General features: G+C 59.8%; 53 protein-coding genes and 1 other RNA gene. 33 read left to right on the forward strand and 21 right to left on the reverse strand.

All coding sequences use genetic code 11. The features are described from left to right. Positions 1-178 precede the first annotated feature (178 nt). Together AC1RAC_RS15350 and AC1RAC_RS15355 are read left to right on the forward strand one after the other, a co-directional pair. Positions 179-2,074 carry an FTR1 family protein gene (locus tag AC1RAC_RS15350; RefSeq protein ID WP_492616741.1) on the forward strand — a complete coding sequence of 632 codons (1,896 nt, stop codon included), beginning with the start codon at positions 179-181 and terminating at the stop codon, positions 2,072-2,074. Between the two features lies 1 nt (position 2,075). Continuing rightward, positions 2,076-2,531, forward strand: a complete 456-nt coding sequence (locus tag AC1RAC_RS15355; RefSeq protein WP_034129032.1) for a YaiI/YqxD family protein — start codon at positions 2,076-2,078, stop codon at positions 2,529-2,531. Between the two features lie 146 nt (positions 2,532-2,677). Here AC1RAC_RS15355 and elbB read toward each other — a convergent pair whose 3' ends face one another. After that, a complete protein-coding gene (elbB, locus tag AC1RAC_RS15360; RefSeq protein ID WP_089041512.1) occupies positions 2,678-3,343 on the reverse strand; it encodes an isoprenoid biosynthesis glyoxalase ElbB in 666 nt (221 codons plus the stop codon). 115 nt (positions 3,344-3,458) lie between these two features. Between elbB and AC1RAC_RS15365 the strand changes: the two genes are divergently transcribed. Beyond that, positions 3,459-4,694 (forward strand): sterol desaturase family protein, encoded by a 1,236-nt coding sequence (locus AC1RAC_RS15365; protein WP_034129030.1) that lies wholly within the window; start codon positions 3,459-3,461, stop codon positions 4,692-4,694. Here AC1RAC_RS15365 and AC1RAC_RS15370 read toward each other — a convergent pair. Further along, positions 4,675-5,310: a DedA family protein gene (locus AC1RAC_RS15370; protein WP_034129029.1), complete on the reverse strand. Its 636-nt coding sequence runs from the start codon at positions 5,308-5,310 to the stop codon at positions 4,675-4,677. The two genes, AC1RAC_RS15365 and AC1RAC_RS15370, sit on opposite strands and share 20 nt — an antisense overlap. A gap of 208 nt (positions 5,311-5,518) precedes the next feature. Here AC1RAC_RS15370 and hemB point away from each other — a divergent pair, with 208 nt between their 5' ends. Together hemB and ppk1 are read left to right on the forward strand one after the other, a co-directional pair. Continuing rightward, a complete protein-coding gene (gene hemB, locus AC1RAC_RS15375) occupies positions 5,519-6,532 on the forward strand; it encodes a porphobilinogen synthase (protein ID WP_034129028.1) in 1,014 nt (337 codons plus the stop codon). 18 nt (positions 6,533-6,550) lie between these two features. Next, positions 6,551-8,773 (forward strand): polyphosphate kinase 1, encoded by a 2,223-nt coding sequence (gene ppk1 / locus AC1RAC_RS15380; protein WP_054896006.1) that lies wholly within the window; start codon positions 6,551-6,553, stop codon positions 8,771-8,773. A gap of 139 nt (positions 8,774-8,912) precedes the next feature. On the opposite strand, the gene ppx is transcribed toward ppk1, so the two are convergent. Then, on the reverse strand, positions 8,913-10,415 hold the full coding sequence (gene ppx / locus AC1RAC_RS15385) for an exopolyphosphatase (protein WP_003195352.1): 1,503 nt from the start codon (positions 10,413-10,415) through the stop codon (positions 8,913-8,915). A 754-nt stretch (positions 10,416-11,169) separates the two neighbouring features. On the opposite strand from ppx, the gene AC1RAC_RS15390 reads away from it, so the two are divergent. The 5 genes from AC1RAC_RS15390 (at position 11,170) to AC1RAC_RS15410 (ending at position 16,475) form a co-directional block, all read left to right on the forward strand. After that, positions 11,170-11,829, forward strand: a complete 660-nt coding sequence (locus AC1RAC_RS15390; RefSeq protein WP_072445621.1) for a DUF1120 domain-containing protein — start codon at positions 11,170-11,172, stop codon at positions 11,827-11,829. A gap of 115 nt (positions 11,830-11,944) precedes the next feature. Further along, positions 11,945-12,604: a DUF1120 domain-containing protein gene (locus AC1RAC_RS15395; protein WP_157717968.1), complete on the forward strand. Its 660-nt coding sequence runs from the start codon at positions 11,945-11,947 to the stop codon at positions 12,602-12,604. Between the two features lie 105 nt (positions 12,605-12,709). Then, entirely contained in the window at positions 12,710-13,411 is a 702-nt protein-coding gene (locus AC1RAC_RS15400) for a fimbria/pilus chaperone family protein (protein ID WP_081095710.1), read from the forward strand. Between the two features lie 6 nt (positions 13,412-13,417). Then, on the forward strand, positions 13,418-15,922 hold the full coding sequence (locus AC1RAC_RS15405) for a fimbria/pilus outer membrane usher protein (RefSeq protein WP_492616742.1): 2,505 nt from the start codon (positions 13,418-13,420) through the stop codon (positions 15,920-15,922). A gap of 190 nt (positions 15,923-16,112) precedes the next feature. After that, on the forward strand, positions 16,113-16,475 hold the full coding sequence (locus AC1RAC_RS15410) for a DUF1120 domain-containing protein (RefSeq protein ID WP_230960007.1): 363 nt from the start codon (positions 16,113-16,115) through the stop codon (positions 16,473-16,475). A 4-nt stretch (positions 16,476-16,479) separates the two neighbouring features. Here the strand turns inward: AC1RAC_RS15410 and AC1RAC_RS15415 are convergent, their stop codons facing one another. From AC1RAC_RS15415 to AC1RAC_RS15430, 4 genes are read right to left on the reverse strand one after another with little or no spacing between them, the layout of a single operon-like run. Next, complete coding sequence (locus AC1RAC_RS15415; protein ID WP_054917093.1) at positions 16,480-17,217, reverse strand: amino acid ABC transporter ATP-binding protein; 738 nt, start codon at positions 17,215-17,217, stop codon at positions 16,480-16,482. Further along, complete coding sequence (locus AC1RAC_RS15420) at positions 17,204-17,854, reverse strand: amino acid ABC transporter permease (RefSeq protein ID WP_054896002.1); 651 nt, start codon at positions 17,852-17,854, stop codon at positions 17,204-17,206. Before AC1RAC_RS15420 ends, AC1RAC_RS15415 begins: the two co-directional genes overlap by 14 nt. Next, a complete protein-coding gene (locus AC1RAC_RS15425) occupies positions 17,851-18,519 on the reverse strand; it encodes an amino acid ABC transporter permease (protein WP_054896001.1) in 669 nt (222 codons plus the stop codon). Before AC1RAC_RS15425 ends, AC1RAC_RS15420 begins: the two co-directional genes overlap by 4 nt. A gap of 14 nt (positions 18,520-18,533) precedes the next feature. Continuing rightward, on the reverse strand, positions 18,534-19,319 hold the full coding sequence (locus AC1RAC_RS15430) for a transporter substrate-binding domain-containing protein (RefSeq protein ID WP_054896000.1): 786 nt from the start codon (positions 19,317-19,319) through the stop codon (positions 18,534-18,536). 254 nt (positions 19,320-19,573) lie between these two features. On the opposite strand from AC1RAC_RS15430, the gene AC1RAC_RS15435 reads away from it, so the two are divergent. The 6 genes from AC1RAC_RS15435 to AC1RAC_RS15460 all read left to right on the forward strand — a co-directional run bounded on the left by AC1RAC_RS15435 (position 19,574) and on the right by AC1RAC_RS15460 (position 26,847). After that, positions 19,574-20,269: a FadR/GntR family transcriptional regulator gene (locus tag AC1RAC_RS15435; RefSeq protein WP_492616743.1), complete on the forward strand. Its 696-nt coding sequence runs from the start codon at positions 19,574-19,576 to the stop codon at positions 20,267-20,269. 121 nt (positions 20,270-20,390) lie between these two features. Next, complete coding sequence (gene trxA / locus AC1RAC_RS15440; RefSeq protein ID WP_034129019.1) at positions 20,391-20,720, forward strand: thioredoxin TrxA; 330 nt, start codon at positions 20,391-20,393, stop codon at positions 20,718-20,720. 234 nt (positions 20,721-20,954) lie between these two features. Continuing rightward, the gene (rho, locus tag AC1RAC_RS15445) at positions 20,955-22,214 is read left to right on the forward strand and encodes a transcription termination factor Rho (protein WP_003176825.1); all 1,260 of its coding nucleotides are present in this window, start codon (positions 20,955-20,957) and stop codon (positions 22,212-22,214) included. Positions 22,215-22,370: 156 nt separating this feature from the next. Then, positions 22,371-24,353, forward strand: a complete 1,983-nt coding sequence (locus AC1RAC_RS15450; RefSeq protein ID WP_054895998.1) for an acyltransferase family protein — start codon at positions 22,371-22,373, stop codon at positions 24,351-24,353. 59 nt (positions 24,354-24,412) lie between these two features. Continuing rightward, positions 24,413-25,879, forward strand: coding sequence for a 4-hydroxy-3-polyprenylbenzoate decarboxylase (ubiD, locus tag AC1RAC_RS15455; RefSeq protein ID WP_003195329.1), 1,467 nt, complete (start codon positions 24,413-24,415; stop codon positions 25,877-25,879). Then, on the forward strand, positions 25,879-26,847 hold the full coding sequence (locus tag AC1RAC_RS15460; RefSeq protein WP_057975318.1) for a CDP-6-deoxy-delta-3,4-glucoseen reductase: 969 nt from the start codon (positions 25,879-25,881) through the stop codon (positions 26,845-26,847). The genes ubiD and AC1RAC_RS15460 overlap by 1 nt, the downstream gene beginning before the upstream one ends. 60 nt (positions 26,848-26,907) lie before the next feature. On the opposite strand, the gene AC1RAC_RS15465 is transcribed toward AC1RAC_RS15460, so the two are convergent. After that, positions 26,908-27,390 carry a sn-glycerol-3-phosphate transporter gene (locus tag AC1RAC_RS15465; protein WP_181124103.1) on the reverse strand — a complete coding sequence of 161 codons (483 nt, stop codon included), beginning with the start codon at positions 27,388-27,390 and terminating at the stop codon, positions 26,908-26,910. Positions 27,391-27,640: 250 nt separating this feature from the next. On the opposite strand from AC1RAC_RS15465, the gene AC1RAC_RS15470 reads away from it, so the two are divergent. After that, on the forward strand, positions 27,641-28,294 hold the full coding sequence (locus AC1RAC_RS15470; protein ID WP_054895996.1) for a gamma-glutamylcyclotransferase: 654 nt from the start codon (positions 27,641-27,643) through the stop codon (positions 28,292-28,294). Here the strand turns inward: AC1RAC_RS15470 and glpT are convergent. Continuing rightward, a complete protein-coding gene (gene glpT / locus AC1RAC_RS15475; RefSeq protein WP_032878817.1) occupies positions 28,291-29,628 on the reverse strand; it encodes a glycerol-3-phosphate transporter in 1,338 nt (445 codons plus the stop codon). The two genes, AC1RAC_RS15470 and glpT, sit on opposite strands and share 4 nt — an antisense overlap. Positions 29,629-29,919: 291 nt before the next feature. Then, the gene (locus AC1RAC_RS15480; protein WP_019817790.1) at positions 29,920-30,897 is read right to left on the reverse strand and encodes an NADPH:quinone oxidoreductase family protein; all 978 of its coding nucleotides are present in this window, start codon (positions 30,895-30,897) and stop codon (positions 29,920-29,922) included. A 150-nt stretch (positions 30,898-31,047) separates the two neighbouring features. On the opposite strand from AC1RAC_RS15480, the gene AC1RAC_RS15485 reads away from it, so the two are divergent. Continuing rightward, positions 31,048-31,455, forward strand: a complete 408-nt coding sequence (locus AC1RAC_RS15485; RefSeq protein ID WP_014720413.1) for a flagellar basal body-associated protein FliL — start codon at positions 31,048-31,050, stop codon at positions 31,453-31,455. 114 nt (positions 31,456-31,569) lie between these two features. Here the strand turns inward: AC1RAC_RS15485 and AC1RAC_RS15490 are convergent, their stop codons facing one another. Beyond that, complete coding sequence (locus AC1RAC_RS15490; RefSeq protein ID WP_492616744.1) at positions 31,570-32,019, reverse strand: EVE domain-containing protein; 450 nt, start codon at positions 32,017-32,019, stop codon at positions 31,570-31,572. A 195-nt stretch (positions 32,020-32,214) separates the two neighbouring features. On the opposite strand from AC1RAC_RS15490, the gene AC1RAC_RS15495 reads away from it, so the two are divergent. Then, complete coding sequence (locus AC1RAC_RS15495) at positions 32,215-32,364, forward strand: hypothetical protein (protein WP_010207387.1); 150 nt, start codon at positions 32,215-32,217, stop codon at positions 32,362-32,364. Positions 32,365-32,373: 9 nt separating this feature from the next. Here AC1RAC_RS15495 and AC1RAC_RS15500 read toward each other — a convergent pair whose 3' ends face one another. From AC1RAC_RS15500 to AC1RAC_RS15515, 4 genes are all read right to left on the reverse strand, one after another. Beyond that, complete coding sequence (locus tag AC1RAC_RS15500) at positions 32,374-33,006, reverse strand: 5-formyltetrahydrofolate cyclo-ligase (RefSeq protein WP_492616745.1); 633 nt, start codon at positions 33,004-33,006, stop codon at positions 32,374-32,376. Between the two features lie 57 nt (positions 33,007-33,063). Then, a non-coding RNA gene (gene ssrS, locus AC1RAC_RS15505) (6S RNA) lies at positions 33,064-33,242 on the reverse strand. A 30-nt stretch (positions 33,243-33,272) separates the two neighbouring features. Continuing rightward, positions 33,273-33,590, reverse strand: a complete 318-nt coding sequence (locus AC1RAC_RS15510; protein ID WP_054895993.1) for a cell division protein ZapA — start codon at positions 33,588-33,590, stop codon at positions 33,273-33,275. Then, complete coding sequence (locus AC1RAC_RS15515) at positions 33,587-33,796, reverse strand: TIGR02449 family protein (RefSeq protein ID WP_003177365.1); 210 nt, start codon at positions 33,794-33,796, stop codon at positions 33,587-33,589. The genes AC1RAC_RS15510 and AC1RAC_RS15515 overlap by 4 nt, the downstream gene beginning before the upstream one ends. 138 nt (positions 33,797-33,934) lie before the next feature. Here AC1RAC_RS15515 and AC1RAC_RS15520 point away from each other — a divergent pair, with 138 nt between their 5' ends. The 9 genes from AC1RAC_RS15520 (at position 33,935) to gcvH (ending at position 43,333) form a co-directional block, all read left to right on the forward strand. After that, entirely contained in the window at positions 33,935-34,492 is a 558-nt protein-coding gene (locus AC1RAC_RS15520) for a YecA/YgfB family protein (protein ID WP_054917081.1), read from the forward strand. Positions 34,493-34,513: 21 nt separating this feature from the next. Next, entirely contained in the window at positions 34,514-35,836 is a 1,323-nt protein-coding gene (gene pepP, locus AC1RAC_RS15525) for a Xaa-Pro aminopeptidase (protein WP_034129009.1), read from the forward strand. Beyond that, positions 35,833-37,020, forward strand: a complete 1,188-nt coding sequence (ubiH, locus tag AC1RAC_RS15530) for a 2-octaprenyl-6-methoxyphenyl hydroxylase (protein ID WP_054895992.1) — start codon at positions 35,833-35,835, stop codon at positions 37,018-37,020. Before pepP ends, ubiH begins: the two co-directional genes overlap by 4 nt. After that, positions 37,013-37,498, forward strand: coding sequence for a DUF4442 domain-containing protein (locus AC1RAC_RS15535; protein ID WP_259284795.1), 486 nt, complete (start codon positions 37,013-37,015; stop codon positions 37,496-37,498). Before ubiH ends, AC1RAC_RS15535 begins: the two co-directional genes overlap by 8 nt. Positions 37,499-37,506: 8 nt before the next feature. Next, entirely contained in the window at positions 37,507-38,724 is a 1,218-nt protein-coding gene (locus AC1RAC_RS15540; RefSeq protein WP_492616762.1) for a 2-octaprenyl-3-methyl-6-methoxy-1,4-benzoquinol hydroxylase, read from the forward strand. 162 nt (positions 38,725-38,886) lie between these two features. Then, on the forward strand, positions 38,887-39,891 hold the full coding sequence (locus AC1RAC_RS15545) for an extracellular solute-binding protein (protein WP_057975325.1): 1,005 nt from the start codon (positions 38,887-38,889) through the stop codon (positions 39,889-39,891). Positions 39,892-40,041: 150 nt separating this feature from the next. Beyond that, positions 40,042-41,658, forward strand: a complete 1,617-nt coding sequence (locus AC1RAC_RS15550; RefSeq protein WP_020301817.1) for an ABC transporter permease — start codon at positions 40,042-40,044, stop codon at positions 41,656-41,658. 156 nt (positions 41,659-41,814) lie between these two features. Beyond that, the gene (gene gcvT / locus AC1RAC_RS15555) at positions 41,815-42,897 is read left to right on the forward strand and encodes a glycine cleavage system aminomethyltransferase GcvT (RefSeq protein ID WP_034129004.1); all 1,083 of its coding nucleotides are present in this window, start codon (positions 41,815-41,817) and stop codon (positions 42,895-42,897) included. A 52-nt stretch (positions 42,898-42,949) separates the two neighbouring features. Continuing rightward, positions 42,950-43,333, forward strand: coding sequence for a glycine cleavage system protein GcvH (gene gcvH, locus AC1RAC_RS15560; protein WP_492616746.1), 384 nt, complete (start codon positions 42,950-42,952; stop codon positions 43,331-43,333). 144 nt (positions 43,334-43,477) lie between these two features. Here the strand turns inward: gcvH and AC1RAC_RS15565 are convergent, their stop codons facing one another. From AC1RAC_RS15565 to AC1RAC_RS15580, 4 genes are all read right to left on the reverse strand, one after another. Then, positions 43,478-44,620, reverse strand: coding sequence for a DegT/DnrJ/EryC1/StrS family aminotransferase (locus tag AC1RAC_RS15565; protein ID WP_492616747.1), 1,143 nt, complete (start codon positions 44,618-44,620; stop codon positions 43,478-43,480). Between the two features lie 164 nt (positions 44,621-44,784). Beyond that, positions 44,785-45,099, reverse strand: coding sequence for a DUF2388 domain-containing protein (locus AC1RAC_RS15570; RefSeq protein ID WP_003176799.1), 315 nt, complete (start codon positions 45,097-45,099; stop codon positions 44,785-44,787). A gap of 78 nt (positions 45,100-45,177) precedes the next feature. Beyond that, a complete protein-coding gene (locus AC1RAC_RS15575; protein ID WP_492616748.1) occupies positions 45,178-46,875 on the reverse strand; it encodes a GspE/PulE family protein in 1,698 nt (565 codons plus the stop codon). Positions 46,876-46,954: 79 nt separating this feature from the next. Continuing rightward, positions 46,955-47,293 (reverse strand): ACT-like domain-containing protein, encoded by a 339-nt coding sequence (locus tag AC1RAC_RS15580; protein ID WP_038451930.1) that lies wholly within the window; start codon positions 47,291-47,293, stop codon positions 46,955-46,957. Between the two features lie 127 nt (positions 47,294-47,420). Between AC1RAC_RS15580 and AC1RAC_RS15585 the strand changes: the two genes are divergently transcribed. Then, positions 47,421-47,891, forward strand: coding sequence for an Lrp/AsnC family transcriptional regulator (locus AC1RAC_RS15585; RefSeq protein WP_492616763.1), 471 nt, complete (start codon positions 47,421-47,423; stop codon positions 47,889-47,891). Positions 47,892-48,018: 127 nt separating this feature from the next. Here AC1RAC_RS15585 and AC1RAC_RS15590 read toward each other — a convergent pair whose 3' ends face one another. Beyond that, entirely contained in the window at positions 48,019-49,386 is a 1,368-nt protein-coding gene (locus AC1RAC_RS15590) for a CYTH domain-containing protein (protein ID WP_020301821.1), read from the reverse strand. 158 nt (positions 49,387-49,544) lie between these two features. On the opposite strand from AC1RAC_RS15590, the gene argE reads away from it, so the two are divergent. Together argE and argA are read left to right on the forward strand one after the other, a co-directional pair. Continuing rightward, entirely contained in the window at positions 49,545-50,693 is a 1,149-nt protein-coding gene (gene argE / locus AC1RAC_RS15595) for an acetylornithine deacetylase (protein ID WP_220382924.1), read from the forward strand. A 133-nt stretch (positions 50,694-50,826) separates the two neighbouring features. Beyond that, the gene (gene argA, locus AC1RAC_RS15600; protein ID WP_003195273.1) at positions 50,827-52,125 is read left to right on the forward strand and encodes an amino-acid N-acetyltransferase; all 1,299 of its coding nucleotides are present in this window, start codon (positions 50,827-50,829) and stop codon (positions 52,123-52,125) included. A gap of 113 nt (positions 52,126-52,238) precedes the next feature. Here the strand turns inward: argA and tauA are convergent, their stop codons facing one another. Continuing rightward, complete coding sequence (gene tauA, locus AC1RAC_RS15605; RefSeq protein WP_054895985.1) at positions 52,239-53,225, reverse strand: taurine ABC transporter substrate-binding protein; 987 nt, start codon at positions 53,223-53,225, stop codon at positions 52,239-52,241. Between the two features lie 370 nt (positions 53,226-53,595). On the opposite strand from tauA, the gene AC1RAC_RS15610 reads away from it, so the two are divergent. Continuing rightward, positions 53,596-54,939: an OprD family porin gene (locus tag AC1RAC_RS15610; protein WP_034128998.1), complete on the forward strand. Its 1,344-nt coding sequence runs from the start codon at positions 53,596-53,598 to the stop codon at positions 54,937-54,939. 274 nt (positions 54,940-55,213) lie between these two features. Further along, positions 55,214-55,852, forward strand: coding sequence for a peroxiredoxin (locus AC1RAC_RS15615; RefSeq protein ID WP_003195267.1), 639 nt, complete (start codon positions 55,214-55,216; stop codon positions 55,850-55,852). Positions 55,853-55,980 lie beyond the last annotated feature (128 nt).

Here is a 55,980-nt window from a genome sequence, read left to right on the forward strand (position 1 = left end):
CCCCCCCCCCCCCCCCCCCCCCCCCCCCCCCCCCCCCCCCCCCCCCCCCCCCCCCCCCCCCCCCCCCCCCCCCCCCCGCTCCCACATTGGTTTTAGGGTGATAAGAAATAACACCTTGAGTCGAATCCATTAAAGCTCAACAATAGTGTTACTTCGTATTTCCACTTGAGATTCATTCATGACCGCCCCTTTCCGCTTTCTCGCCTGGCTGCTGTTGCCGGCATTGCTGTCGTGCAGCCTCAATCTGTCGGCCGCGACCGCCGAGGGCGCGCCGCAAGCCCTGCATTTGCTTGACTACATTGGCGCCGACTACCCACCGACGGTAGAGGCGGGCAAGGTGGTGGATGACTCTGAATACCGCGAACAAGTCGAGTTTCTCGGGGTATTGCAGGGGCTGGTGGCGGAGTTGCCAGACAAGCCTGAGCGCGCCGAGCTGGTAAAGGGCGTTGATGAGCTGCTGGCCGCGGTCACTGCCCACCAGGACGGCGCGAGCGTTGCCCGCCAGGCTCGTCAATTGGGCGCCAAGCTGGCCGTGGCGTATGAAGTCAGCCAGGCCCCGGCCATCACGCCGGACCCGACGCGCGGCGCGCCGCTCTACGCCCAGCATTGTTCGGTGTGCCACGGCACAACGGGCGCCGGCGATGGCCCGGCAGGCGTGGGCATGACCCCACCGCCGGCTAACCTGCGCGATGCAACGCGCCTGGACCGCCTGAGCCTCTACGCGATCTATAACACCCTCGGCCTGGGCGTCGAAGGCACCGACATGCCGTCATTCGCTGACCAACTGGACGACCGCCAGCGTTGGGACCTGGCAACCTATATCGCCGGCTTCACGGCCGACCCGGCCGCTGCCAAAGGCGAGCAGACGTTCAACCTTGCCGACCTGGCCCGCCAGACCCCCACTGAAGTACTCGCCGCTGACGGCCCTGGCGCTGCGGCGACATTCCGCGCCCAGCGTGCGCAGCCGCCGCAGGTTCAGCGTGGCCCCGCGCAGTTGCTCGACTACACTGCCGCCACCCTGGACAAGAGTCTCGCGGCGTTCCGCAACGGCGACCACGAGCAGGCTTACGATCTATCCGTCGCAGCCTACCTGGAAGGCTTCGAGCTGGTGGAAAGCTCCCTGGATAACGTCGATGCCAATGTGCGCAAAGACACCGAGAAGGCCCTGATGGCCTATCGGCAATCGTTGCAGGACGGCTTGCCTATCGAGCAGGTGCAGCAGCGCTTGGATGCAGCCAAAGGCAAACTCACTGAATCGGCTGGTTTGCTGGGCGGCGATGGCCTGAGCTGGTCGTTGAGCTATATCTCCGGCTTGCTGATCCTGCTGCGTGAAGGCCTGGAAGCGATACTGGTGCTGGCCGCGATCCTCGCCTTCCTGCGTAACACCGGCCAGCAATCGGCGGTGCGCAGCGTCAACGTCGGCTGGGGCCTGGCGCTGTTGGCGGGTTTGGGTACCTGGGCCTTGGCGGCCTATGTCATTGACGTCAGCGGCGCCCAGCGTGAGTTGCTTGAGGGCTGCACGGCGTTGTTTGCCAGTGTGATGGTGCTGTGGCTCGGCGTGTGGATGCACGACCGGCGTCACGCGGCGGCCTGGCAGGACTACATCAAGAGCAGCCTGGTGGGCGGCGGTGGGCGTTTCGGGTTTGCGGTGCTGGCGTTCTTCTCGGTATATCGCGAACTGTTCGAAGTGATCCTGTTCTACGAAACCCTGTGGCTGCAGGCCGGCCCTGCCGGGCACAACGCGGTGCTGGCCGGTGGTGCCACGGCGCTGGTGCTGCTGGTGGGCCTGGCCTGGGTGATCCTGCGCGGTTCGGCGAAGTTGCCCCTGGCGCTGTTCTTTGGCATCAACGCCGCATTGCTGTGTGCGCTGTCGGTGGTGTTCGCCGGGCACGGTGTGAAAGCCTTGCAGGAAGCCGGCATTTTCGGCACGCGGCCAGTGGCGTTCTTTGACTTCGACTGGCTGGGCATCCACGCCGATGCGTACTCGTTGGGGGCACAGGCCGTGGCGATCCTGGCGATTGTGGTGTTGTATGGCCGTAGCCGCCTGACCGAAAAGCACCGGGCGGCGGCGTAGCATGCGCGTGTGGATCGACGCCGACGCCTGCCCTCGGGCGGCCAAGGACCAAGTGGTGAAGTTTGCCCTCAAGCGCCAGTTTGAGGTGGTGCTGGTCGCAGGGCAAAGCCAGATCAAGCCTAGCTTTGCCTGTGTGAAGCTGATCGTGGTGCCCAGCGGGCCGGATGCCGCCGATGATTACCTGGTGGAGCACGCCGTGCCCGGCGAACTGGTGATTTGCAGCGACGTGCCCTTGGCCGATCGACTGGTGAAGAAGGGCATCACGGCCCTCGACCCGCGTGGCAAGGAGTTCAGCCCTGCGAACATGAGCGAGCGGTTGGCGGTGCGCAACCTGTTCACCGACCTGCGCGAGCAAGGCCAGATGGGCGGCGGCCCGCCGCCCCACAGCGAAAAGGACAAGCAGGCGTTTGCCAATGCGCTGGACCGAATTCTTACCCGCTTGATGAAACCAGCCTGATCTGTGGCGAGGGAGCTTGCTCCCGCTGGGCTGTGCAGCAGCCCCAAAGCCGTCGTCAGTGTTTTATCTGAATCACCGCGTCAGCTTAGATGGGGCGGCTTCGCCACCCAGCGGGAGCAAGCTCCCTCGCCACAGGTGCATCCCCATCAGTCGTTTTCGTGGGTTAATTCCAATACCCGATCCACCAGCTTGTTGATGCCGGACGCCACCTCGCTGATGTTCTTGCCCAGCATATAGGCCGGTGTACTCACCAGCTTGCGCGCCTGGTCCTCGACGATATCCTCCACAGTGCATTCGACGTGGGTGGCGCCCATCTTGTCCAGGGCTGCGGCGGTGCTGGCATCGTTGCCGATGGTGCAGGTCACGCCAGGGCCGTAGATCTTGGCGGCCAGGGCCGGCGAAATGCAGATCAACCCCACCGGCTTGCCCGCTTCGGCAAAGGCTTCAGCCAGTGCCAGCACCTGGGGGTTGATGCTGCAGCCGGCGCCTTCCACGGCAAAGTTCGACAGGTTCTTGGCCGCGCCAAAACCGCCCGGCACGATCAGCGCGTCAAAGTCTGCGGCGTTGGCTTGGCCAATATCCTTCACGGTGCCTCGAGCGATGCGCGCGGATTCCACCAGCACATTGCGAGACTCGGGCATTTCTTCGCCCGTGAGGTGGTTGATCACGTGCAACTGCGCAACGTCGGGTGCAAAGCATTCCACTTGAGCGCCGCGCTGGTCCAGGCGCAGCAGGGTGATCACGCTTTCATGGATCTCTGCGCCGTCGTACACGCCACAGCCGGAAAGGATCACTGCAATCTTTTTGCTCATGGGCATTTCTCCTGATTCATGGCGTTAAATGTCTACTAATTTGTAACCTCTTGCCAATGGGAACTCACGTCGCTGCACCTAATCTTGATGTAACAAAAATAGACCGGACTAGCCCATGGACTTTGTGCCTTACGCAGTACCGTTTTTTATTGCCCTGATCGTGGTCGAGTTGCTGGCCGACCGTTGGCGTGGCGTGCGCAACTACCGAGTGGCGGATGCCATCAACAGCCTCAGCACCGGAGTGCTGTCCACCACCACAGGCTTGCTCACCAAGGGCGTGGGCCTGCTGACCTACGCGTTCGCCATCGAGCACCTGGCGCTGTTCGAATTGCCTGCCCAGAGTGCCTGGACCTGGGTGTTTGCCTTTGTGTTCTATGACTTCTGCTACTACTGGCTGCACCGCATGGGTCATGAGCGCAACATACTGTGGGCCGCGCATTCGGTGCATCACCAGAGCGAGGACTACAACCTCAGCACCGCTTTGCGCCAGACCAGCACCGGTTTCCTGCTGAGCTGGATCTTCTACTTGCCCCTGGCGGTGGTTGGTGTGCCACTGGTGGTGTTTATCAGCGTGGCGTCGCTCAACCTGCTGTATCAATTCTGGGTCCATACACGCCATGTTCCCAAGCTTGGCTGGTTCGAATGGTTTTTCGTCACACCGTCCAATCATCGGGCCCACCATGCGCAGAACGCTCTCTACATGGATCGCAACTACGGCGGGGTGTTCATTATTTGGGACCGACTGTTCGGTACCTTCCAGGAGGAAGACGATAACGAACCGGTGATTTTCGGTGTGACCACACCCTTGGCCAGCTGGAACCCGCTGTGGGCCAACCTGCAGTTTTATGCGCAACTCTGGAGTGACGCCCGGCGTACTGAGCGTTGGTGGGACAAGCTGCGTATCTGGTTCATGCGCACCGGCTGGCGCCCGGCGGACGTCAAGGCCAAGTACCCGATGGCCAAGCCGGACCTGAGTCAGTTCCGCAAATTCGAGGTGCCGCTGGATGTGCGCCAACAGGTCTACATCGCCTTGCAGTTTGCGGCCTATGTAGGGTTTGGCAGTTATCTGATGAATTTCGGTGAGGGCTTGCCCTCCACGGCGCTGGTCCTTGGCTGGGGCACGATGGCGCTGGGGTTGTTTACCCTGGGCGTGGCGCTGGAGAATCGCCCATGGGCGCTGAAGGCCGAGCTGGCGCGCCTGGCGCTGAATGTTCCCTTGGTATGGCTGGCGCCGCTGGTGGGGTTGTGGCCCGCCAGCAACCTGGGCTGGCTGGGCCTGGCGAGCTACAGCCTGCTCAGCATCATCGGCCTCTACTGTTGCAGAAGCCGGCTTACTCGGTTGGTGTCTTAGGCGTTTCGACCGAGGCTGGCTCGTTAGCCAGCCGAGCCTTGGCCTCGGCACAGGCTTGGCGGGCGATGCGGGCATTCTTGAAGCGACGGCGCAGCCACAGGCCAAAGCCCAGCACCAGCAAGGCGGCCAATACCCACAACTCGTATTTCTTGACGCTGCCGAGCATTCCTTCCAGCACTGCGCCGAAGTGATAGGCTGCCGCCCCCAGTGCCGCGGCCCAGATCGCCGCGCCAATACCGTTCAGAACCAGGTAGCGCAACGGTGGGTAGCCGGACAGGCCAATCGCCACGGGCATCACCGTGCGCAACCCGTATACGAAGCGGAAACTCAATACCCAGATATCCGGATGCTTGCGGATATGTTCCAGTGCCTTGTCGCCCATCAGTTGCCAGCGCGGCTTGCGCGCCAGCAACTTGCGGCCGTGCTTGCGCCCCATGTAGTACCAGAGCTGGTCGCCGGCGTAGCTGCCAAAAAAGGCAACGACCACCACCAGGTTGATATCCATGTAGCCACGGAACGCCAGGAAGCCTGCGAGTACAAGGATGGTCTCGCCTTCGAAGAACGTGCCGAGAAAGAGGGCAAAGTAGCCGAAGTCATGCAGAAATTGTTGAAGCATGGTCTAGGGTGCTGGCGAAATGAACGCGCAGCCTACGCCTTCACGAAGATTCATGAAAGTATCGAGATGTGTCACGAAGTGAACAATTCCTACGCAAATGACGAATGGGACTACAGGTCGTGTCGATAAGCACAACTGTCATTCATTCGTCATAATGGCCGCTTATAACTGCAACGCTCGCCCGTAAACACGGGCTCAGGAGTCTGTCGTGAGCTTTACCCCTGCCAATCGCCTGTTCCCCGCCACCCGTCTGCGTCGCAATCGTCGTGATGATTTTTCTCGTCGCCTGGTACGTGAAAATGTACTGACCACGAATGATCTGATCCTGCCGGTTTTCGTGCTCGACGGTGAAAATCGCCGGGAAGCGGTGGCGTCGATGCCGGGTGTGGAGCGTCTGACCATTGACCTGTTGCTTGAAGAGGCGGCGAAGTGGGTCGAATTGGGCATCCCGGCGCTGGCGCTGTTCCCGGTGACCCCGGCCGAACTCAAGACCCTGGACGCCGCCGAAGCCTGGAACCCCCAGGGGATTGCCCAGCGTGCCACCCGTGCCCTGCGCGAGCGTTTCCCGGAGCTGGGCGTGATCACCGACGTGGCCCTGGACCCTTTCACCACCCACGGCCAGGATGGCATTCTTGACGAAGACGGTTATGTTCAGAACGACATCACCGTCGATGCACTGGTCAAGCAGGCGTTGTCCCACGCGGCTGCGGGCGCCCAGGTGGTTGCACCGTCGGACATGATGGACGGACGCATCCAGGCGATTCGCGAAGCCCTTGAGCTGGCCGGTCACGTCAATGTGCGGATCATGGCCTACTCGGCCAAATACGCCAGCGCCTACTACGGCCCATTCCGCGATGCGGTAGGCTCGGCGCTGAACCTGGGCAAGGCCAACAAGGCCTCGTACCAGATGGACCCGGCCAATAGCCAGGAAGCCCTGCACGAAGTGGCCACCGACCTGGCCGAAGGCGCCGATATGGTGATGGTCAAGCCGGGGATGCCTTACCTGGACATTCTTTACCGGGTCAAAGAGGAATTCAAGGTGCCGACCTTTGTCTATCAGGTCAGCGGTGAATACGCCATGCACATGGCGGCGATCCAGAATGGTTGGTTGAGTGAAGGGGTGATCCTCGAATCCCTGACTGCCTTTAAACGTGCCGGCGCTGATGGCATTCTGACCTACTTCGCCGCCCGCGCCGCCCAATTGCTTAGAGAGCAACAATAGCCCTCACAGGAACACTCGATGAATACCGAAGGACTCTCAGAAGTTGCCGTAAAAGACGCTCACCCGGTGGTTGAACAAGTCGCCCAGACCCCGCCGGAGCTGGAGCCTGCACCGCCTGCGGTGGTGGCCGAAGCGCCTGCGCCGGCGCCAGTGCCAGTGGTCACCAACCTGGATGACAGCAGCCTGTACATCCACCGCGAGTTGTCACAACTGCAATTCAACATCCGCGTGCTCGAGCAGGCGCTGGATGAGTCCTACCCCTTGCTGGAACGGCTGAAATTCCTGCTGATTTTCTCCAGCAACCTGGACGAGTTCTTCGAGATCCGTGTTGCCGGCCTCAAGAAGCAGATCACCTTCGCCCGTGAGCAAGCCGGTGCCGACGGCCTGCAACCGCACCAGGCCCTGGCGCGTATCAGTGAGCTGGTGCACGGCCATGTGGACCGCCAGTACGCGATCCTCAACGACATCCTGCTGCCGGAGCTGGAAAAGCATCAGGTCCGCTTCATTCGTCGTCGTCACTGGACCGCCAAGATCAAGACCTGGGTGCGCCGTTACTTCCGGGACGAAATTTCGCCGATCATCACGCCTATCGGCCTCGACCCGACGCACCCGTTCCCCTTGCTGGTGAACAAGAGCCTCAACTTCATCGTCGAACTCGAAGGTATCGACGCTTTCGGCCGCGATTCGGGCCTGGCGATCATTCCAGCGCCGCGTCTGTTGCCTCGGATCATCAAGGTACCGGAAGAGGTAGGGGGCGCTGGCGACAACTATGTATTCCTGTCGTCGATGATCCACGCGCACGCCGATGACCTGTTCCAGGGCATGAAGGTCAAGGGCTGCTACCAGTTCCGCCTGACTCGTAACGCCGACCTGGCGTTGGACTCCGAAGACGTTGAAGACTTGGCCCGTGCCCTGCGCGGCGAACTGTTCTCGCGGCGCTATGGCGATGCGGTGCGCCTGGAAGTGGCGGACACCTGCCCGAAACATTTGTCGGACTACCTGCTCAAGCAGTTCAACCTGGCCGAGTCGGAGCTGTACCAGGTCAACGGCCCTGTAAACCTGACGCGCCTGTTCAGCATCACCGGCTTGGACAGTCACCCGGAGCTGCAATACAAGCCGTTCACTCCGCAGATCCCGAAACTTTTGCAAAACAGCGAGAACATCTTCAGCGTGGTGAGCAAGCAGGACATCCTGCTGCTGCACCCCTTCGAGTCGTTCACCCCGGTGGTCGACCTGCTGCGCCAGGCTGCCAAGGACCCGCACGTCCTGGCCGTGCGCCAGACCCTGTACCGCAGCGGTGCCAACTCGGAAATCGTCGATGCGTTGGTGGATGCTGCGCGTAACGGCAAGGAAGTCACTGCGGTGATCGAGTTGCGGGCGCGCTTTGACGAGGAGTCCAACCTGCAACTGGCCAGCCGCCTGCAAGCGGCCGGTGCGGTGGTGATCTACGGCGTGGTCGGCTTCAAGACCCACGCCAAGATGATGTTGATTCTGCGCCGTGAGGCCGGTGAAATTGTGCGTTACGCCCACTTGGGTACCGGCAACTACCACGCCGGCAACGCCAAGCTCTACACCGACTACAGCCTGCTGACATCCGATGACGCGCTGTGTGAAGACGTCGGCAAGTTGTTCAGCCAGTTGATCGGCATGGGCAAGACCTTGCGCATGAAGAAGCTGCTGCACGCGCCGTTCACCCTCAAGAAGGGCATGCTCGACATGATTGCCCGCGAGACCCAGTTCGCTCTCGACGGTAAACCGGCGCACATCATCGCCAAGTTCAACTCGCTGACCGATCCTAAGATCATCCGCGCGCTGTACAAGGCCAGCCAGTCCGGTGTGCGCATCGATCTGGTGGTGCGTGGCATGTGCTGCCTGCGCCCCGGCATTGTGGGCGTGTCGCATAACATCCACGTGCGCTCGATCATCGGCCGCTTCCTGGAGCACACACGCGTGTTCTACTTCCTCAACGGCGGCGAAGAGCAGATGTTCCTCTCCAGCGCCGACTGGATGGAACGCAACCTCGACAAGCGTGTGGAGACCTGCTTCCCGGTAGAAGGCAAGAAGCTGATCATGCGGGTCAAGAAGGAGCTGGAAAGCTACCTGACCGACAACACCCATAGCTGGAGCCTGCAGTCGGATGGGCGCTACGTGCGTAACACGCCGACCGGCAACCAGAACCCGCGCAGCGCGCAGGCGACGTTGCTGGAGAAGTTGGGTAGCCCGATTCTGACGGTGAACTAGCCCAGGCATACGCAATTCCATGTGGGAGCGGGCTTGCTCGCGAATGCGGTGTGTCAGTCAATGCATCTGGTGACTGATCCACTGCATTCGCGAGCAAGCCCGCTCCCACATTTGTTCTGCAGAATGCTTTTAGATTTGCTTAGCGCAGGTTCAGGCTGAACCCTACCCGCGTCAGCCATTCCGCTTCCTGGGCGAAGTCCGCCTGGGTCAGCTGGTTTTCATCCAGCCAGCCTTTGGGGAACATCACTTCCAGGCTATCGCCATCGGCGTGCAGTTTGACCTGGGGCATTTCCTGGGTGCCGCGGATGTGGTGGAACAGGATTGCAAAGCGCAGCAGCGCACACAGGCGGATCAGCTTGATGCCGTCTTTACCGAACTCGGCAAACTTGTCCTTGGGAATATTGCGACGATGGCCGCGTACCAGCAGCGCGAGCATCTGTTGGTCTTCCCGCGAGAAACCGGCCAGGTCCGAGTGTTCGATCAGGTACGCGCCGTGCTTGTGATAATGGTAGTGGGCGATGTCCAGGCCGACCTCATGCACCTTGGCTGCCCAGCCGAGTAACTCGCGCCAGACGCCGTCTTCCAGGTCCCAGTCCTCGGCCACCTGGTCGAAGGCGTGCAAGGCTTTGCGCTCGACGCGGGCGGCTTGCTCCAGGTCGACGTGGTAACGCTCCATCAGCGAGCTGAGGGTGCGCTCTCGCACGTCTTCATGATGGTGCCGGCCCAGCAGGTCGTAGAGCACACCTTCGCGCAGGGCGCCGTCACAGTGGTCCATGCGTTGCAGTTCGAGGGCGTCAAAGATGGCTTCGAGAATCGCCAGGCCCGCAGGGAAAATGGCGCGACGGTCGGGCTTGATGCCGTCGAAGTCGATTTTCTCTGCATCCCCCAGCTTGAACAGCTTGCGCTTGAGCCACGCCAGGCCTTCGGCGTTCACCTCACCGGTGCCATGGCCACCGGCCTTCAAGGCCAGGCCAATGGCACGGATGGTGCCGGACGAGCCGATGGCTTCATCCCAGGTCAGGCGGTGCAAGGCATGTTCGATGCTCATGATTTCCAGGCGCGCTGCGGTGTAGGCCTGGGCATAACGCGCCGGGGTGATCTTGCCATCCTTGAAATAACGCTGGGTGAAACTCACACACCCCATCTGCAGGCTTTCACGCAGTAGGGGTTCGAAACGCTGGCCGATAATGAACTCGGTGCTGCCACCGCCAATGTCTGCCACCAGGCGTTTGCCGGGCGTGTCGGCCAGGGTGTGGGACACGCCGAGGTAGATCAGGCGTGCCTCTTCACGGCCCGAGATGACTTCCACCGGATGCCCGAGGATTTCCTCGGCGCGATGGATGAATTCGTTGCGGTTGCGCGCTTCGCGCAAGGCGTTGGTGCCAACGATACGCACCGCGCCAGGGGGCATGCCGTTGATCAGTTGCGCGAAACGCTTGAGGCAATCGAGTCCGCGCTGCATGGATTCTTCATTGAGCTTGCGCTCGTCGTCGATCCCGGCGGCCAGTTGCACCTTCTCGCCGAGCCGCTCAAGGATGCGGATCTCGCCGTTCTGGGCCTTGGCCACGACCATATGAAAGCTGTTGGAGCCCAGGTCGATGGCGGCGATCAAGGACAGATTCTTGGCTTGGGATTGCGGCATGGTTTGGGGGTCTCGGTCGATAACCTTGCCATCGTGCCACGATCGACGGCTGGCGCCAACGCGTAGTGCCAGAGGAATTTTCCCCAATCACTCATCAGAAATTGTGAATGCCGCTTGTAGGAGGTGGTTGCGATAGCTGTGTTATTGGGTCAGGAGTCGCTGTAGTTAATAACTTGCAGTGTGCGTAATTTCTGGATGGTCAACTTAGTCCTACATGTGTATGCATATTTGTCTTGGTTTTTTGTGTTTGCTCCTACAGTAAACAATCTAAATGTGAGCCGTTTTCGCAGAGCTGTCTTACGTTGATTGAGGTATTTTTCCGGCTTAATTATTTATGTGTGGCGCCGATACTGCCGGTCGGCAATTAAGCCGTGGCGGTAATTATTTGTCGCTCAGGGATTGTACAAGGGGTAGTTATGCGTGTGGGGTTAAACAAGTGAACACCTCACATCGCTGACTATAGGTGCTGTTTTTACATGCTCAGGAAATTAAGGTGCTCAGATGAAGAGCAAAGTGTCAGTGCCGGCGGGACTGCTTCTGGCTGCTGTAGATTTAAGCGTCGAAGCAGCCAATCTACGAGTGAAGGGTATTAATGGCCCCGCCCGTTGCAGTTTAACACTATGAGTTCGATGGCAAGCAGCCTGCGCTAGAGCTGTGTTATTTCCGATAGTTGTTGTGTCGGCAGTTTTAGTGATGAGCGATATTGGTTTTTTGCTAGCGAATCCATTTCTATGTCTATGCAGGATGTAAGATCATGAAAATAAAGTTTGTTTTGGTGGCAGGTATGGTGCTTTCGGTGGCTAGTCTGAGTGTTCAGGCCTCAGAGTTGCGCGTAAAGGGGGCCATTGTTCCTGCCAGTTGCAGTTTTACAATGACTAATGCCGTTTTCGATTATGGTGATATCCGGCCGTCGAGCCTAAGCGAAACTCAGTATACGCGTTTGACGGCGAAGTCTACGCCGTTCGCTGTTAAATGCGAGGGAAGTGCACTCACTGCGGTTGGGCTCAAGGCAGTGGATAATCGTTCATCCAGCAAAGTGCCAGGTATCGTTAGCTCAATAGACCAGGGCTACACTGATAACTACAACTATGGATTGGGTTTGTCGTCCAAAGGACAAAAAATAGGGGGTTATGCCGTACATGTTCAAAACTCTATTGCTGATGGGCGAACCGTCCGTACAGTGACTTCCGCAGACAATGGCAATACATGGACGAACTATCGAAGCAACGCGTTGGGTCAAGGCGGCGATGTCATTGCCTGGTGGGGTGGTTCAGGAGCGCAAACACCACTTAAGGTTAATTCGGTATCGGGGAATATTCAGATTATCACCTTTATTAATAAAAAGTCCGCGCTCGATGTGGGCAGTAAAATCGAGTTGGACGGTCACGCAACCTTGGAGCTTCGTTACCTCTAGGCTCCTATTCGTACTTCCTTGATCAGATAATTCGCATCGGTGTGTGGGTGATAGCGCAGGCCTAATTGTCATCGGGTTTGATCTGATATTTATCGTTATGTTGAGAGTGCTAAAAATGAATAAGACGATGTTTGTAATGAGTGTCGCGTGCTTGGCGTCCCTTGGTTTTCATGCTCAAGCTGCTGACCTGAGTGTGAAAGGAACGATTGCCCCCGTCAGCTGCAGTTTCACGATAACCAATTCGGTTTTTGACTACGGAAGGATTGACCCGAATTCCCTGAGCCCGACGCGTTATACACAGTTGGCTAAAAAGACAACGCCTTATTCGATCAAGTGTGCCAGCAATGTCAAGACAACGGTGGCGATCAGGGCGTCGGACAATCGTGCAAGCTCTCGAATTCCCGGCATGATGCTCAGTCTTTTTGGCAGTAATTATAAAGATATTTATAACTTCGGATTGGGTGCTACGTCCCAAGGGCAAAAGATTGGTGGGTATCTGATCCACTTACGTAATTCTGTGGCGGACGGTGTAGCGGTGGGGATTGTTGGTTCCGAGAATAATGGCGGATATTGGCATACGAATAGCACCCAAGCCGTCGGCCATACCTCCAACCTTACGGCTTGGCGGGCAGGAAATGTCTACGCACCTATCAAGCTTAATACGGTGGCAGGCCAAATTGAAGTGTTGCCTGTTATCAATAAAACATCAGAGTTAAATATGAGTAATCAGATTAATCTGGACGGTCAGGCTACTTTAGAGCTGCGCTATCTATAACTAGGTTCGGAAAGGGGCCGAGCAGAGCCACGCTTTATTAAGCGGGCTTTGTGTCGGCCAATATTTCTTTCGCAAAGCCTGTGCGCACAAGTGGGTAGTGAAGTGATGGTTAAAAGATTTCTTAAATCATGCTTGTTAATAGGTTTTTTCTTGCCGGCGGTGCTGTTCGCCGACGGTATGCGTCCTGATACCACCGTCATTGTGCTACATGAGGCAGAAGGTGAAGTCAGCATTAACGTCACCAACACGGATAGCAGTCCGGCACTGCTGCACTCGGTTATTGAGGATGTCCCGGAAGATACCGAGCAACTGATTGTTGTCACCCCACCGGTCACACGTGTGGATGCAGGAGAGCGTCAGATGGTGCGGTTTCTTTCAATAGGCACCGAACCACTCAAGACCCAGCGCCTGAAGCGTGTGTCCTTCGAAGGAATTCCTCAGGCACAACCTGGTTCCGGTGCGACCATTGGTATCAGCCTTCGGCAGAACCTTCCGCTGATCCTGCATCCCAAAGGCTTGCCAAAGAACGATGCGCCTTGGGAGTTACTGACCTGGCATCTTCAGGCCAACGTCTTGAGTGTGCGCAACGACAGCCCCTACGTAGTTCGCTTGGCGGCAGACGTCCGTCTTAATCCGCAACGAGTGACGGCCAGCCTTGCTCGTACCTACGTGCTGCCTGGCGAAGTGTTGCAGGTGGCCTTGGACAAGCCTGTACCCGGTGCGACCTCGGTCACCCTTGAACCCGCGACCGTCTACGGCTTCGCTGTCGATAGCTACGATGCGCTGCTCATCACGAATGCGCCGTGACCGTTCATGAACACAACCAATGGCAATTTCGGTGCAGCTCCCGACGACTTGAATCATGTACAAAAGCGTGAGGCGCTTTTCAGGCGAAGCGGGCTGAGCCTGTCGGTGTGCATGGCAATGATGGCGGTGGTGGTCACGGATGCTTCTGCCGCCCGTGTATCGAGCATTTCCGGGTTCGACTTGGAAACGCTGCAGGCGCGGGGTATCAGCCCTTCGGTTGCCCACTATTTTCGTCATGCGCCACGTTTCAGTGAGGGTGTGAGGGTCGTGGACCTGCACGTCAACGGTGAGCGGATAGGCTTGACGGATGCTCGGTTCGATAAAGAAGGCGAGCTATGTTTTACCCGTAGTTTGCTTGATCGTGGCAGCTTGCGGGTACCTTCCTCGGTGATCGACAAAAGTGTCCCCCCCGAGCAAGCCTGTCATGACTTCAAAGCCGAATACCCTGAGACAGTAACGACATTGCGTCCTGGCAACGAAGAGGTGTCGTTGGTGGTGCCTACGCAAGCGCTGCGAGACGTTCAGCGAGACTCCGGCAGCTATGCGCGCGGAGGCACGGCAGCGCTACTCAATTACGACGTCCAGGCAATCAACAGTCATTCCAGGGCGGATACCTATCGGTATCTTTCAGCCTCCACAGAGGTGGGCTTCAATTTTGGCGATTGGATTGCCCGTAGCCGCCAGCTTTATATTTCCAACGATCGCCGCACAACGGCCGAACACCTTTTCGCCTATGCACAACGGGATTTCTTGCCTTTGGCTTCGACCTTCCAGGTCGGTCAGATATCGAGCAATAACCCGGTGTTTGGGGGAGTACAACTGACGGGCGCGCAGATTTTCCCCGATGGTATTGAAAGTGGTGGCAGTCACAATGGCGTGGTAGTCGAGGGGCGAGCCCTGAGCCAATCACGGGTGGAAGTACGGCAATCCGGCGCGTTGATCTATACCACGGTCGTTCCTGAGGGGCCTTTTACGCTGACCAATCTGCCCTTGCTCAACGGCACCAGCGACCTTCAGGTCACGGTGATAGAGACCCAGGGCGGGCAGCGCAGTTTTATCGTGCCGGCTGCTACGTTCCGCGCAGTGGTCCCCGTGAAGTCTGGATATACAGCTTCTTTGGGCAAGATCCGCGAGGTGGAGGGGAGAGGGGCCAAAGAGCCCCTGCTGGCCATGGCCAGTGGTACGTGGGCTGTGGGCAAGGACAGCGCGGTCAGCGCAGGGGTACAAGGTACCGATAGCTACAATGCGGTGGGGCTTGCCCTGGACAGCAGCTTTTCCCAGCGCTTTTCCCTGGGGGTGCGTAACAACTTGTCCCGGGATCATTCAACAAACGTACAAGGCGCGCGCAACAGTGTGTCTGTGAGCGTCGGCCTGCCTGCGAATGTACAGATGTCCTTGAGTGCCACTGCGCAGACACCGGGCTATCGTGACGTCATCGATACAGTGACGCCTCATGTAAACGATGTGGATGGTTCGCGATTCAAGAACCAGTACACCGTAGGATTCAGTTGGGCGGACTCTCAGTTGGGTGGCTTCTCCATCGGTTATAACCGGGGGGCCGATTTCAAGAGCCGGATTACCCAGAATATCTACGGCACGTGGAACAAGAGCTTCAGATATGCCAGCGTCGGTGTGACCGTGGACTCTCAGATTGGCCAGTCCAACAGTGCCGATGACCGGAACGATGACGGACTGGGTATTCGACTGCAGGTCAGTGTTCCCCTGGGCCGTGATCGGAGCCTCAGCGCATTCGCTCGACGTCAGGGAGAGCGCTCCAGTATCGGCACTGCCTATGATGAGCGTGTCGACGAGACGCTGAACTACCAGATACGCAGCGACAGAGACTTCGCAGGGCATCGTGAGCACACCCTGGGCGGCACGCTCAACGCGTCTTCTCGTTACGCGCAAGTGGGGCTGGGGCTGAATCGTGACTCGTCCAGCACCAGTTACTCCGGGCAATTGCAAGGGGCGGTGGTCGCCCATTCTGAAGGTTTCACATTGTCGCCGTATCGGGTTGAGGACACGTTTGGCGTGGTCTCGGTGGGCGAGGTTGCCGGTGCTCGTCTTACCACACCTCAAGGGCCGGTTTGGACCGACCCGTGGGGCAAGGCTGTGATCGCCAGTTTGCCGGCTTATCAGTCGAGCGTGTTGGAGCTGGAAGGCAAAAGCCTACCTCGCCAGATGGATATCAAGAACGGTACCAAGGTCCTGGAAGCGGGCCGTGGGTCCTTCAACAGGGTCGATTTCGAAGTAATCAACGTGCGCCGGGTACTGCTGCGCGCTACGGATATACACGGCAAACCATTGCCTCAGGGCGCTGCCGTGCTGGGGCCAGAAAATGCATTGCTGACCACGGTGGTTGGGGATGGGATGATTTTTCTCAGCAACGTCGACGCGCCCCAGGCCCTTAAAGTCTCTTCCAGCACAGTGTCCTGCGCGCTGCAACTCGACCTTCCGGAGCAAACCTATAATGGCAAATTCTACGAAACCGCTTCGGCGGTCTGTCGGTGAGATGGCCCGCATGAACGAGTGGCGTATCGGGTGCCTCAAAGGCTTGGGGCTGTTGTTGAGCTGCCTTTTACTGGCAGCGCCGGCAAGTGCTGCGAACTGCCGCCTGTCCCTGAGCCAGCCCATCATCGATTACGGCCTGCTTCGCCCAGGCGAACAGCTCGAAAATCGGGGTGCTTCGCTGGGAAAGCGTATGGTACGTCTGAACGTGATCTGCGTGGAGGCTGCGGTGATTGCGCTACGTTTTCAAGGCGTGCCGGCCAATGAGACTGGCTACAGGTTTGGCCGCCAGGGCTTTTTCAACCTGACGCTTCAGCATCCTCAACTCGACGGTAAACCCATCGAGTTAGCGCAATGGCACAACCCTACCGAACGGGACGCCCAGCTACGCCCAGGCCAATCTCTGGTAGTGCTGGTCGGCGGAGCTCCTGCCAGAGGCCACGCTTTTTCGGCGCAGGTGCAAGTAGACACCTGGCTATCGAGCGCAGCCACTGCTGTTGGCAATAAAACCACATACGAGGGCAATGGGCGTTTCGAGCTGGTGTCCGGTGGCTGAGTCCTCAGGCAGGTGATCCATGGCTGCCGATGAAGTTTGCCAGCTCGGCAGATTGCGGATGTGCAAACAGCACTTTCGGATCGCCCACTTCATGCACCTTACCCTGGTGCATGAACACCAGCTTATCCCCAACCTCCCGGGCAAAACGCATTTCGTGGGTCACCATGATCAGGGTCATGCCGTCTTTAGCCAGTTGGCGCACCACGCTGAGCACTTCATTGACCAGCTCCGGGTCCAGGGCCGATGTGATTTCATCGCACAGCAGCACTTTGGGTGACATGGCCAGTGCGCGGGCAATGGCGACTCGCTGTTGCTGGCCACCGGACAGTCGATCAGGGAAAGCGTCGAACTTCTCGCCCAGGCCTACCCGATCCAGCATCTGCTTTGCCAACTGCACCGCTTTGGCCTTTGGCACTTTCTGCACCACTTGCGGCGCCAGCATCACGTTCTCGCCCACGGTCAGGTGCGGGAACAGATTGAATTGCTGGAACACCATGCCGACCTTCTGCCGCAGGCTGCGCAGGTCGGCGCGGGCCGCGTCGAGGTATTCACCATCGACTTCGATGACGCCGTCGTTGATCGACTCCAGACCATTGAGGGTGCGCAGCAAGGTGGACTTGCCCGAGCCGCTGCGGCCGATGATTGCCACCACCTGGCCTTCGTCCACCGTCAGGTCGATGCCCTTGAGCACGTGGTGATCGCCGTAATACTTATGCAGGGCAGAAATTCTAAGCAGAGGCATGCAGTCTCCTTTCCAGGTAGCGCGCACTGAGGGACAAGGGGTAGCAAAGCAGGAAGTAACCGAGGGCCACCAGGCCATAGACCATGAAGGGTTCGAAGGTGGCGTTGGCGAGCATGCCGCCCGTCTTGGTCAGTTCGGTGAAGCCGATGATCGAGGTCACGGCGGTGCCTTTGACCACCTGCACCGAGAAGCCCACTGTCGGCGCGACAGCAATACGTAGCGCCTGGGGCAAGATCACGTAGCGCAGTTGTTCAAGCGGGTTGAGGGCCAGGCTGGCCGAGGCTTCCCATTGGCCGTGGGCAATTGAGTCGACGCAGCCGCGCCATATTTCAGCCAGGTAAGCGCTGGTAAACAGGGTCAACGCAATCGCCGCTGCCAGCCAGGGCGATATGTCCACGCCGAGCAGGGCAACGCCGAAAAACACCAGGAACAGCTGCATCAGCAGTGGCGTGCCCTGGAACAGTTCGATATAGGCGCGGGCAATGTTGCGTGGGAACGCTTTGCGGCTGATGCGCAGGGTCATCACCAGCAAGCCGATCAGACTGCCGCCCACAAACGCCACCAATGACAGCAGCAGCGTCCATTGCAGGCCGGTAAGCAGGTTGCGCACGATGTCCCAGAACGAAAAATCACTCATCGGCTGTTCCTCATGACAAACCGTCGGCCGATCCAGTTGAGCAACTGGCGAATCATCAGCGCCATGCACAGGTACACCAGGGTGGTCAGGGCATAGGTTTCAAAGGCCCGGAAATTACGCGACTGGATAAAGTTGGCGGCAAAGCTCAGCTCTTCAGTCGCGATCTGCGAACACACCGCCGAGCCGAGCATCACGATGATGATCTGGCTGCTCAGGGCTGGCCACACCTTGCCCAGGGCTGGTAGCAACACCACATGGCGGAACGCCTCGAAGCGCGTCATTGCCAGCGCCGCGGCCGCTTCCAGTTGCCCCCGTGGGATGGCCTGGATACCCGCACGTATGATCTCGGTGGAGTACGCCCCCAGGTTGATTACCATCGCCAGCACGGCGGCTTGCCATTCGGTTATTTTCAACCCCAGGGACGGCAGTCCGAAGAAGATGAAGAACAGTTGCACCAGGAACGGCGTGTTGCGGATCAACTCGACATACACACCAAAGAGCCATGCAAACGGCTGGATCTTCCACGCCCGTACCACGGCGCCGACAGTGCCCAGTGCCACGCCGAGGAGGGCGCCAATGGCCGTCAGCTCAAGGGTGAACAGCGCGCCACGCAGGAGCAGGTCGGTATTGGCCAGCACCGGCACAAAGTCGAATTGATAGGCCATCGTTGAGCTCCGCGTCAGAGGTCGGCAGGCAGCGGTTCTTTGAGCCACTGCATGGCGTTTTTCTCCAGGCTACCGTCAGCCTTGGCTGCGACCAGGATCTGGTTGACCTTTTCCAACAGCGCCGGCTCGTTCTTGTTCACGCCCACGTACACCGGCGAGTCCTTGAGCTTCACCTTCAGCGCGGGTACGCGTTTGGGGTTGCGTTCGCTGATGGCCACCATGACCACGTTGCCGCTGGCGATCAGGTCGACCTGGCCGGCCAGGTAGGCGGCGATGGTGGAATTGTTGTCTTCAAAGCGCTTGATCGTGGCTTCCTTGGGCGCTACCGCTGTCAGCTCGATGTCCTCGATGGCGCCACGGGTCACGCTGATGGTCTTGCCCTTGAGGTCGTCGAGGCTGGCGATGGCGGCGTCAGGCGGTCCAAACACGGCGAGGTAGAACGGCGCGTAGGCGCTGGAGAAGTCGATGACCTTTGCGCGCTCGGGGTTCTTGCCCAGGCTGGAAATCACCAGATCGACCTTGCCGGTGGTGAGAAACGGGATGCGGTTGGTGCTGTTCACCGGGGTCAGTTCCAGCTTGACCTTGAGTTGGTCGGCCAGCAGCTTGGCGGTGTCGATGTCCAGGCCACGGGGTTGCATGTCAGGGCCGACCGAGCCAAACGGCGGAAAGTCCTGGGGGACGGCAACCTTCAGCGTGCCACGAGCGACGATGTCATCCAGACCATTCGCCTGGGCGGGTGCCTGGCTCAGCATCAGGCTGGCAAACAGGGCAGTGAGCAGGGCGCTGTAGCGCTTGGTCATGGCAACTCTCCGAAAAAGGCGAAGGAATTTTCTGAGTTTGCCCAGTGCACAGCCCATGCCAGCACCGTTCGGATCGTCTGCAAGGCTGATGTTTATTGAGATGCACAGGTCTTACTGGTCTGAACAGTTGCCAGGGTTTTCGCACCCTTTTCGAGCGCTGACAAAAAGCTGCGAGCCCCTTTGGGGCGTGGCTTGCAGCCGGCCATAAATAGTTTTACAACGGGTCACGCAGCTATCGGGAACCTGTGCTTTTTATGAATTCCATTGCCCAAGCCGTACCGGAAGCGGCCTTGCAGGCCATCCGCAAACTCATCAAGGAGCAAGGCTTCGGGCCGGGCGATGCGTTACCGTCCCAGCGCGACCTGGCCCTGCAATTGGGGGTGAGCCGGGCTTCGTTGCGTGAGGCGCTGTCATCGCTTAGCGCCTTGGGCGTGGTCAGTGTGCAGCCGGGCAAGGGCGTGTTCGTGCAGGACGTGCAAGAAGCGCCCGGGTTTGCCTGGCCCTTCGCGGCGCAGGCTACGCCGCCGGATATCTTCCAGCTGCGCTACGCATTGGAGGGGTTTGCGGCGGGGTTGGCAGCAATGGCACTGACCATCGAGGCGCTGGACAGCCTGGAGGATAATGTCGAAGCCATGCACAGAGTGCTCAAGGCGCGTGACTTCGAAGCGGCCGCACGCCTGGACTTCGAATTTCACCAGTGCATTCTGCTGGCCAGCGGTAACCAGGCAATGGTGAGTATCCTCAGTGCCAGTGCCGAGGTGTTTTTGGAGAGTCAGAAACTACCGTTCATCCGGCCGGAGCGGGCCATGGAAACCTGGCAGGAACATCGCAGGATCCTGCGCGCCCTGGCCCGCCGCAACAGTACGAAGGCGCAGAAAACCATGCAGGAACATATACGTAATGCTGCGTTGCGCACGGGCATTGCGTTCGTGACGCCCGTTACGTCGTGAGTGGGGTCATACCCACACTCATTCAACTTCATAGCAAGACTCAATCAGACGCGGCTTCCTGAACAGGGGAAGGGCGGCTATGATGGGCAACGTTTTTTTTGCTTACAATCCGGAGACATCCATGAGCAACGATCTTATCAAGCACGTCACCGACGCGACCTTTGAGGCCGAAGTACTCAAGGCTGCCGGCCCGGTGCTGGTTGACTACTGGGCTGAATGGTGCGGCCCTTGCAAAATGATCGCTCCGGTCCTGGACGACATTGCAACCACCTACGAAGGCAAGCTGACCGTTGCCAAGCTGAACATCGACGACAACCAGGAAACTCCGGCCAAGCATGGCGTACGTGGTATTCCTACGCTGATGCTGTTCAAGAACGGCAATGTTGAAGCGACTAAAGTGGGCGCGCTGTCGAAGTCCCAGCTGCAAGCTTTCCTCGACGCGAACATCTAAGCGTCGTCAAAAAAGCCCCGCAAATAGCGGGGCTTTTTCGTAAAGCAGGGCTAGACGCTCCGAAATCCAGGTGGTACATTCGGCCCCGCAGTGGTTTCTCCACTGCCCCCTGCAAGCCGTCGCCGACGCATTCCTTTTCGATTAGTACGCGATCCTGTCGCCTTCTCTGCGGCGCGGCCTCATTAAGCCAAAAGCTTAATTTCCCCCCTCCATAAATGATTACGTCATTCCTATATGAATCTGACTGAACTCAAGCAAAAGCCGATTACCGACCTGCTCCAATTGGCCGAAGAAATGGGCATAGAAAATATGGCCCGTTCGCGCAAGCAGGACGTGATTTTCTCCCTGCTCAAGAAGCACGCGAAAAGCGGCGAGGAAATCTCCGGTGATGGCGTGCTGGAGATCCTCCAGGACGGCTTCGGCTTCCTCCGCTCTGCAGACGCGTCCTATCTCGCCGGCCCAGACGATATCTACGTCTCGCCGAGCCAGATCCGTCGCTTCAACTTGCGCACTGGTGACACCATCGTTGGCAAGATCCGTCCTCCGAAGGAAGGCGAGCGTTACTTCGCCCTGCTCAAGGTCGACACGATCAACTTCGACCGCCCAGAGAACGCGAAAAACAAGATTCTCTTCGAGAACCTGACCCCGCTGTTCCCGACCGTGCGCATGAAGATGGAAGCCGGTAACGGCTCCACCGAAGACTTGACCGGTCGTGTGATCGATCTCTGCGCTCCGATCGGCAAAGGCCAGCGTGGCCTGATCGTCGCACCGCCGAAAGCCGGCAAGACCATCATGCTGCAGAACATCGCCGCGAACATTGCACGTAACAACCCTGAAGTTCATCTGATCGTGCTGTTGATCGATGAGCGTCCGGAAGAAGTGACCGAAATGCAGCGCACCGTGCGCGGCGAAGTGGTTGCCTCGACGTTCGATGAGCCGCCAACCCGCCACGTGCAGGTTGCCGAAATGGTGATCGAAAAGGCCAAGCGCCTGGTCGAGCACAAGAAAGACGTGGTGATCCTGCTCGATTCCATCACGCGCCTGGCCCGTGCCTACAACACCGTGATCCCGAGCTCCGGCAAGGTGCTGACCGGTGGTGTCGATGCCCACGCCCTGGAGAAACCAAAGCGTTTCTTCGGCGCTGCGCGGAACATCGAAGAAGGCGGCTCGCTGACCATTATCGCCACCGCGCTGGTTGAAACCGGCTCGAAGATGGACGAAGTGATCTACGAAGAGTTCAAGGGTACCGGCAACATGGAACTGCCTTTGGACCGCCGCATCGCTGAAAAGCGTGTGTTCCCGGCGATCAACATCAACCGCTCCGGCACCCGCCGCGAAGAGTTGCTGACCGCAGACGACGAACTGCAGCGTATGTGGATCCTGCGCAAGCTGCTGCACCCGATGGACGAAGTCGCGGCCATCGAGTTTCTGATCGACAAGCTGAAAACCACCAAGACCAACGACGAGTTCTTCCTGTCGATGAAACGCAAGTAATACAGCGTTTCAGGTCCAAAAAAATGGCGTCCTTAAGGGGACGCCATTTTTTTTGCGTCGAGATTCTGCGATTTTTGTGGCATAAGTATCCGTTAAGTAACAAAAATTGACGCGTGACTTCGCTCATCCCTTTCGTCGCAGACTGACCACATTCTTATGACCACCCTTGCTTACCGCAGAGACATCGATGGCCTGCGTGCCATTGCTGTCCTTGCAGTCGTGTTGTTCCACTTTGGTGTCCCTGGCATTACTGGCGGTTTTGTTGGCGTTGACGTCTTCTTCGTCATCTCAGGTTTCCTGATCACGTCAATTATCTGGCGTGAGCGTCAAGCTGGACGCTTCAGCTTCATCGACTTCTGGGCTCGTCGAGCCCGGCGTATCTTGCCGGCCCTGTTTGTGATGATCGCCGCGACACTGGCAGTGGGTTGGTTTCTGTTGGCGCCCAAGGACTATGAGGAGTTAGGGCGGTCTGCGCACTATCAGGTGACCTTTACGTCGAACCTGTTGTTCTCGCGTCAGCATGGCTACTTTGATGCCTCATCCGACATCAAGCCCTTGCTGCATACCTGGTCGCTTGCAGTAGAAGAGCAGTTCTATATTTTCTTCCCATTGCTGCTGACGTTGCTTTCCAGTCGGTTGAAGCACTGGCGCCTGGCATTGTTCGCGGTACTGTTGGTGTCGTTTGGCATGAGCGTCTGGGCGGTTCAGCATGAGCCGCAGAAAGCCTTCTTCCTGTTGCACCTGCGGGCCTGGGAACTACTGGCCGGTGCAATGCTGGCGGTGCAGCCCAAGCGTGAATGGCGCGCCTCGCCGGCCTTGGCTCAAGGGGTCAGCCTGGCTTCCCTGGCATTGATCCTCATCGCTGTGCTGGGCTACGACGCGAAAACGCCGTTCCCAGGTGCGACCGCGTTGTTGCCCGTGCTGGGGGTGGTCGGGTTGATCTGGGCCAACGGTCAGCAACAGACCTGGGTCGCTCGCCTGTTGGGCACACGGATCATGGTGGGTATCGGGCTGATCTCTTATTCCTGGTACCTCTGGCACTGGCCGGTGTTCGTGTACGCCAACTATGCCGCGGTGGATGGCTTGAGCGCGCTGGAGCTGGCGGGGCTGATGCTGCTTTCGCTGGTGCTGGGCTATCTGTCCTGGCGCTTCGTGGAAACGCCGTTCCGGGAAAAACGTTTGCTGGCTTCGCGTAAGGCGATTCTGGCGTCAGCCATGGTCGGCATTCTGGGGTTGGGCTTCACTGGCCTTGCGATACGCGAAGCTGACGGCGTGCCTTCGCGCTTGTCCGAACAGGCGTTGCGTTTTGCCCAGGCCAAGAAGTGGAGCCCTGACCTGCTGGCGTGCATGGCCGACAAAGATACGCCCGATGAACGCTTGTTCTGCCATTTCGGCCCGAAAGGCCAATCTGTTTCAGCGCTGGTATGGGGCGACAGTCACGCCACTGCGCTGATACCCGCACTTAAAGAGGGCGCTGATCGCCACGATATCAGCCTGGTCGAAGCCAGTTTTGCCGGCTGTATTCCCCTCGATGGCCTGGAGAATATTGCCCGCTGCGCGCATTTCAATCGTCGCGTCGAGAAGGCCATGTCCGAGCAGGCTTTCAGCGATGTGGTGTTGGCCGCCCGCTGGAGCCTGTATGTGTACGGGCAAATGTCCGGTGACAAGGAGCATGCGCTCAAAGACCCGGGCACCGGCCAGTATGTGCGTGCCGTCGCCGAACAACGCTTTGCCCAGGGCTTGCGCGAGCGCATCCAGGGCTTGCGCGCTGCCGGGCACAAGGTCTGGCTGGTCAAGGAAGTGCCGCTGCAGGAAATCATCGTACCTTACCGTCTCAGCCGCCTGGCCATGATGAACCGCCCCGTGGACGGTGAAGGGCTCGCCGTGGCCGAGCATGTAAAGCGCCAGGCCTTTATCACGCACTTGTTTGATGAGTTGGCGGCGGCCGACAGCGGTGTCGCGGTGCTGGACCCTGCACCTTTGCTGTGTGGCACCGACGGTGTATGCCGGGTCGAACTCAATGGCCGAGCGCTGTATACCGACGATAACCACCTTTCAGACGTCGGCGCGCGACACATCGAAGCCTTCCTGGAGCCGTTGTTCAGTTCGTTGCAATCACGCGGATTGACGGCCAATTAAGCTGCCAGCCGCCCTCAGAGCAGGTAGGATGTACGCCTATTTTACGGGTGGCATGGTTAATGAAATTCAAGGATCTTCGGGATTTCGTGCAGCAACTTGAGCAGCGCGGAGAGTTGAAACGTATCCAGATGCCGATTTCTCCGGTGCTGGAAATGACTGAGATTTGCGACCGCACCTTGCGCAACAAGGGCCCGGCGCTGTTGTTCGAAAACCCGACCGGCTTCGATATTCCGGTGCTGGGCAACCTGTTCGGCACTCCCGAGCGCGTGGCCTTTGGCATGGGCGCCGAGTCCGTCAGCGAACTGCGCGAGATCGGCAAGCTGCTGGCCTTTCTCAAGGAGCCCGAGCCGCCCAAGGGCTTGAAGGACGCCTGGTCCAAGCTGCCGATCTTCCGCAAGATCATTGCCATGGCCCCCAAGGTGGTCAAGGACGCGGTGTGCCAGGAAGTGGTCATTGAGGGCGACGATGTCGACCTGGCCATGCTCCCGGTGCAAACCTGCTGGCCCGGCGACGTCGGCCCGCTGATCACCTGGGGCCTGACCGTCACCAAAGGCCCGAACAAGGACCGCCAGAACCTCGGTATCTACCGTCAGCAAGTCATTGGCCGTAACAAAGTGATCATGCGCTGGCTGAGCCACCGTGGCGGCGCCCTCGACTTCCGTGAGTGGTGCGAAAAGCATCCCGGCAAGCCGTTCCCGGTATCCGTGGCCCTGGGTGCCGACCCGGCGACCATCCTCGGCGCGGTCACGCCCGTACCTGACAGCCTCTCCGAGTACGCTTTCGCCGGTTTGTTGCGCGGTAATCGCACGGAGCTGGTGAAGTGCCGCGGTAATGACCTGCAAGTGCCGGCCACCGCCGAAATCATCCTTGAAGGCGTGATTCACCCAGGTGAAATGGCCGATGAAGGCCCCTACGGCGACCACACCGGTTACTACAACGAAGTCGACAGCTTCCCGGTGTTCACCGTCGAGCGCATCACCCATCGGGTCAAGCCGATCTACCACAGCACCTACACGGGTCGTCCGCCCGATGAGCCCGCCATCCTCGGCGTGGCGCTCAACGAAGTGTTCGTGCCGATCCTGCAAAAGCAATTCCCGGAAATCACCGACTTCTACCTGCCGCCCGAGGGCTGTTCGTATCGCATGGCCATCGTGACCATGAAGAAGTCGTATCCGGGGCATGCCAAGCGGGTAATGCTCGGCGTATGGTCGTTTTTGCGACAGTTCATGTACACCAAGTTCGTTATTGTCACCGACGACGACATCAATGCCCGGGACTGGAACGACGTGATCTGGGCCATCACCACGCGCATGGACCCCAAGCGCGATACGGTGATGATCGACAACACGCCTATCGACTACCTCGACTTCGCGTCGCCGGTATCGGGCCTTGGCTCAAAGATGGGCCTGGATGCCACGCACAAATGGCCGGGCGAAACCACGCGTGAGTGGGGCCGGGTGATCGTCAAGGATGAAGCCGTCACTGCGCGGGTCGATGCGATCTGGAAAGAATTGGGAATAGATTGATGCGTGTAACCCTGCAACCTTCCGGTGCTGTGCTGGAACTGGCCCCTGGCGAGCGAATCCTCGAGGGCGCCCGTCGTCTGGGCTATGAGTGCCCTCAGGCCTGTCGCAATGGCGTGTGCCATGTCTGCGCGGCATTGCTGGTGGAAGGCCGGGTACGCCAAGCCGGGGAAGTGCGCGATCATGGTGAGTTCTACACCTGTATCGCCGAGCCCCTGGAGGATTGTGTGGTGCTGTGGGATGGCGTTCTGGCGCCGGGAGAGTTGCCGTTGCGCAAATTGTCGTGCCAATTGATCGAGTGTGCGCAAGTGGGTGGCGATGTGTGGCGCGTGCGCCTGCGTGCCCCGGCTGGCAAGGCGGTGCGTTATCACGCCGGGCAATACCTGATGATCGAGCGGGACAACGGCGAGAAGTCAGCGTTTTCCCTTGCCTCGGCGCCCCATGCCGGGCGTGAGTTGGAGTTGCATGTACTGGCACGGGAAGCCAGCGCGCGCAGCCTCATCGAACAGTTGCAGCGTAACCAGATGGCGCGCGTCGAGCTGCCGTTTGGCGACACTCACCTGGCTGAACTGCCAGACGGGCCACTGGTACTGATGGCCGCCGGCACCGGCATGGCGCAGATGAACAGTCTGATCGAGCATTGCCGCGCTTCAGGTTTCAAGCACCCGGTGCATCTGTATTGGGGCGTGCGTCTGCCGGAAGATTTCTACGAAATCGAGCATTGGGATCAATGGCTGCAATTACCCAACCTGTTCCTGCACAAAGTCGTCAGCGACCTGTGTGGTTGGGAAGGGCGCTGTGGTTTGCTGCATGAGGCAGTGTGCGAAGACATTGCCGACCTCAATAGCGTGCACGTCTACGCCAGCGGTTCGCCGGCGATGATCTACGGCACGCTGGACGCACTGGTCAACGCCGGCATGGATGCGCACCGGATGCGCGCCGACGTCTTCGCCTACGCCCCAAGGCCCTGAAGCCTTGCGCTGAATAATGTAGGAGCAGGCAAGTCAGCTCTCACAGGGGACAGTGTCGTGTCAGAAGCGCACGCCAGTTGTCACCATTGCTGCGTTGAACCCGAGCAACACCAACTCCGCCGCCACCGGCCCGTAATGCGCGCCCACCGACGGAATGATCACCGGCGCCACACCGAATCGGTTCAACGGGATCTTGTCGCGGTACTCGCCGCGATAGCCCTGAAGCAGCCCGCCGGTCAATTTTGCATACACCGGATAGTCGGCCAGGTCATAGCGCTTGCCCGCATAGGCGTAGTACGAGCGCTGGCGGAACGAGTTGCGAAAAGTCACCCCGCCATACAGCAGGCCCGACGCCTCGTTGCGTTCCAGGCCGATCAAGTCCTGCTTGTTGTTGTGCTCGGGGTCGGGGGCGAAGTGCCGGGTGTAGACGCTGGTCTGGGCGTACCAGAAGCCTTTGTCGTCGTTGGCGGGAGGGGTTTCGCTCGCCAGCGCGGTGGTGGCTTGGGCCAGGAACAACAGCCCAGGCAATCGAAATTTTTTCATGGGGCGACCTCGATAGTCGATGTAATGAACGGCTAAGTGGGTCGTTATGTGCGCGCTAGTTTGACGGCATGGCGCCCGCCCAGGCTGAACCGGGGCTGACAGTAGCGGGATTAACCGTCCAGATCCTGACGAGTGGCGGCGTTGATTAATGCCCAGTGGTACTTTTTCGCCGTACGGTTACAGCGCTGCGTTTTATTACGGTAAAGTCGCTCACAACTGGTAACACTCAGGAGGCGCACCGCATTTCGCCATGACCGCCATTGAAACCGATCTTCTGCAATTGGCTTACCCTCCGCGCCTCGATCTTGGGCCGCAACTCACACACGAACAGTTGATGAGCTCGATGCAAGCCACCATGGCTCGGCATAAGGGTGGGCCGGTGTGGCTATTTGCTTATGGTTCGCTGATCTGGCGCCCCGAATGTTCATCCACCGAACGCGTACGGGCGCGGGTCCACGGTTATCACCGGGGCTTGTACCTGTGGTCCCATGAGCATCGGGGTACGCCGGAATTGCCGGGGTTGGTGTTCGGGCTGGACCGCGGTGGTTCCTGCAGCGGGTTCGCCTACCGTTTGCCGGAAGATCAGTTGGAGGCCTCGCTGTATGCCCTGTGGCAACGCGAGATGCCATACCCCTCTTACCGGCCGCACTGGCTCAGCTGCCGATTGCAAGATGGCAGTACCGTGCAGGCGTTGGGGTTTGTGTTGGAGCGGCATTTGCCCAGCTATGCTGGCAACTTGCCTGATATCGTGCTTAATCATGTACTGCAAAGCGCTTGCGGGCGTTACGGCACGACTCGCGATTATGTCGAGCAGACCGTGAACGCCCTGCGTAGCCACGCCATGCCAGATAAAAACCTGGAGGCGCGGCTCAAGCGTTGTGCCAAGGGTTGCCCGGGCGATTAACGCGCCGAGCTGACACTGTTGGTGTGCCACAGCGTGGGGATCAGGAACGCGATCGCCAGTACGCACGCACCAATCAGCAGCACGAAACCACCGTCCCAGCCGAAATGGTCGACCGTGTAGCCCATGGCCGCACTTGCCGCTACCGAACCGCCCAGATAACCGAACAGACCGGTGAAGCCCGCTGCGGTGCCGGCGGCCTTCTTCGGAGCCAGTTCCAATGCCTGCAGGCCGATCAGCATCACCGGGCCGTAGATCAGGAAGCCGATGGAGAACAGCGCAATCATGTCGATCATCGGGTTGCCCGGCGGGTTGAGCCAGTAAACCAGAGTGGCCACTGTCACCAGGGCCATGAACACGATACCGGTCAGGCCGCGGTTGCCACGGAAGATCTTGTCCGACATCCAGCCGCACAGCAGCGTGCCCGGGATACCTGCCCACTCGTAGAAGAAGTACGCCCAGGACGACTTATCGACCGTGAAGTGCTTGGCTTCTTTCAAGTAGGTCGGCGCCCAGTCCAGTACGCCGTAGCGCAGCAGATAGACAAACACGTTGGCGAAGGCGATGTACCAGAGCATTTTGTTGCGCAGCACGTACTTGACGAAGATTTCCTTGGCGCTAAATTCGTCTTCGTGGCTGGCATCGTAGCCTTCCGGATAGTCGTTCTTGTACTTCTCGATAGGCGGCAGGCCCACCGATTGCGGAGTGTCCCGCATGGTGATGAAGGCAAACGCCGCCACCGCCAGGGCCACGGTGGCCGGTACATAGAACGCCGCATGCCAGTCGTTGAACCACGCCATGCCCAGCAGGAACAGCGGGCCGATCAAGCCACCGCCGACGTTATGCGCCACGTTCCACACGGACACCACGCCGCCGCGTTCTTTCTGCGACCACCAGTGCACCATGGTCCGCCCACTTGGCGGCCAACCCATGCCCTGGGCCCAGCCGTTGATGAACAGCAAAATGAACATCATGGTCACGCTGGACGTTGCCCAAGGCGCGAAACCGAAAATGAACATCACCCCCGCCGAAACCAGCAGGCCGAAGGGCAGGAAGTAACGTGGGTTGGAGCGGTCGGACACCAGGCCCATCAGGAATTTGGACAAGCCGTAGGCAATCGCGATCGCCGACATCGCCAGGCCCAGTTCACCGCGGGTGTAACCCTCGTCGATCAGGTAGGGCATGGCCAGGGAGAAGTTTTTACGCAGCAGGTAGTAACCGGCGTAACCAAAGAAAATACCCGCGAAGATCTGCCAGCGCAGCCGTCGGTAGGTACTGTCTATTTTTTCTTCAGGCAGGGGCGCCTGGTGTGCGGCAGGACGAAAGAAAGCAAACATTCAAGAGCTCCAAATTTCTTGTTTTGACTGCGGATGCGAATGTTACAGTTTCGTTACCGAAAATAGCATCGCCTCTTATCTGCAAACACAGGAAACGAGAGCAATTGCATGTTCTTTTACGAACATGTCGCCTATAGATAAGTGATGGTCGTGGTTAGGTCCTAAGACCGCGAAGTAACTACCGTGGGAGCTGGCTGGCCTGTGATGACGGTCTTTCAGCTTCATCTGTAGCAGCTGACTCACCGCTGTCGCAGGCAAGCCAGCTCCCACATGGATTGCATTTCAGGTGTGTTATCGGGTTTGGACAACTATTTTACCCACTGCCTTGCGCTGTCCCAGATCATTGATCGCCTGTGCTGCCTGTTCCAGCGGATACACCTGCGACACCAACGGCTTGAGCTTGCCCTCGCCATACCAGGTGAACAACTGCTGGAAATTCGCTGCATTGTCCTGCGGTTGGCGCTGGGCAAACGAACCCCAGAACACCCCGACCACCGCTGCGCCCTTGAGCAACGCCAGGTTCACCGGCAGTTCAGGAATACGCCCGCTGGCGAAACCCACCACCAGCAGCCGACCATTCCAGGCGATCGAACGAATGGCCTGGTCAAACAGGTCACCCCCCACCGGGTCGTAAATCACGTCAGCGCCATTGCCATCGGTCAGGCGCTTGACCTCATCCTTGAGGCTGGCTTCGCTGTAGTTGATCAGCTCATCGGCGCCAGCGGCCTTGGCCACTGCGAGCTTGTCGGCGCTGCTGGCGGCGGCAATCACCCGGGCGCCCATGGCCTTGCCGATCTCCACGGCGGCCAGGCCCACGCCACCGGACGCGCCAAGCACCAGCAAGGTTTCGCCGGGTTGCAGGTTGGCGCGTTGTTTGAGCGCGTGCATGGAGGTGCCGTAGGTCATGCTGAAGGCGGCGGCGGTGTTGAAGTCCATGCTCGGCGGGATCGGCAGCACGTTATAGCCGGGCACCGCGACCTGCTCGGCAAAGCTGCCCCAGCCGGTCAACGCCATCACACGGTCACCGACTTTCAGGTGGCTGACTTTCTCACCCACCTCGCTGACCACGCCTGCCGCTTCGCCACCGGGTGAGAACGGAAAGGGCGGCTTGAACTGGTATTTGCCTTCGATGATCAGCGTATCCGGGAAATTCACCCCGGCCGCATGCACGTCCAACAGGATTTCATTCTTTTTGATCGCCGGGCTGGCGATCTCTTCCAGCACCAGGGTTTCGGCGGGGCCGAAGGCTTTGCACAGCACAGCTTTCATCGGACTATTCCTTTTGGCATCGTGGCCGATAAGTGTAGGAGGGTACGCCCGGGGGTCAACGAGCATACCCCCGCCTGATAAGCCGCCATAAGCTTGTGCTCAGCCTTGCTAGCGTTATGCTACCGGGCAACCGAATTCGAGGAATGAACTGTGAAAGCGTGGATCCTGTTGATGCTGGCCCTGACCTTGCCGATGGCAGCCCAGGCCGAAGAGGCCAAAGAAGGCGAGGCGCCGAAGGTCAGCTATATCAGCCTGAGCCCGCCGTTCGTGGGCAATTACGGCCTGGATGGCACCGCCAAGCTCAAGGTCTACAAGGCCGACATTGCTCTGCGCGTGACCGGTGATGAGGCGGCGAAGCTGGTCAAGGCCAACGACCCGTTGATTCGCAACCAACTGGTCGCGCTGTTTACCCAGCAGACCAACGAGACCATGAGCAGTGTGGAAGGGAAGGAAAAGCTGCGTCAGGAAGCGTTGAAGCAAACGCAGCAGGTGATGAACGATGAAACCGGCAAGCCGGTGGTAGAAGACCTGCTGTTCAACAACCTGATCATCCAGTAAGTCGCTGCGCGACTATCGCGGGCAAGCCCGCTTTCACAGGGGCTCGCATTCCAGTGTGGGAGCGGGCTTGCCCGCGAAGAGGCCCTGACAGGCACCGCAAGAAGCCAGTATCCATTAAAGCAACTGCAGGACCGCTGCCCACTGCTCCGGTGTGACTGCCATGACCGAAAGCCGGCTGCCCTTTTGCACCAGCGGCATTTCAGCCAGTGCAGTTTGCTGCTTCAGATAGCCAAGGCTTAGCACCTTGGGGAAGGTCTGCACGTGGGCGACATCGATCGCGCTCCACGGGTTTTTCTCCGGGGTGGCCTTGGCGTCGAAATAGTGGCTTTCTGGTTCCAGCGCAGTGGGGTCCGGATAGGCGGCCCGAGTGATTTTGCCGATGCCGGCAATCCCTGGCTCCGGGCAACTGGAGTGGTAGAAGAAAAACTCGTCGCCCACGGCCATGGCGCGCAAAAAGTTGCGGGCCTGATAGTTGCGTACCCCGTCCCAGCGCGCTTCGCCGAGCTTTTCCAGGCCGTTGATAGAGAGTTCGTCGGGCTCGGATTTCATCAGCCAGTAGGCCATTGTTGGGCTCCTGAAAAAGGCATTGGGCAAGTTGTCGGGCAATTGCATGACAAACCGACAGTCGGTTGGCGTCAAGGTTTGCGTGTTGGTTCACGTTACCGCAGAATGCGCGCTTTTAAGCTTGACGCAGCTGCAACGGACTACTTTGGAACGTTGTTGTCATCGTGTACGAGGTGCCTGAAAGGGGGGCAATCGATGCAACGTAAGCCGGATTTACTATGGATTTTGGTTATTTTGTTTGGTCTGGGCGTCGTGACCACCGGTTATGCCCAGAGCCTGTGGTCGAACAAGACCGATGCACCGGTTGAACTGGCTCAGCAGCAGCCACAACCGTTCAAGCGTTAACTCAAGCATTCACCAAGGCGCCGCTGTTTCCAGCGGCGTTTGTGCGTCATACCACTGCGTATCAGTCACCGTCCCCGCCAACGGCACATCCCAACTCGCCTGCGCCAGGCGTTCGACTTTCTGGCATTCATGGGCCAGCCCCAGCAGCGTTGGCTTGCGCCAGCTCTGGCGGCGGGCAAGATAGGCCAGGCTGCGATCGTAGAACCCGCCGCCCATGCCCAGGCGCCCACCCACATCGTCGAACCCCACCAGCGGCAATAACACCAGGTCCAGCGCCCAGACATGGCGCTGACGATGGGCATTGACCCGTGGTTCAAGGATGCGAAAGCGGTTTGGCAGCAACTTATCCCCAGGTCGTACACGCTGGAACACCATCTTGGTGCGCGGCCAGGCGCTGAGCACCGGCAGGTAAGTGGCTTTGCCGCGGCGCTGGGCCGCACGCAGCAGCAGGCGCGGATCGATTTCACCGTCCGTGGGCAAATATAAAGAGATATGTTTGGCCCGGCGAAACAGCGGGTGCTGTGCCAGTTGCCGGTACAGACCCTGAGCGGCCTGGCGCTGCTCGCTTGGCGTGAGGGCGCGGCGGGCCTTGCGCAACATGCGTCGAAGTTGCGGACGAGATAGCGGCGCAGGTTCGGTCATGATTTTCGGCTCATAAAACAATGCCAGTCCGGGGACTGGCATTGAGTTTGGGAATTCAGGCTCCCCGACAGAGCCGCTGTCGACTTAGCCCTTGAACCCGAAAGTTCAAGGTGGAAGAAGCAGTAGGCTTTAAGGCTTTCCGTCTAGCGGACATGCACACCAGCCCAACGTGCAACTTCCAGGGTAGTGCGAATCGGCTCAGGGACATCGCCGACTGGCAAACACGCCAGGGAGTGGGGCGAGTATACCTTAAACCCGCTCGGCAATCAGCCCTTGGGTGTGTCTGAATCGGTGGAAAGCGCCAGATCCACGCGATCGAGCAGGTCACGCACCTGCTCGCGCGTCGAACCACTGGCCTGTACGTCAGGGCGCTCCTGCTTATGCAGCAGGTCGTGGGTGATATTCAGCGCGGCCATCACAGCGATGCGGTCGGCGCCGATCACTTTGCCGCTGCTGCGGATTTCGCGCATCTTGCCGTCCAGGTAGCGGGCAGCGCTCACCAGGTTGCTGCGTTCTTCCTGGGGGCAGATGATCGAATATTCTTTGTCGAGGATCTGCACGGTAACGCTATTGCTTGAACTCATGAGTCTTGCTCCAGGGCCTTCAGGCGCGAAATCATCGATTCGACCTTACGCCGGGCGATTTCGTTTTTTTCAATGAGGTGAGCGCGTTCCTCGCGCCAGGTCTTTTCCTGAGCTAATAGGAGTCCGTTTTGACTCTTAAGTTGCTCGACCCGATCAATTAGCAGTTCGAGTCTGGCCATCAGCGCTTGCAGGTCGGTGTCTTCCATTGGGTTCCACTGGATTTGTCTGATGAATGGCAACTGCAGGATAAACGATCTGACGCCCTCGATAGTCTTGGTACGTCTGCCGGTGCTAGGATACAGCGCTCCATTCTAGACATTGCGCCGTCTGGCGCCTAGCTCACCATGCCCATTCAGAATTCCCCGTACGATGCTTTTTCCAAACTGCTGAGCACCAGCGGCCACCCTTGCTCGCCTGCCGAACTGCACGGCGTGCTGTTGGGCCGCAGTTGCACCGGTGTGGGCTTTGATGCCGACAACTGGCTGGCCGATGTGGCCGAGTTGCTGGAAACCGAACCCACCGAGAACGTGCGCAATGCGTTGATCGGCCTGCAAGAGATGGTCAAGGGCGAGTTGACCGGTGACGACGTCACCGTGGTCCTGCTGCTGCCGACCGATGACGCGCCGCTTACCGAGCGCGCTGCTGCCCTGGGCCAATGGTGCCAGGGTTTCCTCCACGGTTTCGGCGTGAATGCCGGCGGCCTGGAGCTGAGCACCGACGCCAAGGAAGTGCTGCAGGACCTGGCGGCGATCTCACAGGTGCAAGATGCCCTGGAAGAGTCCGAAGATGGCGAAGGCGACTACATGGAAGTCATGGAATACCTGCGCGTCGCGCCGTTGCTGCTGTTCACCGAGACCAAGAAGTCCGCTGAGCCGGTCGCTGCCAAGCCGTCGTTGCACTAAAGAAAGGAAGCCCATCTGCCCATGATTCATATCCCCAAAGCGGAATACACCCGTCGCCGCAAGGCGCTCATGGCGCAGATGGAACCCAACAGCATCGCGATCCTGCCGGCCGCCGCCGTGGCCATCCGCAACCGCGATGTCGAGCATGTTTACCGCCAGGACAGCGATTTCCAGTATCTGAGCGGTTTCCCCGAGCCCGAAGCGGTGATCGTGCTGATGCCCGGTCGCCAACACGGCGAGTACGTGCTGTTCTGCCGCGAGCGCAATGCCGAGCGCGAATTGTGGGACGGCCTGCGTGCGGGCACCGAGGGCGCGATTCGCGACTTTGGCGCGGATGACGCCTTCCCCATTACCGATATCGACGACATCCTGCCCGGCCTGATCGAAGGTCGCGACCGTGTGTACTCGGCCATGGGCAGCAATGCCGAGTTCGACCGGCACGTGATGGAGTGGATCAACGTGATCCGTTCAAAAGCACACCTGGGCGCCCAGCCGCCGAACGAATTCGTTGCCCTGGATCATTTGCTCCACGATATGCGCCTGTATAAATCGGCGGCAGAAGTGAAGGTGATGCGCGAGGCAGCGCGAATTTCCTGTGCGGCCCATGTGCGGGCGATGCAGGCCAGCCGTGCCGGCCTGCATGAGTTCAGCCTGGAAGCCGAGCTGGATTACGAGTTTCGCAAAGGCGGCGCGAAGATGCCGGCCTATGGCTCCATCGTCGCCGCCGGGCGCAACAGCTGCATCCTGCATTACCAGCAGAATGACGCGGTGCTCAAGGACGGCGACCTGGTGCTGATCGACGCCGGGTGTGAGATCGATTGCTACGCCAGCGACATCACCCGTACCTGGCCGGTCAACGGCAAGTTTTCGCCGGAGCAGAAGGCGATCTACGAGATTGTGCTGGCCTCCCAGGAAGCCGCCTTCAAGCAGATCGCGCCGAACAAACATTGGAACCAGGCCCATGAGGCGACCGTGCAGGTCATCACCGCCGGCCTGGTGAAGCTGGGGTTGTTGCAAGGTGACGTTGACGAGTTGATCGCCAGCGAAGCCTACCGCGCCTTCTACATGCACCGTGCCGGCCACTGGCTGGGCATGGATGTGCATGATGTGGGCGAGTACAAAGTGGGCGGTGAATGGCGCGTGCTGGAAGTGGGCATGGCCTTGACCGTGGAGCCGGGCATCTATATTTCCCCGGACAACCAGAACGTGGCAAAAAAATGGCGTGGCATTGGCGTGCGCATCGAGGACGACGTGGTAGTGACCAAGCAAGGCTGTGAAATCCTGACTGGCGGCGTGCCCAAGACCGTTGCCGAGATCGAGGCGTTGATGGCGGCTGCCCGATGAGCCGGGTCAACCTGGCGATTATCGGCGGTGGCCTGGTGGGCGCCAGCCTGGCCCTGGCGTTGCAAGCGGGGGCCAAGGCGCGGGGTTGGAAGATCGTGCTGATCGAGCCCTTTGCACCGGGCGACAGTTACCAACCGAGCTACGATGCGCGCTCTTCCGCGCTGTCGTTTGGCGCGCGCCAGATTTACCAGCGGCTGGGCCTGTGGCATGCCATTTCCCGACGTGCGGAGCCGATCAAGCAGATCCATGTATCGGACCGTGGGCGCTTCTCCACCGCGCGTTTGTCCGCGATGGAGGAGGGCGTGCCAGCCCTGGGTTATGTGGTGGAAAACGCCTGGCTCGGCCAATGCCTGTGGCAAGGCTTGGACAAGGACGTGGTGAGCTGGCGTTGCCCGGCGGAAGTCACGCGCATGGAGCCGCTGCCCGATGGCTATCGCCTGACCCTCAACGATGAAACCGTGCTGGAATGCGACCTTGCGGTACTGGCCGATGGCGGCCGTTCCGGCCTGCGAGAGCAACTGGGCATTGGCGTGAAAACCCGGCCCTACAACCAGAGCGCGCTGATCGCCAACATCACCCCGAGCGAAGCGCACAATGGCGAGGCGTTCGAGCGCTTTACCGATGAAGGCCCCATGGCCTTGCTGCCGCTGCCGGACAACCGTTGCGCGCTGGTCTGGACCCGCATCGGCATGGACGCCCAGCGCTTGGCCAGCCTCGACGAGCGTAGCTTCCTGAGCGAACTGCAGGGTGTGTTCGGGTATCGCCTGGGCACCCTCAAGCAAGTGGGTGCCCGCCACCTGTACCCGTTGACCCTGGTGGAAGCCGAAGAGCAAGTGCGCTCGCACCTGGCGGTTCTCGGTAATGCCGCCCACAGCCTGCACCCGATTGCCGGGCAGGGGTTCAACCTGTCCCTGCGCGATGCCAATGCCTTGGCCGAAGCCCTGTTAGCCGGGCCTGCTGTGCCGGGTGACCTGGCGACTTTGCAAAGCTATCGCGAGCGCCAGCGCCTGGACCAGCAACTCACCGTAGGCTTCTCCGACCAGGTCACGCGCCTGTTTGGCAGTGCCCAACCGTTAGTGGCGCTGGGCCGCAATATGGGCTTGCTCGGCCTCGACCTGTTGCCACCGGCCAAACGCTGGTTCGCCCGCCAGGCCATGGGCCTGGGTACGCGTTCCGATGCGTAAGTGGCTAACCCAACGCGTGGGCAAGGCGCGGCTGTTGCGCTGGTTCCTCACCCTGTACCCGCCGTACCTCGGCGCCGGGGTGCGGGTGCAGGCACTGAGTGCCGACTTCCGGCATGCCAAGGTGCGCATGGGCCTGGGTTGGTACAACCGCAATTACGTCGGTACGCAATTTGGCGGCAGCCTGTATTCGATGGTCGATCCGTTCTACATGTTGCTGTTGATGGAAAACCTGGGCCGCGACTACATCGTGTGGGACAAGGCCGCGAGTATCGACTTCATCTCGCCGGGCAAAGGCCCGGTGTATGCCGAGTTCGCCATCGACGACGCTTTGCTCGATGAAATCCGGCTCCAGACCGCAGGTGGCGAGAAATATCTGCCCCACCTCAAGGTCGAGATTCATGACGGCTCCGGCACCCTGGTGGCGCGGGTCGACAAAATCCTTTATGTGCGGCGCAAGCCGCCAGCGAGACAGGCTTGAATATGGAAATGCGCGCAGATGTGCTGATTGTCGGGGCGGGAATGGTCGGAAGCGCCCTGGCGCTGGCGTTGCAGGGCAGTGGCCTGCAGGTGCTGCTGCTCGACGGCAGCCCGTTGAGCGTCAAGCCGTTTGAACCGGCTGCGGGGTTTGAACCGCGGGTGAGCGCGCTGTCGGCGGCCAGCCAGCGCATTCTTGAGCGCCTGGGCGTGTGGGACGGTATCGTAGAGCGGCGTGCCAGCCCCTATGGCGAAATGCAGGTATGGGACGGCAGCGGCACTGGGCAGATCCACTTCTCGGCGGCCAGTGTGCATGCGGAGGTGCTTGGGCATATCGTCGAGAACCGCGTGGTGCAGGATGCCTTGCTCGATCGCCTGCATGACTGCGACCTCGGCCTGCTGGCCAATGCGCGCCTGGAACAGATGCGCCGATCCGGCGATGACTGGTTGTTGACCCTGGCCGACGGCCGCAAGCTGCGCGCGCCGCTGGTGGTGGCCGCCGACGGTGCCAACTCCGCCGTACGCCGCCTGACCGGTACACCTACCCGCGAATGGGATTACCTGCACAACGCCATCGTCACCAGCGTGCGCAGCAGTCAGCCGCACCAGCGCACCGCGTGGCAACGTTTCACCGACACCGGCCCGTTGGCGTTCCTGCCGCTGGTGCGCGATGGGCAGGAAGACTGGTGCTCGATTGTCTGGTCGACCACGCCCGCGGAGTCCGAGCGCTTGATGGCGCTGGATGATGAACGCTTCTGTCGGGAACTGGAGCGTGCCTTCGAGGGGCGCTTGGGCACTGTGGTCAGTGCCGACCCGCGTGTGTGCGTACCGTTGCGCCAGCGCCATGCCAAACGTTATGTGGCCGAAGGCCTGGCGTTGATCGGCGACGCCGCCCACGTCATTCACCCGTTGGCGGGGCAGGGCGTCAACCTGGGGTTCCTCGATGCAGCCGTGCTGGCCGAAGTGCTGTTGGCGGCGACCGAGCGCGGCGAGCGCCTGGCCGATGTGAAAGTGCTGAGCCGTTACGAGCGGCGCCGCATGCCCCATAACCTGGCGCTGATGGCGGCGATGGAAGGCTTTGAGCGCTTGTTCCAGGCCGATCAACTGCCGCTGCGCTGGTTGCGCAACGCGGGTTTGAAAATCGTCGACCAGATGCCCGAAGCCAAGGCAGTGTTTGTGCGCCAGGCGCTGGGATTGACTGGCGATCTTCCCGAACTCGCCAAACCCTGAACTGACAATACAACCCTCTGTGGGAGCCGGGCTTGCCCGCGATGAGGCCGTCAGCTCCGGCGCATATTCTGGCTGTGCAACATCTGGTAACGCCTCCACCAAGCGTTACCAAATGTGAGTCCTTATCATTTGCCCTCCATTTGCAAATGAGAGACCGCACCCATGTTGGCACCCAAGCGCCTCCTGACTGCCCTGGCACTCACCCTGATCGGCAGCACCACCGTGCAGGCGGCCGACGAAGTCGTGGTCTACTCCTCGCGTATCGACGAACTGATCAAGCCCGTGTTCGACGCCTACACCAAAAAGACCGGCGTACAGGTCAAGTTCATCACCGACAAGGAAGCCCCGTTGATGCAGCGCATCAAGGCCGAGGGCGAGAACGCCACCGCCGACCTGCTGCTCACCGTTGACGCCGGCAACCTCTGGCAGGCCGAGCAGATGGGCATCCTGCAACCGTTCACCTCTCCTGTCATCGACAAAAATATTCCTCTGCAATATCGCTCATCGGCCCACGCCTGGACCGGTTTGAGCCTGCGTGCGCGAACGATCGCCTATTCCACCGACCGGGTAAAGCCGGGCGACCTGACCACCTACGAAGCCCTGGCCGACAAGCAGTGGGAAGGCCGCCTGTGCCTGCGCACGGCGAAAAAAGTCTATAACCAGTCGCTGACCGCCACGTTGATCGAGACCCATGGCGCGGCCAAGACCGAAGAAATCATCAAGGGTTGGGTGAATAACCTCTCCACCGACGTGTTCTCCGATGACATCGCCGTGCTGGAGGCGATCAACGCCGGGCAGTGCGACGTGGGTATCGTCAATACCTATTACTACGGTCGCCTGCACAAGCAGAAGCCAGAGCTGGCGGTGAAATTGTTCTGGCCGAACCAGGGCGACCGCGGCGTGCATGTGAATCTCTCCGGCATCGGCCTGACCCAGCACGCACCGCACCCGGAAGCGGCCAAGGCGCTGGTGGAGTGGATGACCACGCCTGAGGCACAGAAGATCTTCGCCGACGTCAACCAGGAGTTCCCGGCCAACCCAGCGGTACCTCCATCGGCGGAAGTGGCGACCTGGGGCAAGTTCGTGGCCGATACCTTGCCAGTGGAAGTGGCAGGCAAGCGCCAGGCCGAAGCGATTCGCCTGATGGATCGCGCTGGCTGGAACTGAAGCTGCGCCGCTTAACTGTGGGAGCTGGCTTGCCCGCGATTGCATCACTTCGGTATCACTGATACACCGAGGTGCTTGTATCGCAGGCAAGCCAGCTCCCACATTGGTTAGTGGCCGCTACAACATCTTTATTTTTCTGAGAGCTTTTCCTTGGCCCACCCCGCCCAACGTCGCTGGTACCTACCGGTTTTCAGCGTCGCCGCCCTGGTGCTGTTGCCGCTGAGCGTGCTGCTGCTGTCCTGGCAAAGCATTGACCCACAGATCTGGTCGCACCTCTGGGACACTCAGATGCCCCGCTTGCTGGGCAACACCTTGACCCTGGTGCTCGGTGTCGGCCTGGGCGTGACGCTGCTGGGCGTCAGCCTGGCCTGGCTGACCAGCCTGTGCGAGTTCCCCGGGCGGCGCTGGCTCGATTGGGCACTGATGTTGCCCTTTGCAATCCCTGCCTATGTGCTGGCCTTTGTGTTCGTGGGCCTGCTGGATTTCGCCGGTCCGGTGCAAACCCTGCTGCGCGAGTGGTTCGGCACCGGGTTGCGCTTGCCGCGGGTACGCTCTACCAGCGGCGTGGTCATTGTGTTGGTGCTGGTGTTCTATCCCTATGTCTACCTGCTGGCGCGCAGCGCGTTCCTGGCCCAGGGCAAAGGCTTGATGGAAGCGGCGCGGGTGCTGGGGCAATCGCCATGGCAAGCGTTCTGGCGCGTGGCATTGCCAATGGCGCGGCCAGCGATTGGTGCCGGTGTGGCCTTGGCGCTGATGGAGACGCTCGCGGATTTTGGTGCGGTCTCGGTGTTCAATTTCGACACCTTTACCACCGCAATCTATAAAACCTGGTACGGCTTTTTCAGCCTGTCCAGTGCCGCGCAACTGGCCAGCCTGCTGCTGCTGGTAGTGATGCTGGTGCTGTATGGCGAGCGACGTGCGCGCGGGGCCAGCCGACCGAGCAATGAGCGCCCACGGGGCAAGGCGTTGTACCACCTGCGCGGGTTCAAAGCCGTGGCGGCCAGCGCGTGGTGCAGCTTGGTCTTCGCCTGTGCGTTCGTGATTCCGATGCTGCAACTGGTGGCGTGGTTCTGGCAGCGTGGCCGCTTCGACCTAGATGAACGTTACACCGGGCTGATCGTGCATACCCTTTACCTGGGCGGTATCGCAGCGCTGATCACGGTCAGCGTGGCGCTGATACTGGCCTTTGCCAACCGTCTGGCGCCCACTCGCGCGATTCGCTCCGGTATCAGCCTGGCCAATGTCGGCTATGCCTTGCCAGGCTCGGTGCTGGCGGTGTCGATCATGCTGGCGTTCAGTTACCTGGACCGCGAGTTGGTGGTGCCGCTCTCCGGATGGCTGGGCGGGGCGGGCAAGCCTTTGCTGCTGGGCAGCCTGTCGGCACTGGTGCTGGCGTACCTGGTGCGGTTCCTGGCGGTGGCCTACGGGCCGCTGGAAAACAGCCTGGCGCGAATCCGTCCGTCACTGCCCGAAGCGGCACGCAGCCTTGGCGTGAGCGGCCCACGACTGTTTTGCAAAGTGTATCTGCCGTTATTGCTGCCGGGCACGTTGAGCGCAGCGCTGCTGGTGTTTGTGGATGTGCTCAAGGAAATGCCCGCCACCTTGCTGATGCGCCCGTTTGGTTGGGACACCCTGGCGGTCCGCATCTTTGAAATGACCAGTGAAGGCGAATGGGCGCGGGCGTCTTTGCCGGCGCTGACCCTTGTGCTGGTTGGCTTGTTGCCGGTCATCGGGCTGATTCGTCGCTCGGCTCGGCAAATCGGTTAGGTGCCAGTCCTACGGCTTGAGGCTACAATGCGCGGCATTCGGTGCGCTCCGTCTTTCGGATCGACCTGCTGTATGTGGCTGCGGGCCTTGTAGTACAAGGTGTTCGGCGCAAGTGGCAGCTCTGCGCGCCTTCGCCAAGCCCGGAAGGAGAAACCCATGGGACAGCGTACGCCTCTGTATGACCTGCATCTCGCCCTCGGCGCGAAAATGGTCGATTTTGGCGGTTGGGATATGCCTTTGCATTACGGCTCGCAAGTTGAAGAGCACCACCAGGTGCGACGTGACTGCGGGGTCTTCGATGTATCTCATATGACCGTGATCGATGTCACCGGCCCCCAGGCCAAGGAATGGCTCCAGTACCTGCTGGCCAATGATGTCGACCGACTGCATGGCTGTGGCCGTGCGTTATACAGCGCCATGCTCAACGAGCAGGGCGGGGTAGTGGACGACATGATCGTCTACCGCACCGAAACCGGTTACCGCCTGGTGGTCAACGCCGCCACCCGCGATCAGGACATGGCCTGGATGCAGGCGCAACTGGGCACCTACTCAGTGCAGCTGCATGAGCGGTCAGAGTTGGCCATGCTCGCCATCCAAGGCCCCCACGCCCGGCAGAAAATCGCCGAACTGGTGACCCAGTCCCGTGGCACCCTGATCCATCAGCTCAAGCCGTTCGAAGGCCGGGCCGACGGCGACTGGTTTATCGCCCGCACCGGCTATACCGGCGAAGACGGCCTCGAAATCGTGTTGCCGGCCGATCAGGCACCGGGCTTTTTCAACGATCTGGTGGGCGCGGGTATTTCCCCCATCGGTCTCGGTGCGCGCGACACCTTGCGCCTTGAGGCTGGCATGAACCTCTATGGCCAGGATATTCACCAGGCCGTCTCGCCCCTGGCGGCCAACATGGCCTGGAGCATCGCCTGGGAACCGGTCGAGCGTAACTTCATTGGCCGCGCTGCGCTGGAAGCAGAAAAAGCGGCCGGCGTGCAGTTCAAACTGGTGGGGCTCGTCCTAGAAGAGCGTGGCGTGCTGCGTGCTCATCAGGTGGTTCGTATCGCCAATGTTGGCGAAGGAGAGATCACCAGTGGTAGTTTCTCGCCTACGCTAAGCAAATCCATTGCGCTGGCGCGTGTGCCGACGGCGACTGCCGACCGGGCCGAAGTGGAAATCCGCGGCAAGTGGTATCCGGTTCGAGTGGTCAAGCCGACCTTCGTGCGTCATGGCAAAACCCTGATCTAACCAATTCCGGCAGGCCAAAGGCCGCTGACATTTCATCTTGAGGACACAGACTATGAGCAATATCCCTGCCGACCTGCGTTTTGCCGAAAGTCACGAATGGGCCCGTCTGGAAGCTGACGGCACCGTGACCGTCGGGATCTCCGACCATGCACAGGAAGCTTTGGGTGATGTGGTGTTTGTTGAACTGACCGAAGTGGGCAAGGTGTTTGCCGCTGAAGACCAGGCGGGGGTGGTGGAGTCGGTCAAGGCCGCTTCGGACATCTACTCGCCGATTGCCGGCGAAGTGATTGCTGTCAACGAAGAGCTGAGTGGCAGCCCTGAGCTGCTGAACTCTGACCCGTACGGCGCGTGGATCTTCAAGCTCAAGCCAAGCGACAAGGCCGAACTGGACAAGCTGCTGGATGCCGCCGGCTACAAAGCCGCCATCGGCGAATAAACGCCATAGTTACAACGACACAAATCAATGTGGGAGCTGGCTTGCCTGCGATTGGATCACCCGGGTATCACCGATACACCGAGGTGCCAGCGTCGCAGGCAAGCCAGCTCCCACAGTTGATTGGGGTGTGTCTGCTGGTTGTGATCAGTCTCTTTTCAATACGGCTTTAACCGCCGCTACAGCCCGCTCCACATCCGCCTCTGTCATCGCCGTGAACATCGGCAACGACACGATCAAACGCCCAACACGCTCCGCCACCGGGAACATGCCTTCCTTGAAACCCTGTGCCCGATACAGGCTCAGCAGGTGGATCGGCGGGTAGTGATAGCCGATACCCACGCCGTAGGCCTGCATCTGTTCCATGAACGTGGCGCGGGCTGGCAGGCCATCCTGGCGCTCCGGCAATACCAGTTGGAACAGGTGCCAGTTGCTGTTTTCGAAGTCGGCCGGCGGCAGTTGCGCGCCGTATTGGGCTTCGAAATCGCTGCCAAAGCATTTGAAGTAGTGCCGTGCCAGGTTCTGACGATGGGCGGTGATCTTCTCGATGTGCGCAAATTGCCCCAGGCCTATGGCGGCGGCAATGTCGGTCATGTTGAACTTGCCACCCAGCACATCCACATCCAGGCCATCGAAGCCGCTGCGGGTGACGCCTTGCAGTCGGTACTTCTCTGCCAGACGGGCCTCCTCGGCATTGTTCAACACCAGGCAGCCGCCTTCGGACGACGTGATGTTCTTGTTCGCCTGGAAGCTGAAGGACACGAAGTCGCCGGTTGCGCCGATGCGTTCTCCATCCCAGCTGGACCCCAGGGCCTGGGCAGCATCTTCGACAATACGCAGGTTGTACTTGTTGGCCAGCGCGTAGAGCATCGGCATATCCACAGGCAAGCCGGCCAGGTAGACCGGGATGATCGCCTTGGTGCGCGGAGTAATGGCCGCTTCTACCTGGGCCAGGTCGATATTGCGCGTCACCGGGTCGATGTCGGCAAAGACCGGAGTGGCACCGACTTCGAGAATCACGTTAGCCGTGGCAACCCAGGAAATTGGGGTGGTGATGACTTCATCCCCAGGCCCGATCCCGGCGATGCGCAAGGCGATCTCCATGGTGCAGGTGCCCGAGTTGAAGGTGCGCACCGGACGGCCGCCAAAATAGTCCGACAGCTGTGCTTCGAATGCCTGCACCTTTGGTCCGCTGGTGATCCAGCCGGAACGCAGAACATCGCCGACCGCCGAAATGGTGGCTTCATCAATGGTCGGTTTGGAAAACGGCAGGAAGGGCTGTTGGCTCATGACGAAGAAGGCATCCGTTTCAGGTAGGCAATGAAAGATAGACGAGTCAGTAGGGCATGGTTGCACGCTGAGACTGAATATAGCCTGTCATCCATGAACGATTCGTCATGCAGCAGGCAAAAAAATGCCGCTTGAGAAAGCGGCATTTTTTATGAGGGCAGTTGTTACTCGGTTACAGCATTCTTCGCCAGGATGGCGTTAGCCAGTTCCATGTCGGTGGCTTGGAGGCCAGGGTTGTCGGCGCGGACCTTCTGCATGGCCGCTTCCAGGTACGGGCCGCGAATGCCGCCGTCGCTGGCGACGAAGCTGCCCGCGTCGTCCTGGGCGGCGACCACCAGCTTGTGGTCCTTGAAGGTCAGGTAAGTCGAGCCAGTGGTGGCGCCCGACGAGATGACATTACGCCAGAAGCTATCGGCCATGGCTGAGCCGACAGGTAGGGAAAGCACAGCGAGGGTTGCGACAGCATATTTGAGACGCATGATGGGTGACTCCGGTGGGTTATCTGTACGTTTTGATTGTAGTTAACCCGATCCAGTTCCATCACTGACTAAACAGTTTCAGTACTCGATCAAACCCGAAGAATTTGTTTCTGAATCCCCTGGCGTGACCCGCAATACCTCCGTCATCGTGGTCAGGCCGGCCTTCACTTTCTCGACGCCGGCCATGCGCAGGCTGCTCATGCCCTGCGCCAGTGCCTCACGGCGCAGCGCTTGTACGTCCGCGCCCGGGGTGACCAGCGCTTGGAGTGCCGGGTCCATGAGCATGATTTCATACAGCCCGGCCCTGCCTCGATAACCGCTGTCACGGCATTGCGCACAGCCGACGGCTTCGCAGCCGTCAGCGTCCTCCTGGCCCAGCGGGCGCTTGCAATGGCTGCACAGCAGCCGCACCAGGCGCTGCGCCATCACCCCTATGAGCGTGGCTTTGATCAAATAGTGAGCAACGCCCAGTTCCTGCAGGCGGCTGATGGCGCTGGGTGCATCGTTGGTGTGCAAGGTCGAGAAAACCAGGTGCCCGGTCAGCGCGGCCTGGATAGCCATCTCTGCGGTTTCCTGGTCGCGGATTTCGCCGATCATGATGATGTCCGGGTCCTGGCGCAGCAGGGCGCGGATGCCGCTGGCGAACGTGAGGTCGATGTTGTGCTGGACCTGCATCTGGTTGAAGGCCGGCTCGACCATTTCAATCGGGTCTTCCACCGTGCACAGGTTGACCTCGCGGGTCGCCAGTTGCCTGAGGGTGGTGTAGAGGGTGCTGGTCTTGCCTGAGCCGGTCGGGCCTGTGACGAGGATGATGCCGTGGCTGCGTCGCGTCATGGCGTGCCAGCGTTGCTGGTCGGCGCTGGACAAACCCAACTGGTCGAAATCCTTGAGCAGCACCTGTGGGTCGAAAATTCGCATCACCAGTTTTTCGCCGAATGCCGTGGGCAGGGTCGAAAGCCGCAATTCCACTTCGACACCCGCAGGGTTCCGGGTCTTGACGCGGCCATCCTGGGGTTTGCGTTTTTCGGCCACGTTCATTCGCCCCAGGCTTTTCAGGCGGCTGACCACGGCCATGGTGACCTGCGGGGGAAATTGATAGACGTCATGCAGCAGCCCATCAATGCGAAAGCGCACCCGGCCCTGGTCGCGGCAGGGCTCGATATGGATATCGCTGGCTCGTTGGCCAAAGGCGTACTGCAGCAGCCAGTCGACGATGTTGACGATATGCGCGTCGTTGGCATCCGGCTCCTTGTCGCTGGCGCCGAGGCTGAGCAAGTCGAGATTGCCAAGCGTCGTCATCTTTTCATCCGCACCGCTGACGGACTTGGCTAAACGATAAAACTCGTTGATACCGCGCTGGATATCGCTGGGGTTGGCAACCACGCGCTTGATCGTGCGTCTGAGCACCTGGGACAGTCCGGCTTCCCAGGTGGTGACATGGGGTTGGGCACTGGCGATCGTCACGCTGTGGGTATCGACGGCGACTGCAAGAATGCCGTGGCGCTGGGCAAAGGCGTGGGACATCAACGGCACCACGGCTGCCACATCAATCTTCAACGGGTCGATGCGCAGGTAAGGTTGGCCTACCTGCCGGGCCAGCCATTGGGTCAAGGCCTCCAGGCAAGGGCCCTGTGCTGCGATGCATTCCAAGGGATGCTGGCTGCCGGACGCTGGCGCCACCTTTTGCGCCGCCTGCGCCGTGATCAGCCCTTGCTCGACCAACGCCGGCAATAATTGCTGCAGTTCCAAGGGGTGATCGTGAGTGGCGACGGGCATGCAGGTTTTCCTGGGGCGTGGGGGTAATCCCAGGCTAGCCAGCCGCTGAAGATCCTGCTGGCGCTTGTATTGCCGGTTTTTACTGCGCCATCGCCGCCAGCGCTTGAGGCCGCTCGGAATCAGCCGACCACAGTTCCAGGGTGCAGACGCTGATCAGGTTTCGAATCTTTTCACCGATCACCTGGGCGCGGTGCCAGCTCAGGCCGGTCATCACGATATCGATGCTCAGCAGGTCGGCTTCCCGGTTCATGCTGACCTGGGTGGGCGTGAGCAATTGCAGCGCGAAGTAGTTCAGCACCCGGCACAGCACGTCCGGTTCAGCCTCGGCGACGATGCGATAGTGCGCCTGGCAGTGGCTGCTATTGACGGCCCACGCATCGACGCGGGTGGCGGGGTAGGCGGTTTCGACGGCATGCATGCTGACTCTCCAGTTTCGACTGGAGAAATTTTTACATTCGCCTCGGGAGATTTCTTATCTAAAATAAGCCTATTTGGCGATAAATAGACCAAAACAATTCAAGATAAGCCTATTCATGGGTACTTTTATGCACAATGAGTTGGACGCCTACGACCGCCGCATCCTGGCCTTGCTGCAAGAGGATGCCTCGCTCTCCAGTGCACAGATTGCCGACCAGGTCGGCCTGTCGCAGTCGCCATGCTGGCGGCGTATTCAGCGGCTCAAGGAGGAGGGCGTGATCCGCGGCCAGGTCACCCTGCTGGACCGCAAGAAAATCGGGCTCAACACGCAGATTTTCGCCGAGGTCAAACTCAACGCCCACGGTCGCTCCAATTTCACCGAGTTCACCGAGGCGATTCGCGGGTTTCCGGAAGTGTTGGAGTGCTATGTGCTGATGGGGGCGGTGGACTTTCTGCTGCGTATCGTCACCTCGGATATCGAGGCGTACGAGCGGTTTTTCTTCGAGAAGTTGTCGATGGTGCCGGGGATTCAGGAGGTCAACTCGATTGTGGCGCTGTCGGAGATCAAGTCCACCACCAGCCTGCCAGTATTGCGCTGACAGGCATGCCATTGACTGTAGGAGCGAGCTTGCTCGCGAAGATCGTTAACGATAACGCGGGAAGCCTGGCTCCCCACATCGCTCTCGGGTTTTTCGCGAGCAAGCTCGCTCCTACAGGTAGAGTGACTTACAGGCGCAGAAGGGTCTTCCAGGCACGATTCTGATAAACCGCAATCGCCTGGTGCATACGCGCATCCAGCGATTCATCGGTAATCGGCTGGTTGGCCAGGTGCGCCAGCTTGTTCAGCTCGCCGTACAAACGGTCCAGCTCAGGAATGTCCACCACATGGCGCGCATGGTGCAGCCAGGCCTGGATGCGTTCGATGCGCGGCAGTTGCTCGGCCAGGTCTTCCGGCTGTTGCTGGTAGCGCTGCAGTTGCAGGGCGACAGCGTCGTCGGCCAACAGGCGTGGCAGCCAGTTGGTAATTTGCGCAGCGCCCTGGCGGTTGCCGCGCACGTTACGTTCGGCCGTCCAGGTGCGAGCCAGCAGCCAGCGCGAGAGGTTGAGTGAGAACAGGCCCCAGCGCACGTCTTGCAGCTCTTCGATGAACTGTTCCGGCGCGGCTTTGCGAATGTCTTCATCGTCGTCACCGGCCTGGACCAGCGGGCGCCAGTCTTCCAGCAACGCATCCAGGGCGCTGCGCAGTTCGCTGGTGGATTGGCGTGGCGCGGCCTGGCCGAGGCTGCCGATCAGGGCGCGCAACTCGCCGAGGTTCTCGACCCAGTCCTGCAACAGGCGCCAGTGGCCATTGAAGCGGTATTGCTCAGCCAGGCGCTGGCTGCTGCCCAGCAGGTGCCACAGGATCGCGGCGAAGGCGTCGTCCAATGGCATTTCGGCGTGGATCTGTGGCGCCGGCAGGCTCAGGGAATAGCTACTGGCGTCATACAGGCGATAGCCGCGTTCGGCCTTGCTGATGTCGCACGGCATCAGGGCCAGGGTTGCGGCCAGCTCGGCGGCCAGTTCCAGCAGGGCCGCCGGTTCGCCTTCGCGCAGTTCCAGTTCCAGCTCGCAGATTTCTTCTTTCTGCTTGCCGACCACCACATGGCCCAGGTCCAGGGCGGCTTCGATCACCACCTTGGCCTTGCCACGGCCCCAGGCGATTTCGGCGCGTTCACGCACGAAGTCGGTGGTGAAGATCGGCTTGAGAGTCTTTTTGTCCAGCTCGGCCAGTTGCTCGGGCCAGCACTCGCCATCGAGTTTCTTCACATCGAGCTTGGCTTTGGGCAGGTCCCAGTTGTATTCGTTGCGTTCCGACAAGCCGGCGACGCTTTGGCCGCGGGTCTTGAGGGTCTGGATGATGTCGTCACCGTCCTTGCGCAGGCGCAGGGCAACCTTGGCCTGGGCCAGGTCACGCTCGGGGGTGTCGAAGTACTGGTTCATCAACTCACGGCGTTCCCAGCCACTTTTGTTGCGTTTTTTCAGTAACGGGTGCTCACGCAGCGCGGCGAGTGTTTCGCGGCTGACGCGTAGCTTGATTTCGGTTTCTTTCTGCATGGCCGGAAAATCCAGGATCGGGAGCGCAGCCGGGGAAAAGTGTGGCTGCCAAGGTCGTGCAGTGTACAGGACTGAGCCCGGCAACGTGCCGCAACGGTTTATTGTGTTGCCCAGATGCCTCTATAGTGAGGTTCATCCGGGAAGTTGGGAGACCGCGCATGCCTTTACCGTCTATGAAAGAGCAGTTCGCCGCCTTGATCGCCGCGCCGTCGGTGAGCTGCACCCAGGCGTCTCTCGACCAGAGCAACCGCCCGGTGATTGACCTGCTCGCCGCTTGGCTGGGCGACCTGGGCTTTGCCATCGATATCCAACAAGTCAGCCCCGGCAAGTTCAACCTGTTGGCCAGTTTCGGCAGCGGCCCCGGTGGCTTGGTGTTGGCGGGGCATAGCGATACCGTGCCGTATGACGCGGCGCTGTGGAACACCGACCCGCTCAAGCTGACGGAAGTCGACGGCCGCTGGGTAGGGCTGGGCAGTTGTGACATGAAGGGGTTCTTCGCACTGGTTATCGACGCGGCGTTGCCGCTGCTGGACCAACCCTTCAAGCAACCGCTGTTGATCCTTGCCACCTGTGATGAGGAAAGCTCTATGTCCGGTGCCCGTGCGCTGGCCGAGGCGGGGCGCCCATTAGGTCGTGCAGCGGTGATCGGCGAGCCGACCGGGCTCAAGCCGATCCGCCTGCACAAGGGCGTGATGATGGAACGCATCGAGATCCTCGGGCGCAGTGGCCACTCGTCGGACCCCAGCCTGGGCCACAGCGCCCTGGAAGCCATGCATGACGCCATCGGCGAACTGCGCGGCCTGCGCTTGGCCTGGCAGCGCGAGTACCGCAACGCGCAATTCAGCGTGCCGCAGCCGACGATGAACTTCGGCTGCATTCACGGCGGCGACAACCCCAACCGCATCTGCGGCCAGTGCTCCCTGGAGTTCGACCTGCGACCCCTGCCGGGCATGGACCCCGAGGTGCTGCGCGCCGCGATCCGCCAGAAGCTCGAACCCCTGGCCGAGCGGCATAAGGTCAAGATCGACTACGCGCCGTTGTTCCCCGAAGTGCCACCCTTTGAGCAGCCCGAAGACGCCGAGTTGGTGCGGGTGGCGGAGCGTTTGACCGGTCATCGTGCCGAAGCAGTAGCGTTCGGCACCGAAGCGCCTTATCTTCAGCGCCTTGGTTGCGAAACCCTGGTGCTCGGCCCTGGCGACATTGCCTGCGCCCACCAGCCTGGCGAGTACCTTGAAATGTCACGCTTGACGCCTACAGTGCGTCTATTGCGGGAACTGATCGAACACTACTGCCTGAAACCTGCATAAATTAACCCTTGCCCATTCGTACATAAGGAGAGTGAGCGTGTCGCCAAGCCTGTTCCGACGATAACCATCAGCCGCTGTGCGCTTTCACGATTGATCCTTTATTTGGCTGCTTTTTATTACAGGCCCAGGTGTTATGCCCGAATACGTCAACTGGCTTCGTCACGCTTCGCCCTACATCAACGCCCACCGCGACTGCACCTTTGTGGTCATGCTGCCCGGCGATGGTGTGGACCACCCCAACTTCGGCAATATCGTCCACGACCTGGTGCTGCTTCACAGCCTGGGTGTGCGCCTGGTGCTGGTGCATGGCTCGCGCCCGCAAATCGAAACCCGCCTTGAAGCACGCGGCCTTACCCCGGCTTACCACGAAGGCTTGCGCATCACCGATGCTGCGACGCTGGAGTGTGTGATCGACGCGGTGGGTCATTTGCGCATTGCCATCGAGGCGCGCTTGTCCATGGACATGGCGTCATCGCCGATGCAGGGCTCGCGCCTGCGTGTGGCCAGCGGCAACCTGGTCACCGCACGGCCAATCGGCGTGCTTGAAGGCGTGGACTACCACCACACCGGCGAAGTGCGCCGGGTCGACCGCAAGGGCATCAACCGCCTGTTGGATGAGCGCTCTATCGTGCTGCTCTCGCCCCTGGGGTATTCGCCCACCGGCGAGATCTTCAACCTGGCCTGCGAAGACGTCGCCACCCGCGCCGCCATCGACCTGGGCGCCGACAAATTGCTGCTGTTCGGCGCCGATCCCGGTCTGATCGATGAGAACGGCCGCCTGGTGCGTGAATTGCGCCCACAACAAGTACCCGCGCACCTGCAACGCCTGGGCAGCAACTATCAAGCCGAACTGCTCGATGCCGCTGCCGAAGCCTGCCGGGGTGGAGTAGGGCGCAGCCATATCGTCAGCTACGCCGAAGATGGCGCTTTGCTTACCGAACTGTTCACCCGCGATGGTGGCGGTACGCTGGTGGCCCAGGAACAATTCGAACTGGTGCGCGAAGCGGCGATTGAAGACGTCGGCGGCTTGCTGGACCTGATCAGCCCGCTGGAAGAGCAGGGCATTCTGGTGCGCCGTTCGCGGGAAGTGCTGGAGCGTGAGATCGAGCAGTTCAGCGTGGTCGAGCGCGAAGGCATGATCATCGCCTGCGCGGCGCTGTATCAGATCGCGGATTCGGATGCGGGGGAGTTGGCGTGCCTGGCAGTGAACCCGGAGTACCGCCACGGCGCGCGAGGCGATGTGTTGCTCGAACGCATCCAGACCCGGGCACGCGCCCAAGGCTTGAAAACCCTCTTTGTACTCACCACGCGCACGGCCCATTGGTTCCGCGAACGCGGCTTTGTACCCAGCAGCGTGGACCGCCTGCCGTCGGCGCGAGCGTCGCTGTACAACTATCAGCGCAACTCCAAGATCTTTGAAAAGGCCCTGTAAAAGAGTACGGCTCTGTGTGGGAGCTGGCTTGCCTGCGATAGTGGCGCCTCGGTTTATCTGAAGGACCGAGTTGCTGGTATCGCAGGCAAGCCAGCTCCCACCGAAGACTGTATTTATTGTGTGATGAATTTGTCGGTCACATACGCCGAATAATCCGGCAGCACTGTCTCCACCTTCCCCTGTTCCTTCAAGAACTTCGCCGTCTCCTCAATCGCCTTCGCCGTGCCGCCCTTGAGCAGCGCAGCGGTTTGCTGTGCCTGCGCATCCGGAAACGTCGTACCGGCCAAGAGTTCCGGAATGTCATCCGCATTTGAACCTGTCAATTTGGCGATTTTCTGCACTGGCTCGGAATCCACCGTCCAGCTGTCTTTGTGGGCGGCATAGTCGGCAAAGGCATCCAGGGTAACTTTGGCGAACTTGGCCACTACCTCAGGATGTTTTTGCGCAAAATCCTTGCGCGCCACCCACACCTCAAATGTGGGTGCACCCCATTGGCCCACCTGCGCCGCGTCTGTCAGGGTCTTGCCGCTCTTGCGGATTTCACCCAAGGCCGGGGACCACACAAAAGCCCCATCAATATCGCCACGCTTCCAGGCGGCGGCGATTTCGGCCGGTTGCAGGTTCACCACTTTGACTTGCTGGGTGTTCAGACCCCAGTGTTTCAGCGCGCCGAGCAGGCTGTAATGGGAGGTGGAGACGAAGGGCGTGGCGATGGTTTTACCAATCAAGTCCTGGGGGTTGTCGATGCCACTGCCGTTGCGCACCACCAGGGCTTCAGAAGCGTTGATCTGTGCCGATACGATAAACGCCACAATCGGCAGGTTGCGCGAGGCCGCCGCCGCGAGCGGGCTGGAGCCGAGGTTGCCGATTTGTACATCACCCGAAGCGATGGCCGTGACTACCTCTGGCCCGCTGTTGAAGCGGCGCCAGGCGATTTTTTCGCCGATGGCTTTTTCATACAGGCCGTCGGCCTGGGGAACCTTGCTGGGATCGATGCCGGTCTGGTAGCCCACCGTCAGGTCGGTGGCGTTGACACCAAAAGAAAGTAATAGCGATACAAAAACTGTAACAAATTGACGGGAGGATGTGCGTTTGGCCATGATGGCGTCGCCTTTTTGATCGTGAGTGACGTATGCAACCGTACGGCAACACTAATCGATCTAAAAAAGCACCAGTAAATACCCTTTAGGAATTAGCTTATGGAGCGGCGCGTCTATCCTGACCGGCCAGCTTCACGGAAAGTCTTATTCCTGGATCGTATGAAAAAGAATGAAATAATTCTTTTTGGGTGTATGAAAAACTCATTACCCTGCAGGGACCAAATCAACTGCGATTAGACGAAGGTAGTAGACACACAAGGTTACGATTGACTTGGTGGTCACTATCTGGCGCTAATCGCGCATCTGTGGATCGAGGGCGTCAGACCCGAGACCAAAGAAATACAAAAATTAGAAATGAGAGGAGCGGTACATGAAGAAGTCCACCTTGGCTGTGGCTGTAACGTTGGGCGCAATCGCCCAGCAAGCAGGCGCTGCCGGTTTCATCGAAGACAGCAAGGCCACACTGGGCCTGCGTAACTTCTACATCAACACCGATAACCGCGAAGGCACGGCCAACCCGAGCCGCAACGAAGAGTGGGGCCAAGGCTTCGATCTGCGTTTCATCTCCGGTTACACCCAAGGCACCGTCGGCTTCGGTCTGGACGCTATCGGCCTGCTGGGTGTTCGCCTGGATTCCGGCGGTGGCACCAACGGCGCGACTGCCAGCTCCTACGGTGGCACGATCTTCCCGAGCAAGTCCAATGGCGAAGCCGTTGATAACTACTCCAGCCTGGGCCTGACTGCCAAGGCCAAGATCTCTCAAACCGAACTGAAGTTGGGTACCTTGCAGCCCAAGCTGCCGGTCATCGTCACCAACGATGGTCGTATGCTGCCGCAAACCTTCCAAGGTGGCCAGATCACCTCTAGCGACATCAAGGACCTGACCCTGGTTGCTGGCCAGATCGAAAAGGCCAAGGGCCGTAACTCCAGCAACAACGAAAGCCTGTCCATTTCCGGCGCCAACAGCCGCGGTGTGAACTGGCGTTCGAGCAACAAGTTCTACTACGCCGGTGGCGACTACAAGATCACCAAGGATCTGACCGCCCAGTACTACTACGGCAACCTGGAAGATTTCTACAAGCAACACTTCCTGGGCCTGACCCACAACTGGGCTATCGGCCCTGGCGTGTTGAAGTCTGACCTGCGCTACTTCAACAGCTCCGACGATGGCAACAACGGTAACCAGTCCGCTTACTTCTCGACGGGCAACTACAGCGGCGTGAACTCCGGCCGTGGCAAAGTCGACAACAACCTGTACAGCGGCCTGTTCCTGTACTCGGTGGCCGGTCACACCTTCGGTGGCGGTTACCAGGTCAGCAACGGCAGCAGCGACTTCCCTTGGCTGAACCAGGGTGACGGCTCGTCGGCTTACATCACCACCGACATGCAGATCCAGAAGTTCGCCCGTGCCGGCGAGCGCACCTGGCAAGCTCGCTACTCCTACGACTTCGCCAAAGTCGGCGTGCCTGGCCTGACCGCCGGTGTGGTTTACCTGAAAGGTGATCATATCGACACCGTCGCCAGCAACCGTACCGAGTTCACCGGCCAGTCCGAGTGGGAACGTGACATCACTGTTGCCTACGTCGTACCGGAAGGTCCGCTGAAAAACGTCGGCGTGGCGTGGAAAAACGCTATGTGGCGCAGCGACATCGCCAACGCGCGTAACCAGGACGAAAACCGCTTGATCGTCAGCTACTCGATCCCGCTGTTGTAAGACTGTAAAACCTTGCCCGGCGCAATGCCGGGCAAGGTGTCTTGCTATTCAAGTCGGGCTCAACCCCCGCAAGCCCTTCCTGAATCCCTCTTTTTTGCAGCGTCTCAAGGCCTTCTCGAACCTTGAAGGCGATGTTGGCCTCAGGCCGTTCCCAAGTCCAATGAACTGATTTTTAATATTCTTTTATCGTCTAGATAAATCGATATTTATTCTTTTTAAATCACAAAAAATCCATGCACAGTGGGCTCCATAAGCACTCATCAGGAGCCACACCATGAGCCTAAGACTGGGCGATATCGCCCCCGACTTCGAACAGGATTCCAGCGCCGGCAAGATTCGCTTCCACGAATGGCTGGGCGACAGCTGGGGTGTGCTGTTTTCCCACCCTGCGGACTTCACGCCGGTGTGCACCACCGAGCTGGGTTTTACCGCCAAGCTCAAGGATGAATTCGCCAAGCGTGGCGTCAAGGCCATCGCCCTGTCGGTAGATCCGGTGGACTCGCACCACAAGTGGATCGAAGACATCAACGAGACCCAGAACACCGTGGTCAACTTCCCGATCCTGGCCGACGCCGACCGCAAGGTCTCGGACCTCTACGACCTGATCCACCCGAATGCCAGCGATACCCTCACCGTGCGCTCCTTGTTTGTGATCGACCCGAACAAGAAGATCCGCCTGACCATCACCTACCCGGCCAGCACCGGGCGTAATTTCCATGAAATCCTGCGGGTGATCGACTCGCTGCAGCTGACCGACAACCACAAGGTGGCAACACCGGCCAACTGGCAGGATGGGGATGAGGTGGTCATCGTGCCGTCACTCAAGGACGAGGAAGAGATCAAGAAACGCTTTCCCAAGGGCTATCGCGCGGTGAAGCCGTACCTGCGTCTTACCCCACAACCCAATCGTTAAGGCATCACGGACCATCCCTCTGTAGGAGCGAGCTTGCTCGCGAAAAACGTCAACGATAACGCGTGCTTCCTGAATGAACGCGGCGCCTGTGAGTTTTTCGCGAGCAAGCTCGCTCCTACCAAAAAGCA

The organism is Pseudomonas sp. GW823-FHT02F05 (genome assembly GCF_058797315.1).

Excerpts from the sequence above, each read along its gene's own strand:
- AC1RAC_RS15350 (WP_492616741.1), top strand. The coding sequence starts at position 179 with ATGACCGCCCCTTTCCGCTTTCTCGCCTGGCTGCTGTTGCCGGCATTG.
- AC1RAC_RS15355 (WP_034129032.1), top strand. The coding sequence starts at position 2,076 with ATGCGCGTGTGGATCGACGCCGACGCCTGCCCTCGGGCGGCCAAGGAC.
- elbB (WP_089041512.1), bottom strand. The coding sequence starts at position 3,343 with ATGAGCAAAAAGATTGCAGTGATCCTTTCCGGCTGTGGCGTGTACGAC.
- AC1RAC_RS15365 (WP_034129030.1), top strand. The coding sequence starts at position 3,459 with ATGGACTTTGTGCCTTACGCAGTACCGTTTTTTATTGCCCTGATCGTG.
- AC1RAC_RS15370 (WP_034129029.1), bottom strand. The coding sequence starts at position 5,310 with ATGCTTCAACAATTTCTGCATGACTTCGGCTACTTTGCCCTCTTTCTC.
- ppk1 (WP_054896006.1), top strand. The coding sequence starts at position 6,551 with ATGAATACCGAAGGACTCTCAGAAGTTGCCGTAAAAGACGCTCACCCG.
- ppx (WP_003195352.1), bottom strand. The coding sequence starts at position 10,415 with ATGCCGCAATCCCAAGCCAAGAATCTGTCCTTGATCGCCGCCATCGAC.
- AC1RAC_RS15390 (WP_072445621.1), top strand. The coding sequence starts at position 11,170 with ATGAAAATAAAGTTTGTTTTGGTGGCAGGTATGGTGCTTTCGGTGGCT.
- AC1RAC_RS15395 (WP_157717968.1), top strand. The coding sequence starts at position 11,945 with ATGAATAAGACGATGTTTGTAATGAGTGTCGCGTGCTTGGCGTCCCTT.
- AC1RAC_RS15400 (WP_081095710.1), top strand. The coding sequence starts at position 12,710 with ATGGTTAAAAGATTTCTTAAATCATGCTTGTTAATAGGTTTTTTCTTG.
- AC1RAC_RS15405 (WP_492616742.1), top strand. The coding sequence starts at position 13,418 with ATGAACACAACCAATGGCAATTTCGGTGCAGCTCCCGACGACTTGAAT.
- AC1RAC_RS15410 (WP_230960007.1), top strand. The coding sequence starts at position 16,113 with ATGGTACGTCTGAACGTGATCTGCGTGGAGGCTGCGGTGATTGCGCTA.
- AC1RAC_RS15415 (WP_054917093.1), bottom strand. The coding sequence starts at position 17,217 with ATGCCTCTGCTTAGAATTTCTGCCCTGCATAAGTATTACGGCGATCAC.
- AC1RAC_RS15420 (WP_054896002.1), bottom strand. The coding sequence starts at position 17,854 with ATGAGTGATTTTTCGTTCTGGGACATCGTGCGCAACCTGCTTACCGGC.
- AC1RAC_RS15425 (WP_054896001.1), bottom strand. The coding sequence starts at position 18,519 with ATGGCCTATCAATTCGACTTTGTGCCGGTGCTGGCCAATACCGACCTG.
- AC1RAC_RS15430 (WP_054896000.1), bottom strand. The coding sequence starts at position 19,319 with ATGACCAAGCGCTACAGCGCCCTGCTCACTGCCCTGTTTGCCAGCCTG.
- AC1RAC_RS15435 (WP_492616743.1), top strand. The coding sequence starts at position 19,574 with ATGAATTCCATTGCCCAAGCCGTACCGGAAGCGGCCTTGCAGGCCATC.
- trxA (WP_034129019.1), top strand. The coding sequence starts at position 20,391 with ATGAGCAACGATCTTATCAAGCACGTCACCGACGCGACCTTTGAGGCC.
- rho (WP_003176825.1), top strand. The coding sequence starts at position 20,955 with ATGAATCTGACTGAACTCAAGCAAAAGCCGATTACCGACCTGCTCCAA.
- AC1RAC_RS15450 (WP_054895998.1), top strand. The coding sequence starts at position 22,371 with ATGACCACCCTTGCTTACCGCAGAGACATCGATGGCCTGCGTGCCATT.
- ubiD (WP_003195329.1), top strand. The coding sequence starts at position 24,413 with ATGAAATTCAAGGATCTTCGGGATTTCGTGCAGCAACTTGAGCAGCGC.
- AC1RAC_RS15460 (WP_057975318.1), top strand. The coding sequence starts at position 25,879 with ATGCGTGTAACCCTGCAACCTTCCGGTGCTGTGCTGGAACTGGCCCCT.
- AC1RAC_RS15465 (WP_181124103.1), bottom strand. The coding sequence starts at position 27,390 with ATGAAAAAATTTCGATTGCCTGGGCTGTTGTTCCTGGCCCAAGCCACC.
- AC1RAC_RS15470 (WP_054895996.1), top strand. The coding sequence starts at position 27,641 with ATGACCGCCATTGAAACCGATCTTCTGCAATTGGCTTACCCTCCGCGC.
- glpT (WP_032878817.1), bottom strand. The coding sequence starts at position 29,628 with ATGTTTGCTTTCTTTCGTCCTGCCGCACACCAGGCGCCCCTGCCTGAA.
- AC1RAC_RS15480 (WP_019817790.1), bottom strand. The coding sequence starts at position 30,897 with ATGAAAGCTGTGCTGTGCAAAGCCTTCGGCCCCGCCGAAACCCTGGTG.
- AC1RAC_RS15490 (WP_492616744.1), bottom strand. The coding sequence starts at position 32,019 with ATGGCCTACTGGCTGATGAAATCCGAGCCCGACGAACTCTCTATCAAC.
- AC1RAC_RS15495 (WP_010207387.1), top strand. The coding sequence starts at position 32,215 with ATGCAACGTAAGCCGGATTTACTATGGATTTTGGTTATTTTGTTTGGT.
- AC1RAC_RS15500 (WP_492616745.1), bottom strand. The coding sequence starts at position 33,006 with ATGACCGAACCTGCGCCGCTATCTCGTCCGCAACTTCGACGCATGTTG.
- AC1RAC_RS15510 (WP_054895993.1), bottom strand. The coding sequence starts at position 33,590 with ATGAGTTCAAGCAATAGCGTTACCGTGCAGATCCTCGACAAAGAATAT.
- AC1RAC_RS15515 (WP_003177365.1), bottom strand. The coding sequence starts at position 33,796 with ATGGAAGACACCGACCTGCAAGCGCTGATGGCCAGACTCGAACTGCTA.
- AC1RAC_RS15520 (WP_054917081.1), top strand. The coding sequence starts at position 33,935 with ATGCCCATTCAGAATTCCCCGTACGATGCTTTTTCCAAACTGCTGAGC.
- pepP (WP_034129009.1), top strand. The coding sequence starts at position 34,514 with ATGATTCATATCCCCAAAGCGGAATACACCCGTCGCCGCAAGGCGCTC.
- ubiH (WP_054895992.1), top strand. The coding sequence starts at position 35,833 with ATGAGCCGGGTCAACCTGGCGATTATCGGCGGTGGCCTGGTGGGCGCC.
- AC1RAC_RS15535 (WP_259284795.1), top strand. The coding sequence starts at position 37,013 with ATGCGTAAGTGGCTAACCCAACGCGTGGGCAAGGCGCGGCTGTTGCGC.
- AC1RAC_RS15540 (WP_492616762.1), top strand. The coding sequence starts at position 37,507 with ATGCGCGCAGATGTGCTGATTGTCGGGGCGGGAATGGTCGGAAGCGCC.
- AC1RAC_RS15545 (WP_057975325.1), top strand. The coding sequence starts at position 38,887 with ATGTTGGCACCCAAGCGCCTCCTGACTGCCCTGGCACTCACCCTGATC.
- gcvT (WP_034129004.1), top strand. The coding sequence starts at position 41,815 with ATGGGACAGCGTACGCCTCTGTATGACCTGCATCTCGCCCTCGGCGCG.
- gcvH (WP_492616746.1), top strand. The coding sequence starts at position 42,950 with ATGAGCAATATCCCTGCCGACCTGCGTTTTGCCGAAAGTCACGAATGG.
- AC1RAC_RS15565 (WP_492616747.1), bottom strand. The coding sequence starts at position 44,620 with ATGAGCCAACAGCCCTTCCTGCCGTTTTCCAAACCGACCATTGATGAA.
- AC1RAC_RS15570 (WP_003176799.1), bottom strand. The coding sequence starts at position 45,099 with ATGCGTCTCAAATATGCTGTCGCAACCCTCGCTGTGCTTTCCCTACCT.
- AC1RAC_RS15575 (WP_492616748.1), bottom strand. The coding sequence starts at position 46,875 with ATGCCCGTCGCCACTCACGATCACCCCTTGGAACTGCAGCAATTATTG.
- AC1RAC_RS15580 (WP_038451930.1), bottom strand. The coding sequence starts at position 47,293 with ATGCATGCCGTCGAAACCGCCTACCCCGCCACCCGCGTCGATGCGTGG.
- AC1RAC_RS15585 (WP_492616763.1), top strand. The coding sequence starts at position 47,421 with ATGCACAATGAGTTGGACGCCTACGACCGCCGCATCCTGGCCTTGCTG.
- AC1RAC_RS15590 (WP_020301821.1), bottom strand. The coding sequence starts at position 49,386 with ATGCAGAAAGAAACCGAAATCAAGCTACGCGTCAGCCGCGAAACACTC.
- argE (WP_220382924.1), top strand. The coding sequence starts at position 49,545 with ATGCCTTTACCGTCTATGAAAGAGCAGTTCGCCGCCTTGATCGCCGCG.
- argA (WP_003195273.1), top strand. The coding sequence starts at position 50,827 with ATGCCCGAATACGTCAACTGGCTTCGTCACGCTTCGCCCTACATCAAC.
- tauA (WP_054895985.1), bottom strand. The coding sequence starts at position 53,225 with ATGGCCAAACGCACATCCTCCCGTCAATTTGTTACAGTTTTTGTATCG.
- AC1RAC_RS15610 (WP_034128998.1), top strand. The coding sequence starts at position 53,596 with ATGAAGAAGTCCACCTTGGCTGTGGCTGTAACGTTGGGCGCAATCGCC.
- AC1RAC_RS15615 (WP_003195267.1), top strand. The coding sequence starts at position 55,214 with ATGAGCCTAAGACTGGGCGATATCGCCCCCGACTTCGAACAGGATTCC.